Origin of the sequence: Streptomyces sp. NPDC004667 (assembly GCF_040609475.1) — a bacterium.
Lineage (GTDB): Bacteria > Actinomycetota > Actinomycetes > Streptomycetales > Streptomycetaceae > Streptomyces.
In genome coordinates this window covers 1-45484 of record NZ_JBEXKC010000065.1, presented here as the reverse complement: position 1 = coordinate 45484, position 45484 = coordinate 1, and the positions used below count along the sequence as shown (strand labels likewise).

The following is a 45484-nucleotide window of genomic DNA, read 5'->3' as shown; positions in this document are numbered from 1 at the left end:
GCCACACCCCGCCTCTCTCCCTCGCCCCGCCGCCCTGGGGGGGCGGGTCCGGGCCCCCCCATGGCGGGGGCCCCCCACCCCCTCGGGGTGGCGCCCACCGTCATGTGCGCGGCCGGCAGCGGTGCCGGATCAGGGGCAGCCCCACCAGACGAAGTTGAGGTTGCCCCCGAAGAGCGCCGACACCACGGTCGCGGAACCGATGATCCACATCACCGTGCTCCGGCGGGCCCTGGCCAGGGCGAGCGCGAAGGGGAACAGCAGGGGGAAGGCGGGCATGATGAAGCGCATCTTCGAGAAGTAGAAGCCCGCCCCGCCCAGCGCCATCAGCATGATCATCGCTGCGAAGATCCACACGACCATCGGGGGCCGGCGCCGACGGGTCATCAGCACGAACAGCACCACGGCCACCACCACGGTCAGGCTGACCACGACGTGGTTGAGGGTGGTGTGCACCTCGGTGAAGGTCTTCTTCAGCTCGTTGAGCGTGTCGAAACCGCCGTCGTAGACCGAACCCCAGCGCCGCTGGAGCTCGAAGTAGCCGTCCCAGCGCCCGAAGTGCCAGCCGACGTAGCCCACGTACCCGAACCACCCCAGCGGGGCGATCAGCGAGGCCGCGACGATCCGGCCCACCGGAGGCCGCTGCGCACGACGCTTGCGGCGCCACTGGACGTACTCCCACACGCCCGCCAGCACCACGGCCGCGACGATGGCCGAACCGGAGGGGCGGGTGGCGCCGGCGAAGAAGGCCAGCACGCCCGCCGTCAGCCAGGACTTGGTCATCACCGCGTACATCGCCCACACCGACAGGGCGAGGAAGAGCGGCTCGGTGTACGCCATCGACTGCACCATCGCGGCCGGCACGATCGCGAACAGGGCACAGGTGAACAGCGCGACCCGACGGCCGTAGATCTTGTCCGTGACGGCGAAGATGCCCCACGCCGCGATCACCGAGGCGAAGAGCGCCAGGCCCATCGCCACCCAGTTCATGGGCAGACCCGTGACGTACGAGGTCCAGCGGATCATCATCGGGTAGACGGGGAAGAACGCCATCTGGCAGCTCGGCCCCGCGAACGCGCAGGGGGACGGCGTCGCCAGCGGGGTCGTCAGCCCGTTCTCGGCGATGTGCAGGTAGTAGATCGCGTCCCAGCGCCCGCCCAGGATCTCCAGCGGCTGCACACCCTTGCGCTCCGCCCAGATCGCCATGACGGCGAGACCGGTGGCACGCAGTGCGATGTGGATCAGCAGCGCCTTCCGCGCACGCTGCAGGTTGGAGAGTACGCGCCGTCCGACACCTCGGAGCCCGGAGTCCTTCTTGCTGGTGAGCGGCTCGGCAACGAGTAGTGAGTCTGGGACATCAGCGCGTATCTGGGTATGCGTCACATTCAATCCTGGTCGTCGCCCGGCAGAAGGCCGCCGAGGCGGCACCGTACAACGGTACACAGGTGTCAGGTGCTCCCGGCGCGCGCCCTGTGTTGAAACCGCGTAACGAATCGGACGCGTACACGGCGAACGGGCACCACCGGAGGAACCGGTGGTGCCCGTCCGAAGCGGTCCGGGGCCGTCAGCCGCCGAACTCCTCCAGGCCCTTCAGCGCCTGGTCCAGCAGGGCCTGGCGGCCCTCCAGTTCCCGCGCCAGCTTGTCGGCCTTCGCGTTGTTGCCCGCCGCCCGCGCGGCGTCGACCTGCTCACGCAGCTTGTCGACCGCCGCCTGGAGCTGCCCCGTCAGACCGGCCGCGCGGGCCCGCGCCTCCGGGTTCGTACGGCGCCACTCGCCCTCCTCGGCCTCCTGGATGGCCCGCTCCACGGCGTGCATCCGGCCCTCGACCTTGGGACGCGCGTCCCGCGGTACGTGACCGATGGCCTCCCAGCGCTCGTTGAGGGAACGGAACGCGGCACGCGCCGCCTTCAGGTCCGTCACCGGGACGAGCTTCTCCGCCTCGACGGCCAGCTCCTCCTTCAGCTTCAGGTTCTCGGTCTGCTCGGCGTCCCGCTCGGCGAAGACCTCGCCGCGCGCCGCGAAGAACACGTCCTGCGCACCGCGGAAACGGTTCCACAGGTCGTCCTCGGCCTCGCGCTGCGCCCGGCCCGCCGCCTTCCAGCTGTCCATCAGCTCGCGGTAGCGGGCGGCCGTCGGACCCCAGTCGGTCGACTTCGACAGCGACTCGGCCTCCGCGACCAGCTTCTCCTTGGCCTTGCGGGCGTCCTCGCGCTGCGCGTCCAGCGCGGCGAAGTGCGCCTTGCGGCGCTTGGAGAACGCGGAGCGGGCATGCGAGAAGCGGTGCCACAGCTCGTCGTCCGACTTGCGGTCCAGCCGCGGCAGGCCCTTCCAGATGTCCACCAGGGCCCGCAGCCGCTCACCGGCGCTGCGCCACTGGTCGCTCTGCGCCAGTTCCTCGGCCTCGGCCACCAGCGCGTCCTTGGCCGTACGGGCCTCGTCCGCCTGCTTGGCCTTCTGGACCTTGCGCTCCTCGCGCCGCGAGTCCACCGTCGCCACCAGCTTGTCGAGCCGGACGCGCAGCGCCGCGAGGTCTCCCACGGCGTGGTGCTCGTCCACCTGGGTCCGCAGGTGCTCGATGGCCGTCTGGGCGTCCTTGGCGGACAGATCGGTGGTCCGCACCCGCCGTTCGAGGAGGCCGATCTCGACCACCAGGCCCTCGTACTTGCGCTCGAAGTAGGCCAGGGCCTCCTCAGGGGTGCCCGCCTGCCACGAGCCGACGACCTGCTCGCCCTCGGAAGTACGCACGTACACGGTGCCGGTCTCGTCGACTCGGCCCCACGGGTCGCTGCTCACAGCGCCTCCTCCACCTGATGCCCGCGAGGGGGTTCGCCCCCCGGGCATCGTCCACAGTTTCCTGGGGCGGGCAGCGCCCGCCCTGCACAACGCCAACATAGGCGACCGCCGGGCCGGCTGTCCGCATCCCGCACGACGCAATATCGCCGTACGGGCGACGGACCGGCCGCGCCCGGGCCGCACCGCCCCGTCAGTTCTTGGTGACGGAGCCCTTCTGGATCACCACGGGGGTCTTCGGGGCGCCGTCCTGGGCGCCGTCGGCCGTCCCGGCCTTGGCCACGTCCTCCAGGACCTTCAGCCCGGCCGCGTCGATCTTGCCGAACGGGGTGTAGCTCGGGGCCAGCAGGCTGTCCTTGTACACGAGGAAGAACTGGCTGCCGCCGCTGCCCGGCTGCCCGGTGTTGGCCATCGCCACCGTGCCGGCCGGATAGATCACCTGGCCCTGCTCGTTCGGCTTGCCCAGGGAGTCGAGGTTCTCGTCCGGGATGGTGTAGCCGGGGCCGCCCATACCGGTGCCCTCCGGGTCGCCGCACTGCAGGACGAAGATCCCGCCGGTCGTCAGGCGGTGGCACTTGGTCTTGTCGAAGAAGCCCTTGTCGGCGAGCGACTTGAACGAGTTGACGGTCTGCGGGGTCTTCGCCGCGTCCATCTCGAACTTGATCGCGCCCGCGCTCGTCTGCAGGTCGAAGGTGTACTTCGCCTTGTCGTCGATCGCCATCGCCGGGGACGGCGACTTCTTCGGCGTCGGCGCCGACGGGGACGCCGAGGGCTCGGCCGCCGCGTCCTTCTTGTCCTTGCTGTCGAAGACACCGCCCACGACCAGCCCGACCAGCGTGGCGACCACCACGGCCGCCGCCGCGCCGATCACCGCCCAGCGCTGCCGGGACTTGCGCCGGGCCTCCGCCCGGCGCTTCTGCTGGCGCTCGTACTTCTCCCTGGCGAGCTGTCGCCGACGCTGATCGCTCGTGACCACCGGGTCGTCTCCTTGTACGTCTCTGGTACCGCTGTCCGGGCTCGGTTAGGCCGTACCGTATATGGGTTCGCTGTGTAATGAGGGGCGCCGGTAGGCTCTGAGCAGCAGATTCCGAACCACTGCCTCCCACCGGACGACGAATGAGGGACGAACGTGCTGATTGCCGGATTCCCCGCCGGGGCCTGGGGGACCAACTGCTACCTGGTCGCCCCCGCCGCCGGTGAGGAGTGCGTCATCATCGACCCGGGCCACCAGGCCACCCAGGGTGTCGAGGAGACGCTGAGGAAGCACCGGCTCAAGCCCGTCGCGGTCGTCCTCACCCACGGCCACATCGACCACGTGGCCTCCGTGGTCCCGGTGTGCGGAGCGCACGACGTACCGGCCTGGATCCACCCCGAGGACCGCTACATGATGAGCGACCCGGAGAAGGCCCTGGGCCGTTCCATCGGGATGCCGCTCATGGGGGAGCTGACCGTCGGCGAGCCGGACGACGTCCGCGAGCTGAGCGACGGCAGCACCCTGAAGCTGGCCGGGATGGAGTTCTCGGTGGCGCACGCGCCCGGTCATACCAAGGGGTCGGTGACCTTCCGGATGCCCGAGGCGGCCGACGTTCCGTCGGTCTTCTTCTCGGGCGACCTGCTGTTCGCCGGCTCCATCGGACGCACCGACCTGCCCGGCGGCTCCCACGCCGAGATGCTCCAGTCGCTGGCCCGCGTGTGCCTGCCGCTGGACGACTCGACGGTGGTGCTGTCCGGCCACGGTTCCCAGACCACCATCGGCCGCGAGCGCGCGACCAACCCCTACCTGAGGGAAGTCGCCGCCGGCCTGGGGGACGGCACCGCCGCCCCACGACGAGGAATGTGACGAGAGTTTCGTGAGCACCTTCAAGGCCCCCAAGGGCACGTACGACCTGATCCCGCCGGTCTCCGTGAAGTACCTGGCGGTGCGCGAGGCCATCTCCGCACCCCTGCGCAACTCCGGCTACGGCTACATCGAGACCCCGGGCTTCGAGGACGTCGGCCTCTTCGCCCGCGGCGTCGGCGAGTCCACCGACATCGTCTCCAAGGAGATGTACGCCTTCGAGACCAAGGGCGGTGACCAGCTGGCCCTGCGCCCCGAGGGCACCGCCTCCGTCCTGCGCGCCGCCCTGGAGGCCAGCCTCCACAAGCAGGGCAACCTGCCGGTCAAGCTCTGGTACTCCGGCTCGTACTACCGCTACGAGCGCCCGCAGAAGGGCCGCTACCGCCACTTCTCGCAGGTCGGTGCCGAGGCGATCGGTGCCGAGGACCCGGCGCTGGACGCCGAGCTGATCATCCTCGCCGACCAGGCGTACCGCTCGCTCGGACTGCGCAACTTCCGCATCCTGCTGAACTCCCTCGGCGACAAGGAGTGCCGCCCGGTGTACCGGGAGGCGCTCCAGGGCTTCCTGCGCGGCCTCGACCTCGACGCCGAGACCATCCGCCGGGCCGAGATCAACCCGCTGCGCGTCCTCGACGACAAGCGGGCCGACGTACAGAAGCAGCTGGTCGGCGCCCCGATGCTGCGCGACTTCCTGTGCGACGCCTGCAAGGCCTACCACGAGGAGGTCCGGGCGCTGGTCACGGCCGCCGGGGTGGTCTTCGAGGACGACGAGAAGCTGGTGCGCGGCCTCGACTACTACACCCGCACCACCTTCGAGTTCGTCCACGACGGCCTCGGCTCCCAGTCCGCGGTCGGCGGCGGCGGCCGCTACGACGGCCTGTCCGAGATGATCGGCGGCCCGGCCCTGCCGTCGGTCGGCTGGGCGCTCGGCGTGGACCGCACCGTCCTGGCCCTGGAGGCCGAGGGCGTCGAGCTGGACATTCCGGCGGCCACCTCCGTCTTCGCGGTGGCCCTGGGCGAGGAGGCCCGTCGGGTGCTCTTCGGCAAGGTGACCGAGCTGCGCCGGGCCGGCATCGCCGCCGACTTCTCCTACGGTGGAAAGGGCCTCAAGGGCGCCATGAAGGACGCCAACCGCTCGGGCGCCCGCTTCGCCGTGGTCGCCGGTGAGCGCGACCTCGCCGAGGGCGTCGTCCAGCTGAAGGACATGGAGGCCGGCGAGCAGTCCCCGGTGGCCCTGGCCGACCTGGTCGAAGAGGTCCGGGCCCGCCTGGCCTGATCCGGAGCCGCTGCGCGGAGGGCGGGGCGGGGGACACGGTCCCCCGCCCCGCCCTCCGGCGTTCCCGGTCGGTCAGCCGTCGCGCCGCCCCTTCCAGCGGAAGGTCAGCAGGCACAGCGCCAGCCCCCCCAGCACCCAGGCCCCCAGGACCAGGGCCACCTTCCCGTACTCCCAGTCGCCCGCCTGCTCCAGCACGGCCGCGGAATCCGGCAGGAAGACCCCGCGCAGCCCCTGGCACATCCACTTCAGCGGGAACAGCGCCCCCACGTCCAGCAGCCAGCCGGGGATCTGGCCGACCGGGATGAAGACCCCGGAGATGAACTGGAGGATCAGGAAGGGCAGCACCACCACCGAGCTCGCGCTCTTCCCGGAGCGGGGCAGGCTGCTGACGGCGATGCCCAGCAGGGCGCAGCCGGTCAGCCCGAGGGCGAAGATCCACGCGAAGGTGAACCACTTCGCGGCGGACACGGGCAGGTCCAGATCGAACGCCACGGTGCCGACCAGCAGCAGGACGGCCGTCTCGGCGAGTCCGGTGACCAGCACCAGCCACACCTTGCCGAAGAAGTACGAGGCCGGGGGCATCGGGGTGCCGCGCAGCCGCCTCAGGACCTTCTCGTCGCGCTCGACGGCGATGGAGATGCCGAGCGACTGGAAGCTCGTGGACATGATCCCGGCGGCCACCATGCCGGCCGCGTAGAGCTGCGAGGCGGTCACCCCGCTGCCTTCGACCGTGTCGTGGAAGATCGAGGCGAAGAGGGCGAGGAAGACGACCGGGAAGGCGAAGGTGAAGACCACCGCGTCCCGCTGGCGGACGAACTGCCTGATCTCCAGAGCGCCGCGGCGAAGGCCCAGGGCCCAGGCCCCGGGCAGGGCCGCGGGGGTGGCGCCGCCGCTCATCGGGTCTCCTTCCGCGGGGCGCGGTCCGCTCCGGCCCCGTCGTCGCCGTCCGTGACCTGGCCCGTCAGGCGCAGGTAGACGTCCTCCAGGGTGGGCCGGGTCACCCTCAGCCCGGGGACCTCGCCACCGGTGCGGGCCGCGAGCTCGGTGACCGTACGGGTGGGGGTCGCGGTGCGCACCCGGTGCGGGGCGCCGTCCGGGCCGGTCCACTCGACGGTGGCGCCCGTACCGAAGCGGGCCCGCAGCTCGCCGGGCTCGCCCTCGGCGACGACCCGGCCCTGCGTGATCACCGCCAGCCGGTCCACGAGGGCCTCGGCCTCCTCCAGGTAGTGGGTGGTGAGCACGATGGTGGTGCCCTCGGCGGCCAGCAGCCGGATCAGCTCCCAGAACTGCCGGCGCGCCGCCGGGTCGAAGCCGGTGGTCGGCTCGTCCAGGAGCAGCAGCTCGGGGCCGCCGATCACCCCGAGCGCCACGTCCAGGCGCCTGCGCTGGCCGCCGGAGAGTGCCTTGACCCGCTGGTCCCGCTTCGCCTCCAGGCCGACCAGGGAGATCACCGCCTCCGGATCGCGCGGGGCCGGGTAGTAGCGGGCGAAGTGCGCGACCGTCTCCCGTACGGTCAGTTCGGCCGGGGCGGACTCGTCCTGCCAGACGATCCCGACGCGCGAGCGCCAGGCCCGCCCGGCCGTGGCCGGATCCGCTCCCAGCACGGACACCTCGCCCCCGTCCCGTGCCCGGTGGCCCTGGAGTATCTCCACCGTGGTGCTCTTCCCGGCCCCGTTGGGTCCCAGCAGGCCGAAGACCTCCCCCCGACGGATCGTCAGGTCCAGCCCGTCCACCGCGGTGACCTCGCCGTACCGCTTGCGAAGCCCCCGTACCTCCACCGCGTTGTGTGTCATGTCTCAGATCCTGCGGCGGAATCCGGCCCACCGGACCCCCTCGTACGGTGTTCTTATCTCCATGGAACGGAGAACGCACAGCCCCGTACGGCACAATGGCCGGTGCTTGTTGACCTTGCGGATGTGGAGCGGGCGGGTATGACGACGACTACGGCGGCCGGTGCGGACACCGCTCCGCGGACCTACGGCGGGAGCCGGGCGCTCGCCCTGCTGCTGGTGATCACCGGGGCCGCGGGGCTGCTCGCGGCGTGGGTGATCACCATCGACAAGTTCAAGCTGCTGGAGGACCCGAACTTCACCCCGGGCTGCAGCCTGAACCCCATCGTTTCCTGCGGCAACATCATGAAGAGCGACCAGGCGTCGGCCTTCGGCTTCCCGAACCCCATGCTGGGGCTGGTCGCCTACGGGATCGTGATCTGCGTCGGCATGAGCATCCTGGCCGGGGCCCGGTTCCGCGGCTGGTACTGGCTCACCCTGAACGCCGGCACCCTCTTCGGCGTCGGGTTCTGCGCCTGGCTGATGTACCAGTCGCTGTACAACATCAACTCCCTGTGCCTGTGGTGCTGCCTGGCCTGGGTCGCCACCATCGTCATGTTCTGGTACGTGACCTCGCACAACGTGCGCGAGGGCCTGCTGCCCGCACCCGCCTGGCTGCGGAGCTTCTTCGACGAGTTCACCTGGGTGCTGCCGGTCCTGCACGTCGGGATCATCGGGATGCTGATCCTGACCCGCTGGTGGGACTTCTGGACCTCCTGAGCCGCCGGGCCGCCCTGTCGGTGGCCTCGCATAGGCTTCCCGTGTGGAACCAGACCTCTTCACCGCAGCCGCCGAGGACCGCCAGGAGAAGGACCCCTCGGCCTCGCCGCTCGCCGTCCGGATGCGCCCGCGCAACCTGGACGAGGTGGTCGGCCAGCAGCACCTGCTGAAGCCGGGCTCGCCGCTGCGGAGGCTGGTGGGGGAGGGCGCCGGGGGACCGGCCGGAGCCTCGTCGGTGATCCTGTGGGGACCCCCCGGCATCGGCAAGACCACCCTCGCCTACGTGGTCAGCCAGGCGACGCAGAAGCGGTTCGTCGAGCTCTCGGCGATCACGGCGGGCGTCAAGGAGGTCCGGGCCGTCATCGAGGGCGCCAAGCGGGCCGCCGGCGGGTACGGCAAGGAGACGGTCCTCTTCCTCGACGAGATCCACCGCTTCAGCAAGGCGCAGCAGGACTCGCTGCTCCCGGCCGTGGAGAACCGCTGGGTCACCCTGATCGCGGCGACCACCGAGAACCCGTACTTCTCGATCATCTCCCCGCTGCTGTCGCGCTCCCTGCTGCTCACGCTGGAACCGCTGACGGACGAGGACCTCACGGCCCTGCTGCGGCGCGCGCTCACGGAGGAGCGGGGCCTGGGCGGTGCGGTCACCCTGCCGGCCGACGCCGAGGCGCACCTGCTGCGGATCGCCGGGGGAGACGCCCGCCGGGCGCTGACCGCGCTGGAGGCCGGGGCCGGATCGGCCATCGCCAAGGGCGAGGAGGAGATCACCCTCCGGACGCTGGAGGAGACCGTCGACCGGGCGGCCCTCAAGTACGACCGGGACGGCGACCAGCACTACGACGTGGCGAGCGCGCTGATCAAGTCGATCCGGGGCTCGGACGTGGACGCCGCGCTGCACTACCTGGCCCGGATGATCGAGGCGGGGGAGGACCCCCGGTTCATCGCACGGCGCCTGATGATCTCGGCGAGCGAGGACATCGGCCTCGCGGACCCCACGGCCCTGCCGCTCGCGGTGGCCGCCGCCCAGGCGGTGGCCATGATCGGCTTCCCCGAGGCCGCGCTGACCCTCTCCCACGCCACCATCGCCCTGGCCCTGGCCCCGAAGTCGAACACCGCGACGACCGCGATCGGCGCCGCGCTGGCCGACGTACGGGCCGGCCTCGCCGGTACCGTGCCGGCCCACCTGCGGGACGGGCACTACAAGGGCGCGGCGAAACTGGGGCACGCGGTGGGCTACGTCTACCCCCACGACGTGCCGGGCGCGATCGCCGCGCAGCAGTACGCGCCGGACGAGATCCACGGCAAGCGGTACTACGAACCGACCCGGTACGGGGCGGAAGCGCGCTACGCGGACGTGGTGGAGAAGGTGCGGGAGCGGCTGCGCGGCGGATCCTGACCGCGCGGCCGGGCCGTGTCGGCTCCGGCGCCGGAGCACGGCGGCCTAGGCTCCGGTCATGGGACGCCTGGCTCCGCTCATCGCCGCCGTCGCCGCGGCCCTGCTGGCCGGCGGGTGCCATCACGGGGACCCCGGCCCGGCCCGGGCCAGTGCCGCCGCCCCGGTGGGGCGGCTGCCGCTCGCGGGCCCCGGCTTCCCTCCCGATGCGGCCGGCGCCAGGGCGCTGCTGGCCGGGCTCAGGGTCGAGTGGGGCAGGAACTGGCAGACGTACCGGCGGGAGGAGTTCGGCCGGTACTGGTCGGACGCGACCGACGGCGTCGGCGGGCGCAACGGCTGCGACACCCGGGACGACGTGCTGCGCCGGGACCTGAGCGAGCTGCGCGTGGGCGACCGCAACCCCTGTGTGGTGGTGTCCGGGGTGCTGCACGATCCGTACACCGGCAAGGAGCTGCCCTACTCCTACCGGCGCGCCTCGCAGATCCAGACGGACCACGTCGTGGCGCTCGGCGCCGCCTGGCGGGGCGGCGCGTACGCGTGGACGCCGCAGCGCAGGCTGGAGTACGCCAACGACCTCGACGTCCTGCTCGCCGTGGACAAGCAGACCAACCAGGACAAGGGCAGTGCGACGGCCGACAAGTGGAGACCGCCGCGGCAGGCCTACTGGTGCGAGTACGGCCGCCGCTACACCGGCATCAAGGCCAAGTACGGGCTCTCGGTCACCCCGCCGGAGAAGCGGGCCCTCCAGGAGCTGCTCGCGGCCTGCCCTCAGTGAGCGGCGGCCGCGAAGAGGTGGTGCACCGCCCGGCGCAGGCCGCAGACGTCCGCCACCGGCTCCGGGAAGTCGAAGCGGGCGTCGAAGGAGGAGCGGGCGGCCCCGTCGCCCACGTCCGTGAAGCGCACCCGCAGGCCGAGGCGGTCCAGGGCCAGCGGGACGGCCTTCAGGCCCGCCGTCGCCCGGGGGCCCAGCAGCCCGCAGAGGTCGGCCACCCGGTCGGCGTGCGCGGCGTGCAGGTGCTGGAGCAGCTCCGCCTCGTGGGCGGTCATCGGGTCGGGCTCGGCGCCGGCGAGGTCCTCCGGGTCCACGCGCTCGGCGCCCCAGAGGTCGTCCACCGAGATCTCGCCGACCTCCAGGCGGAGCATCATCCAGGCGGGGCGGGTGGAGCGGGCCTCCCCGGGCGGGTCCGGGAAGTCGGACATCCCCAGCAGCTCGCCCACCGGCTGCCGCTCCGCGAGCAGCGCGGCGCAGGCCGCCCGGTCGTCCCCGCGGACCGGCGTCAGCCACCCGGCCAGCCAGGCACGGCCGCGTATACGATGGGGGACGGACACCGGCGCCACATCCGTGATCTCGATCACGGCGGTGAGGTCGTCGTCCTGGGCGTGAGCGGCGGCCCTGGCAGCCGCGGATTCCCCGGAAACGAGGAGGATCACGTCCCCGTCCGGGGTGACGGTCCGTGCGACCGGCGCCCCTTTCCCGAGCTCGTCGTGCTCGTGCGTGTCACGAGCACCCGGCAGGGTGAGGGATACTGAGGCGTTGGACTCTACGAGGGTTCGTACGCGTTCGGCTCCGGTGAGCTGCCGAACGCCTTCCCTGGGACGCGGCTGACCTTGCTTATCGTCGGCGCAAGCGGATTCTGTTTCGTCTGAATCCGAACTGCGCTGCGCACTGGGCAGGGGGATCCCATGTGGTCGAGACATTACGTCCTCCTCGATAAGGTAAGCCTCACCTAACTTACATGGAGGTAGGTTCCCCGTGAACCAGAAGCGACCCAAGGTCAAGAAGTCTCGCGCCCTCGGCATTGCGCTGACGCCGAAGGCCGTCAAGTACTTCGAGGCCCGCCCCTACCCGCCGGGCGAGCACGGCCGTGGCCGCAAGCAGAACTCGGACTACAAGGTCCGTCTGCTGGAGAAGCAGCGTCTGCGCGCGCAGTACGACATCTCCGAGCGCCAGATGGCCCGCGCGTACGACCGCGCCAAGAAGGCCGAAGGCAAGACGGGCGAGGCGCTGGTCGTCGAGCTCGAGCGTCGTCTCGACGCCCTGGTGCTGCGTTCGGGCATCGCCCGCACCATCTACCAGTCCCGCCAGATGGTCGTTCACGGCCACATCGAGGTCAACGGCGCCAAGGTCGACAAGCCGTCGTTCCGTGTCCGTCCGGACGACGTCATCACCGTGCGCGAGCGCAGCCGCGAGAAGGTTCCGTTCCAGGTTGCCCGTGAGGGTGGCTACGCAGGCGAGGGCGAGACCCCGCGCTACCTGCAGGTCAACCTGAAGGCCCTGGCCTTCCGCCTGGACCGTGACCCGAACCGCAAGGAAATCCCGGTCATCTGCGACGAGCAGCTCGTCGTCGAGTACTACGCCCGCTGATCCAGCGGCCGTAGCCTCACAGGCTGGTCAGCCCGCCGGTTCCCCGTTGGGGGAGCCGGCGGGCTTCCTGTTGTCCGGGAGGCCGCCCGGACGGCCCGGCGCGCGGTGCTCCGCCGCACCGGCCGTGCCGACCGCGCCCGGGAGCTCCCCGCCGCGGGGCCCCGGCGGTCGTGGCGCGGCCGCCTGCGCCTCCGGCAGCGGCTCCGGAGCCCGCAGCGCCCGCTCGACGAGCTCGTCCAGGGACAGGCTCCGGCCGTGCCGCGCGCACGCCGCGTACCGCTCCGCACCCAGCAGCTCGCCCGCCCGCTCCCGGCACATCAGCCGCGGGGCGTTGAAGTACGCCGAGCCGAACAGCCGCAGGCCGACCCCGTCCCACATCGGCTCCGCCGCGCCCTGGAGCAACGCCGCCTCGGCCGCGTGGCCCTCGACCGCCGTGACCAGGGCCAGCAGCTCCACCGCCAGCACCAGGCCGACCAGGTCGCGGAACGTGTGGTTGACGCTCACGCACTCGGTCAGCAGCCGCCGCGCCCCGGCCGTGTCACCCGCGTCCAGGGCCGCGTACGCGAGCACGTAGAGGGCGTACGTCTTCGTCCAGCGCTCCCCGCGCTCCCCGCAGATGTCCCGGACCTCCTCGCACAGCGCGACCGCCCCCGCCAGGTCCCCCTGGAAGGCCAGCGTCATCGCCAGCTCCACCTGGCACATCAGCACGTTGCTGTTCAGCTCGCCCGTCTCCCGGTACCGCTCCAGGGCCTCGCCCAGCAGTTCCCTCGCACGGGCCATGTCGTCCGAGACCAGGGCCAGGCAGCCCATCCGGTGCACCGCGTAGGCCGCCGCCACCCGGTTGCCGGACCGCTCGGCGCCGTCCCGGCACGCGTGCAGCGCGCCCATGGAGGGCGCGGCGTCCCCCTGGAGCGCGGCGACGTAGCCCAGTACCCACAGCGCCTTGAGCCGCGAGCCCTCGTACTCCTCGTCCGCCGGGCCGCCCTCCAGGCAGCGGTCCAGCCAGTGCCGGCCCTCGGTGAGCCGCCCGCAGCCCGCCCAGTAGAACCACAGGGTGCCCGCCAGGTACCGGCCCAGGTGCCGCTCCCGCGGCTCGTCCAGGCAGCACTCCAGCGCCAGCCGCAGGTTCGCCAGCTCGGCCTCCACCAGCGCGGCCACCTCCTGCTGGCGCGGACCGAACCAGTCCAGCTCGCACCAGGTGGCCAGCCCCAGGTACCAGTCCCGGTGCCGCCGGCGCAGCCGCCCGGCGTCCCCGAGCGACTCCAGCCAGCCCGCCCCGTACAGACGTACGGTCTCCAGCATCCGGTAGCGCACCCCGGCCGGCGTCTCCTCCCGGGCGAGCAGGGACTGGGCCAGGAGCTCCCCGATAAGGTCCAGCACGTCGTCCACCGGCAGGTCGGGGCCCCCGCACACGTACTCGACGGCGTCCAGGTCGAACCGCCCGGCGAACACCGACAGCCGGGCCCACAGCAGCCGCTCCGCCGGGGTGCACAGCTCGTGGCTCCAGCCGATCGCCGTCCGCAGCGCCCGGTGCCGGGGCAGCGCCCCGCGCGTCCCGCCGGTCAGCAGCGCGAAGCGGTCCTCCAGCCGGGCCAGCACCTGCTCCGGGGAGAGCGCCCGCAGCCGGCCGGCCGCCAGCTCCAGGGCCAGCGGGATCCCGTCGAGCCGGGCGCACAGCTCCGTCAGCGCCGGCCCGTCCGCCGCCGTCACGGTGAACCCCGGGTCCGCGGCCGTCGCCCGCGCGGTCAGCAGGGCCAGCGCCTGCGGGGGCTCCAGAGGGGCCAGCGGGAAGGCCGCCTCGCCGTCCACGCCGAGCGGGCGCCGGCCCGCCGCGAGCACCCGCAGGCCGGGGGAGCCGCGCAGCAGCTCCCGTACCAGCCCGGCCGTCTCCTCCACCAGGTGCTCGAAGCCGTCCAGGACCAGCAGCAGCCTGCGTCCGGCCAGGTGCCCGGCCAGTACGGACCGGGCCGGCCGGGTGGTGTGGTCGGTCAGTCCGAGCGCCTCGGCCAGGGTGAACTCCAGCAACGCGGGGTCGCGCACCGAGGACAGCTCGGCCAGCCACACCCCGTCGGAGCAGCGTTCCCCCGCCCCCTCGGCCGCGGTCCGGGCCGCCGCGAGGGCCAGCCGGGACTTCCCCACCCCGCCGACCCCGGTCACCGTCACCAGCCGGGAGGACTCCAGCAGGCGCTCCAGCCCGGCGAGTTCCTCACCCCGCCCGACGAAGGTGCTCAGCTCCGAGGGAAGATTGCCGGGGGTCCCGTGCCCAGGGGGTCTCTGCCGCATGGGACACGGAGGGTACTGCTCCGGCTGCGCTGCGTACAAGGCGGGGGCGGTGGGCCGGGAATTGCGGTACTGCGGCCGATCTCCGGCGCGATAGGGTCGGAGGACGACTTTTCTCCGTAGGTTTCGCAGATTCAGGGAGCGGTGCAACGTGTCCGGTGGAGAGGTGGCCGGGATCCTCGTGGCCGTCTTCTGGGCCATCCTGGTCTCCTTCCTCGCCGTGGTGCTGGTGAGGCTCGCCCAGGTGCTCAGGGCGACGACCAAACTGGTCGCGGACGTGACCGAGCAGGCCGTTCCGCTGCTGGCGGACGCCTCGACCACCGTCCGCTCCGCGCGGACCCAGCTCGACCGCGTCGACGCCATCGCGAGCGACGTCCAGGAGGTCACCTCCAACGCCTCCGCCCTGTCCTCCACCGTGGCCTCCACCTTCGGAGGGCCGCTGGTCAAGGTCGCGGCCTTCGGCTACGGCGTCCGCAAGGCCCTGGGCAGGACGGAGGACGTGCCGCAGAAGACATCCCGGCGCACCCGGAGCGACGGCAGCGGCCGTACCCGGAACGACGACGCCGGCCGCACCGTGATCGTCGGCCGCACGGTGCCGTCGGCCCGGCGCCGGAAGCAGAAGGGCTGAGACCACCGATGTTCCGCCGAGCCTTCTGGTTCACCGCAGGCGCCGCCGCCGGCGTGTGGGCCACCACCAAGGTCAACCGGCAGCTGAAGAAGCTGACGCCGGAGAGCCTCGCCGCCCAGGCCGCCGACAAGGCCGTGGAGGCGGGTCACCGCCTCAAGGACTTCGCCCTCGACGTCAAGGCGGGAATGACGCAGCGCGAGGACGAGCTGAACGACGTACTGGGCCTGACCCAGGACCCCGATCGCCCCGACAACGTCACCGCCCTCCCGGGGCAGCGGCGGCTGAGGGCCATCGCGCACGACCCGCACGACCAGACCACCCACCGATCGAAATTCTCGTACAACCGGAATGAGGACCACTGATGGAGTCGGCTGAAATCCGCCGCCGCTGGCTGAGCTTCTTCGAGGAGCGCGGTCACACCGTTGTCCCTTCGGCGTCGCTCATCGCGGACGACCCGACTCTGCTGCTGGTCAACGCCGGCATGGTCCCCTTCAAGCCGTACTTCCTCGGCGAGACCAAGCCCCCGGCCCCCCGCGCCACCAGCGTGCAGAAGTGCGTCCGCACCCCGGACATCGAAGAGGTCGGCAAGACCACCCGCCACGGCACGTTCTTCCAGATGTGCGGCAACTTCTCCTTCGGGGACTACTTCAAGGAAGGCGCCATCAAGTACGCCTGGGAGCTGCTCACCGGCTCCGTGGCGGACGGCGGCTACGGCCTGGAGCCGGAGAAGCTCTGGATCACCGTCTACCTCGACGACGACGAGGCCGAGACGATCTGGCGCGAGGTCATCGGTGTCCCCGCCGAGCGCATCCAGCGCCTGGGCAAGAAGGACAACTTCTGGTCCATGGGCGTCCCCGGCCCCTGCGGCCCGTGCTCCGAGATCAACTACGACCGCGGCCCCGACTTCGGCGTCGAGGGCGGCCCGGCCGTCAACGACGAGCGCTACGTGGAGATCTGGAACCTGGTCTTCATGCAGTACGAGCGCGGCGCGGGCGACGGGAAGGAAGACTTCCCGATCCTCGGCGACCTGCCCTCGAAGAACATCGACACCGGTCTCGGCCTCGAACGCCTCGCGATGATCCTGCAGGGCGTGCAGAACATGTACGAGACCGACACCCTGCGCGTGGTCATGGACAAGGCCACCGAGCTGACCGGCGTGCAGTACGGCGCCGCCCAGGGCACCGACGTCTCGATGCGCGTGGTCGCCGACCACATCCGCACCTCCGTCATGCTCATCGGCGACGGCGTCACCCCCGGCAACGAGGGCCGCGGCTACGTGCTGCGCCGCATCATGCGCCGCGCCATCCGCAACATGCGCCTCATGGGCGCCACCGGACCGGTCGTCCAGGACCTCGTCGACGTGGTGATCGACACGATGGGGCAGCAGTACCCGGAGCTGGTCACCGACCGCAAGCGCATCGAGACCGTCGCGCTCGCCGAAGAGGCCGCCTTCCTCAAGGCCGTCAAGGGCGGCACGAACATCCTCGACACCGCCGTGAGCGAGACCAAGGCCTCCGGTGGCACGGTCCTCTCCGGCGACAAGGCGTTCCTGCTCCACGACACCTGGGGCTTCCCGATCGACCTCACCCTGGAGATGGCCGCCGAACAGGGCCTCTCCGTGGACGAGCCCGGCTTCCGCCGCCTGATGCAGGAGCAGCGCGACCGGGCCAAGGCCGACGCCAAGGCCAAGAAGACCGGCCACGCGGACATGTCCGCCTACCGGGAGATCGCCGACGGCTCCGGCGCCACCGAGTTCACCGGCTACGCCACCACCCAGGGCGAGTCCACCGTCGTCGGCCTCCTGGTCAACGGCGTCTCCGCGCCCGCCGCCTCCGAGGGCGACGAGGTCGAGGTCGTCCTCGACCGCACCCCCTTCTACGCCGAGGGCGGCGGCCAGCTCGCCGACCAGGGCCGCATCAAGCTCGACTCCGGCGCCGTCATCGTCGTCCGCGACGTCCAGCAGCCGGTCCCGGGCGTCTCCGTGCACAAGGGCTCCGTCCAGGTCGGCGAGGTGACGGTGGGCGCCTCCGCGTACGCCGCCATCGACGTGAACCGCCGCCGGGCCATCGCCCGCGCCCACTCGGCCACGCACCTGACCCACCAGGCGCTGCGCGACGCGCTGGGCCCGACGGCCGCCCAGGCCGGATCCGAGAACAGCCCCGGCCGCTTCCGCTTCGACTTCGGCTCCCCGAACGCCGTCCCGGGCTCGGTCCTCACCGACGTCGAGCAGAAGATCAACGACGTGCTCTCCCGCGAGCTCGACGTCACCGCCGAGATCATGAGCATCGACGAGGCGAAGAAGCAGGGCGCCATCGCCGAGTTCGGCGAGAAGTACGGCGAGCGCGTGCGCGTCGTGACCATCGGCGACTTCTCCAAGGAGCTGTGCGGCGGCACGCACGTCGGCAACACCGCCCAGCTGGGTCTGGTGAAGCTGCTCGGCGAGTCCTCCATCGGTTCCGGCGTGCGCCGCGTCGAGGCCCTGGTGGGCGTGGACGCGTACAACTTCCTCGCCAAGGAGCACACGGTCGTCGCCCAGCTCCAGGAGCTGGTCAAGGGCCGTCCGGAGGAGCTGCCGGAGAAGATCGCCTCCATGCTCGGCAAGCTGAAGGACGCCGAGAAGGAGATCGAGAAGTTCCGCGCGGAGAAGGTCCTCCAGGCCGCCGCCGGTCTGGCCGCGGGCGCCCAGGACATCCGCGGCGTGGCCCTCGTGGTCGGCCAGGTGGCCGACGGCGTCGGCGCCGACGACCTGCGCAAGCTGGTCCTCGACGTCCGTGGCCGCATCCAGGGCGACCGCCCGGCCGTCGTGGCCCTCTTCACCACGGCGAACGACCGTCCGCTGACCGTCATCGCCACCAACGAGGCCGCCCGCGAGCGCGGTCTCAAGGCCGGTGACCTGGTCCGCACCGCCGCCAAGACCCTCGGCGGCGGCGGTGGCGGCAAGCCGGACGTGGCCCAGGGCGGCGGCCAGAACCCGGCCGCCATCCCCGAGGCCATCAGCGCCGTCGAGCGCCTCGTCGTCGAGACGGTCTGACGATGACGCTGCGCCGCGGCCGCAGGCTGGCCATCGACGTCGGAGACGCCCGGATCGGGGTCGCCTCGTGCGACCCCGATGGGGTGTTGGCCACACCGGTGGAAACCGTCCCGGGCCGGGACATCCCGTTCGCCCACCGGCGGCTGCGGCAGCTCGTCGAGGAGTACGAGCCCCTCGAAGTCGTGGTCGGCCTCCCCCGCTCGCTCAGCGGGCGGGAGGGGCCCGCCGCGGCCAAGGTGCGTGCCTTTGCGAACGAACTTGCGAAGGGCATCAAGCCGGTGACGGTCCGTCTGGTGGACGAGCGGATGACCACGGTCACCGCCGCCCAGGGCCTGCGGGCCTCCGGGAGGAACGCGAAGAAAGGCCGTTCGGTGATCGACCAGGCAGCCGCTGTGGTCATCCTGCAGAACGCTCTTGAGACCGAACGGGTATCAGGTAATCCGCCCGGCGAGTGCGTCGAAGTGGTTGTCTGATCGCGATACGGTAACGTTCCGCGCGATGTGGCGGCATTCGAACAGCCGTCGCCCACCACTTCAGAGGCGGAACCGGGTGCCGCGGCAAAGAAGCCGCTGCCTCCGTCTCGCGGCTCTAGGGGACCGATGACTGAGTATGGCCGGGGCCGCGCCCCCGAACCCTGGCACCCGGAGGACCCGCTCTACGGTGAGCAGGGTTGGACCGGACAGGCGACCCAGCAGGGTCAGGTGCCCTACGCAGACGGCCGGCAGCAGTATCCGCAGGAGCAGCAGTTCCAGGAGCAGCAGTTCCAGGACCCGCAGTTCCAGGAGCCGCAGTACCAGCAGTACCCCCAGCAGTTCCAGGAGCCGCAGTTCCAGGGGCAGCAGTACCCGCAGCAGCAGTACGTGCCGCAGGACCCGCAGCTCCAGCAGCAGTTCCACCCGCAGCACCAGCAGCTCCACCCGCAGCCCCAGCCCCAGCCGGTCTACGACGGCCAGGGCTGGGACACCGGGCAGGGGCAGCAGCTCCAGGAGCAGCAGCTCCAGTACCAGACCGCGGCCGCGCCGGTGGACCCGTACGCGGGCGCGGAGCCGTACGCCCAGCAGGTCGCCCCGGGCTACCCCGGCGAGGCCCCCGACCTGTACACCACCCCCGAGGCCTTCCCGCCGCCCCAGCCTCCGGGCCGGCGGCGCCCGGACCCGGACCCGGTCGACGAGCCGGAGACGGAGGAGGAGGAGTCCCTCCTCGCCGCCGACGCCGACGAGGAGCCCCCGGGCCGCGGAGGCCGGCGCTCCGGCCGGGGCAAGGGCGGCAAGGGCAAGGGCGGCAAACCCAAGCGCAGCGGCGCGGCCTGCCTGGTCGCGGCCCTCGTCATCGTCGCCGTCGTCGGCGGTGGCGGCTACTACGGCTACTCGTACATCAAGGACCGCTTCGGCGCGGCCGAGGACTTCGCGGGCTCCGGCTCGGAGGAGTCCGTGGACATCGAGATCCCCAAGCTGGCAGGTCTGGGCCAGATGGGCCGCATCCTCAAGGAGGCCGGGGTCGTCGCGAGCGCCCAGGCCTTCGTGGACGCCGCCAACGCCAACCCCAAGGGGAAGTCGATCCAGCCCGGCGTCTACACGCTGAAGAAGAAGATGTCGGCCGCGGCCGCCGTCGCCGTGATGATCGACCCCACCAAGCTCAACGTCATCACCGTCACCGAGGGCATGCGCAACACCAAGGTGTACGACGCGATCGACAAGAAGCTGGGCAAGCCGGCCGGTACCACCAAGGACATCGCCCAGCGCGAGGCCAAGAACCTCGGCCTGCCGGCCTGGGCCGGCACCGACCCGAAGCTGATCGACCCGCTGGAGGGCTTCCTCTACCCGACGCGCTACGACCTCGGCAAGGACAGCACCCCCGAGTCCCTGCTCAAGGAAATGGTCAAGAACGCGACGGCCAAGTACACCGAGCTGGGCATCGAGGGCAAGGCCAAGGAACTGGGCCTGGAGAACCCGCTCCAGGTGGTCACGGTCGCCAGCCTCGTCAACGCCGAGGGCAAGAACCACGACGACTTCCGGAAGATGGCCGAGGTGGTCTACAACCGCCTCAAGAAGACCAACGACGTCACGAACCAGAAGCTCCAGTTCGACTCGACGTACAACTACGTCAAGAACCAGAGCGAGATCAACTTCAACCTGAAGGAAGCCCAGGCCTTCGACAACCCGTACAACACCCACTTCGTCAAGGGACTGCCCCCCGGCCCGATCGGGAACCCGGGTCTGGAGGCGCTGACCGCTACGCTCAGCCCGGACCACGGTGGCTGGATGTTCTTCGTGTCGGTCGACGGTCACACGACGACCTTCACCAAGACCTACGACGAGCACCTCAAGCTCGTCAACGAGTTCCAGGAACGGCAGAAGCAGCAGAAGAACGGCGGGTAGCAGGACATGTCACGGATACGGGCCGCGGTGCTGGGTTCGCCCATCGAGCACTCCCTCTCACCGGTGCTGCACCGCGCCGCCTACCGGGAGCTCGGCCTCGACGACTGGTCCTACGACCGGTTCGAGATCGACGAGGCCGCGCTCCCCGGGTTCGTGGCCGGCCTCGGCCCCGAGTGGGCGGGGCTGTCGCTGACCATGCCGCTCAAGCGGGCCGTCATCCCGCTGCTGGACGGCATCAGCGACACCGCAGCCTCCGTGGAGGCGGTCAACACGGTGGTCCTCACCGAGGACGGCCGCAGGCTCGGCGACAACACCGACATCCCCGGGATCGTCGCCGCCCTGAACGAGCGCGGTGTCGAGAAGGTGCCCGCCGCCGCGATCCTCGGGGCGGGGGCCACCGCCTCCTCGGCGCTGGCCGCCCTCTCGCGGATCTGCACCGGCGAGGTCACCGCGTACGTCCGCTCCTCCGCCCGCGCCGCCGAGATGCGCGAGTGGGGCGAGCGGCTCGGCGTCACCGTCCGTACGGCCGACTGGTCGCGGGCGGCCGAGGCCCTGACCGCCCCGCTGGTCATCGCCACCACCCCGGCCGGAGCCACCGACGCCCTCGCGGACGCCGTGCCGAACGCCCCGGGGACCCTCTTCGACGTGCTCTACGACCCCTGGCCGACGGCGCTGGCCGCCGCCTGGACCGGCCGTGAGGGCACCCTCCTGGGCGGCCTGGACCTCCTGGTCCACCAGGCGGTCCTCCAGGTCGAGCAGATGACCGGCCTTCCCGGAGCGCCGCTGGCCGCCATGCGCGCGGCCGGCGAGGCGGCACTCCGCGCCCGATAGGCTTCCCGCCTGCGCGTTCGAACCGTGGGGGGCTTCGTGGGGACAGGGGAACCGGACCAGTTGCTGGCCGGGAGGTGGGAGTTCGCGGGCGGGGCGGTCCGTTTCGTCGCGGCCCTGCTCGGCGACGCCCTGCCCGACTGGGCGAAGTGGACCGTCTGCGCACTGGTGGCCGCCGCGGCGCTCTGGCAGGGCGCCACGTGGCTGCTGCGGCGCCGGCGCGTAGGGATCCGATAGCTCCACGGGCCAGAGTGCGGTGCGTACCCGTCGTCCGACAGTTGGACCGGGACCGGCGCACCCGCCCGGACGTGGGAGGATCGGGGGTACGGCGGGTCAGGGCCGCGCACCCGACCGCGCCGTCGCAGTGCCAGGCGCGAGCATGAGGAGCATCGTTGAGCAGGTTGCGTTGGCTGACCGCGGGAGAGTCGCACGGACCGGCACTGGTCGCGACGCTGGAGGGCCTTCCCGCCGGCGTCCCGGTCACCACCGAGCTGGTGGCGGACCACCTGGCCCGGCGCCGGCTCGGCTATGGCCGCGGTGCCCGGATGAAGTTCGAGCAGGACGAGATCACCTTCCTCGGCGGCGTCCGCCACGGACTGTCGCAGGGCTCGCCGGTCGCGGTCATGATCGGCAACACCGAGTGGCCCAAGTGGGAGACCGTCATGTCGGCCGACCCGGTCGACCCCTCCCTGCTCAAGGAGACCGGCCGCAACGCGGCGCTGACCCGTCCCCGCCCCGGCCACGCCGACCTCGCGGGCATGCAGAAGTACGGCTTCTCCGAGGCCCGTCCGATCCTGGAGCGCGCCAGCGCCCGTGAGACGGCCGCCCGTGTCGCCCTCGGCGCCGTCGCCCGGTCCTTCATCAAGGAGGCCGCCGGCATCGAGATCGTCTCCCACGTGGTGGAGCTGGCCGCGGCCAAGGCCCCCCGCGGCGTCTACCCGACCCCCGCCGACGTCGAGAAGCTCGACGCCGACCCCGTGCGCTGCCTCGACGCCGACGCGTCGAAGGCGATGGTCGCGGAGATCGACCAGGCCCACAAGGACGGCGACACCCTCGGCGGCGTCGTCGAGGTCCTCGCGTACGGGGTCCCCGTCGGCCTCGGCTCCCACGTCCACTGGGACCGCCGGCTCGACGCCCGCCTCGCGGCCGCGCTCATGGGCATCCAGGCCATCAAGGGCGTCGAGGTCGGCGACGGCTTCGAGCTGGCCCGGGTGCCCGGCTCCCAGGCCCACGACGAGATCGTCTCCACCCCCGAGGGACTCAAGCGGACCTCCGGCCGCTCCGGCGGCACCGAGGGCGGTCTGACCACCGGCGAGCTGCTGCGCGTCCGCGCCGCCATGAAGCCCATCGCCACCGTCCCGCGCGCCCTGGCGACCGTCGACGTCGCCACCGGCGAGGCGACCGTGGCGCACCACCAGCGCTCCGACGTGTGCGCGGTGCCCGCCGCGGGCATCGTCGCCGAGGCGATGGTGGCGCTGGTCCTGGCCGATGCCCTCGTCGAGAAGTTCGGCGGCGACTCCGTCCCCGAGACCCGCCGCAACGTGCAGTCCTACCTCGACAACCTGCAGATCCGGTGACGGCCACCGGACCACTGGTCGTCCTCGTCGGACCCATGGGGTCCGGCAAGTCCACGGTGGGGGGTCTGCTGGCCGAACGGCTCGGCGTCCCCTACCGGGACACCGACGCCGACATCGTCGCCGCCACGGGCCGGGAGATCTCCGACCTGTTCGTCGACGAGGGCGAGCCGTACTTCCGCGAGCTGGAGCGGCGGGCCGTCGCGGACGCCGTCGCCGGGCACACCGGGGTCCTCGCCCTCGGCGGCGGCGCCGTCCTCGACGAGGGCACCCGCGCCCTGCTCGCGGGGCTGCCCGTCGCCTACCTGTCGATGGACGTCGAAGAGGCCGTGCGCCGCGTCGGCCTCGGCGCCGCGCGCCCGCTGCTCGCCGTCAACCCGCGCCGCCAGTGGCGCGAGCTGATGGAGGCCCGGCGCCACCTGTACACCGAAGTCGCGCGCGTCGTGGTGGCCACCGACGACCGCACCCCCGAAGAGGTCGCCCAGGCGGTCCTCGACGCTCTGGAGTTGAAGGACGTATGACAGACCAGGTGACGCGGATCAACGTCGGCGCCAGCGCCGGACACGACGCGTACGACGTGCTGGTCGGCCGGCAGCTGCTCGGCGAGCTGGGCGGCCTGATCGGTACGAAGGCCCAGCGGGTCGCGGTGATCCACCCCGAGGCGCTCGCCTCGACCGGTGAGGCGCTGCGGGACGACCTGGCGGCGCAGGGCTACGAGGCCGTCGCCATCCAGGTGCCCAACGCCGAGGAGGCCAAGACCGTCGAGGTGGCGGCGTACTGCTGGAAGGCGCTCGGCCAGTCCGGCTTCACCCGCACCGACGTGATCGTCGGCGTGGGCGGCGGGGCCACCACCGACCTCGCGGGCTTCGTCGCCGCCACCTGGCTGCGCGGCGTGCGCTGGATCGCCGTACCGACCACCGTCCTCGCGATGGTGGACGCGGCGGTCGGCGGCAAGACCGGCATCAACACCGCCGAGGGCAAGAACCTGGTGGGCTCCTTCCACCCGCCGGCCGGAGTCCTGTGCGACCTGGCCGCGCTGGACTCGCTGCCGGTCAACGACTACGTCAGCGGCCTCGCCGAGATCATCAAGGCCGGGTTCATCTCCGACCCGGTGATCCTCGACCTGATCGAGGCGGACCCGGCGGCCGCCCGCACCCCGGACGGCCCGCACACGGCCGAGCTGATCTGCCGCTCGATCCAGGTCAAGGCCGACGTGGTCTCCAGCGACCTCAAGGAGTCCGGACTCCGCGAGATCCTCAACTACGGCCACACCCTCGCGCACGCCATCGAGAAGAACGAGCGCTACAAGTGGCGCCACGGCGCCGCCGTGTCCGTCGGCATGGTCTTCGCCGCCGAGCTCGGCCGCCTCGCGGGCCGCCTCGACGACGCGACGGCCGACCGGCACCGGGAGATCCTCGCCGCGGTCGGCCTGCCGCTGACCTACCGCGGGGACCAGTGGCCCAAGCTGCTCCAGACCATGCAGGTCGACAAGAAGTCCCGCGGCAACCTGCTGCGCTTCATCGTCCTGGACGGCCTGGGCAAGCCCACCGTCCTGGAGGGCCCCGACCCGGCGCACCTGATCGCCGCGTACGGCGAGGTGTCGGCGTGAGCCGCAGGGTGCTCGTGCTCAACGGCCCGAACCTGGGCCGCCTCGGCTCCCGCGAGCCGGACGTCTACGGGGCCACCTCGTACGCCGGTCTCGTCGAGAGCTGCCGCACCCTGGGCGCGGAGCTCGGATTCGACGTGGAGGTCCGCGAGACCAACGACGAGGGCGAGCTCGTGCGCTGGCTGCACGAGGCCGCCGACGGCAGGATCCCGGTCGTGATCAACCCGGGCGCCTTCACGCACTACTCGTACGCCATGCGGGACGCTGCGGCGCAGCGCACCGCGCCGCTGATCGAGGTGCACATCTCCAACCCGTACGCCCGCGAGGAGTTCCGGCACACGTCCGTCATCGCGGCCGTGGCGACCGGTACCGTGGCGGGCTTCGGCCTGGGCTCCTACCGGCTGGCGCTGCGCGCGCTGGCGGAAGAGGTCACGGCCTGAGATAACGTTCTCGCATCAGTCGCCTGAACGAGACGGAGTGGCGCGGATGCAGCACGGAGTGGGGGACTGGGGTCCGCCGCAGGGTCAGCACCCGGCGGCGCCCCCGCCGCCGCCGATACCCCCCGCGCCGGGCTGGCCGGTGGTCCCCACGGGCCCCGTGGCCCCGGTGCCCGAGGCCACGGGGCACATTCCGCTGCCTCCCGCCGTGGCGGCCCCGCCCGTGCCCCCCGCGCCCGGCACCGGCGGCGCCACCCTCGCCGTGCTGCTCATCGGCCCGGCGGGGGCGGGCAAGACCACCGTGGCCCGGCACTGGGCGGCGACCCGCCCGGTACCGACCGCGCACATCAGCCTGGACGACGTCCGCGAGTGGGTCTGCTCGGGCTTCGCGGACCCGCAGGCCGGCTGGAACGAACACTCCGAGGCCCAGTACCGCCTCGCCCGCCGCACCTGCGGCTTCGCCGCCCGCAACTTCCTGGCCAACGGCATCTCCTGCATCCTCGACGACGCCGTCTTCCCCGACCGGCCCGTGGTGGGGCTGGGGGGCTGGAAGCGGCACGTGGGGCCCGGACTGCTGCCGGTCGTGCTGCTGCCCGGTCTGGAGATCGTCCTGGACCGCAATGCCGCCCGCTCCGGGAACCGGCGCCTGTCCGACGAGGAAGTGGCCCGGATCCACGGCCGGATGGCCGGCTGGTACGGCTCCGGGCTGCCGATCATCGACAACTCCCACCTGGACGTGGAAGGCACGGCCCGGGCCCTGGACGAGGCCCTGGCGCGGGCCTCGGCGAGCCCCCAGGGCTGGTAGGCCCCGTCCGGACGCGCTCGCCGGGCCGGATGCGCGGGGCGCTCGTACGCTCGAATACATGTCAGACGTGTACGCGGCCCGCAGGGCCCTGCTCCGCGACCGCTGTGCCGCCGCGGGCAACTCCGCCGCACTGATCACGCGTCCGGCGAACGTCCGCTACCTGTCCGGGGCGTCCCCGCTGGGCGCCGTCCTGCTGGTCGGGCCCGCCGAAGACGTGCTGTTCTGCGCCGCCGCACCCACCGGCGAGGCGGACGAGGGGCGGCTCGACGAGGGGCTGCGCCTCGCCGTCCTGCCCAATCCCGGCGCGGACCCGGCCGTGGCCGCGGCGGACCTGGCCGCCGCCGCACGGGCCGAGTCCCTCGCCGTCGAGGAACACCACCTCACCGTCGGCCGCCACCGGGCCCTGCGCTCGGTCGCGCCCCGGCTGCGCCTGGCCGACCTGGGAGCCGCCGTGGAACAGCAGCGCCTCGTCAAGGACGAGGAGGAGATCGCCTGCCTGCGGATCGCCGCCGAGATCGCCGACCAGGCCCTCGGAGAGCTGCTGGAGTCGATCCTCGTCGGCCGTACCGAACGCCACCTCGCCCTGGAGCTGGAACGCCGGCTCGTGGACCACGGCGCCGACGGTCCGGCCTTCCCGACCTCCGTCGGCACCGGCCCGCACTCGGGCCGCTCGCGGCACCGGCCCTCCGACCGGCGGGTGGAGGAGGGCGACTTCCTCACCGTCTGCCTGGGCGCGAACTACCGGGGCTACCGGTGCGAGATCGGCCGGACCTTCGTGATCGGCACCACTCCCGCCGACTGGCAGATCGAGCTGTACGACCTCGTCTTCGCCGCCCAGCGGGCCGGCCGGGAATCGCTCGTCCCGGGCGCTGCGTACCGCCACGTCGACCACGCGGCACGGTCCGTACTGGACTCCGCGGGGCACGGCGAAGCCCTCGCGGCGTCGATGGGACACGGTGTGGGCCTCGAAATCGACGAGGACCCGCAGCTTGCACCTACGGCAATGGGTAAACTGGACGCTTGCGTGCCGGTCACCGTCGAACCGGGGGTTCACCTCCCGGGCCGGGGAGGTGTCCGGATCGATGACACGCTCGTCGTACGCCCCGAGGCGGACGGCGGTCCAGAGCTACTCACCATTACGACCAAGGAGCTGCTCGCGCTCTAGCCCGCGTGGCCGGGCCGTGCGCGCACCCAAGGTCTTCCAGTGCAGGAGATTCCGCAACCGTGGCTTCCACGAACGACCTCAAGAACGGCATGGTGCTGAAGCTCGACGGGGGCCAGCTCTGGTCCGTCGTCGAGTTCCAGCACGTCAAGCCCGGCAAGGGCCCGGCCTTCGTGCGTACCAAGCTCAAGAACGTGCTCTCGGGCAAGGTCGTCGACAAGACCTTCAACGCCGGTGTGAAGGTCGAGACGGCCACCATCGACCGCCGTGACATGCAGTTCTCGTACATGGACGGCGAGTACTTCGTCTTCATGGACATGAGCACCTACGACCAGCTGATGGTCGACCGCAAGGCTGTCGGCGACGCCGCCAACTTCCTCATCGAGGGCTTCACCGCCTCCGTGGCCCAGCACGAGGGCGAGGTGCTCTACGTCGAGCTCCCGGCCGCCGTCGAGCTGGTCATCGAGCACACCGACCCGGGCGTCCAGGGCGACCGCTCCACCGGCGGCACCAAGCCGGCGCGTCTGGAGACGGGCCACGAGATCCAGGTCCCGCTCTTCGTCACCACCGGCGAGAAGATCAAGGTCGACACCCGCACCAGCGACTACCTCGGCCGGGTGAACAGCTAACCGTGGCCGCCCGGAGCAACGCGCGCAAGCGCGCCTTCCAGATCCTCTTCGAGGCCGACCAGCGCGGGGTCCCCGTGCGCGAGGTCCTCGCGGACTGGATCCGCCACGCGAGGTCGGACGACCGGCAGCCGCCGGTCAACGCCTTCACGATGGACCTCGTCGAGGGCTACGCCGACAAGGTGAAGCGCATCGACGACCTGATCGTCACCTACGCCGTGGACTGGGAGCTCGACCGCATGCCGGTCGCCGACCGCAACATCCTGCGGCTGGGTGCCTACGAGCTGATCTGGGTCGACGAGACCCCGGACGCCGTGGCGATCGACGAGGCCGTCCAGCTGGCCAAGGAGTTCTCGACGGACGACTCGCCGTCGTTCGTGAACGGCCTCCTCGGCCGGTTCAAGGACCTGAAGCCGAACCTGCGTCGCAGCGAGAGCTGACACCAGGCACGCGCCATACGGAAGGGCCCGCAACGTACGCGTTGCGGGCCCTTCCGTATGGGCGGGAACGAAAACCGGCGGGTGCCGGGACCCGGAGAGGTCCCGGCACCCGCCGGTAAACGTTTCTGCTGGCCTGGGCCCGATATCCGGGCTTCAGGGCTAGATGTCCTCGTGGGCCACCGCGCGCCGCGCGTCGGCGTCGAGGACGCCCCAGCTGATCAGCTGCTCGGTCAGGACCGAGGGGGACTGGTCGTAGATGACGGCCAGGGTGCGCAGGTCGTCCTGGCGGATCGACAGCACCTTGCCGTTGTAGTCGCCGCGCTGGCTCTGGATGGTCGCGGCGTAGCGCTGGAGCGGGCCGGCCTTCTCGGCGGGGACGCCCGCCAGGCGCTCCAGGTCGAGGCGCAGCTTCGGCGGCGGCTCGGCCGCTCCGCCGGGGGTCGTACCCGGCAGCAGTTCCTGCACCGGAACCCCGTAGAAGTCCGCCAGCTCGGCGAGGCGCTGGACGGTCACGGCGCGGTCCCCGCGCTCGTAGGAGCCGACCACCACGGCCTTCCACCGGCCCTGGGACTTCTCCTCGACACCGTGGAGGGAAAGGCCCTGCTGGGTGCGGATGGCGCGGAGCTTGGCCCCGAGCTGTTTGGCGTATTCGCTGGACATAACGCTCCCGGACGCTGTGACGCTGTGACGACATGGACGACGGCTGCATGGATGACATGCGGGGCCGTCGCGCGGCTGGTAACTCACTGTGAGGTTACGCAGCGTTACGTGGATGCGTCAAGCCGAATGGTCTTCGACGCCCACTTACGAGGGCTCCGCGGGACCCCGCGTGCCGAGCCGGGCGCGGGGTCCTGGTACCGTGGACGGCGTACGCAAGACGTCCTTTAAGGTCCGTCCCGTGAGGCGGAGAAGGAGGTCCTTTTCATGGACAGCCAGACTTCTCAGATTTCTGAAGACGGCAGTCGGAACGCCGGCGAACCCATGCGCCCCGTGCTGGAGGCGCAGGACATCGCCCGGGTCCTGACCCGCATCGCCCACGAGATCGTCGAACGCGCCAAGGGCGCCGACGACGTGGTGCTCCTCGGCATTCCCACCCGCGGCGTGTTCCTCGCCGACCGGCTGGCGGCCAAGCTCGAAGAGATCACCGGCTCGAAGATCCCGGTGGGCTCCCTCGACATCACCATGTACCGCGACGACCTGCGCCTGAAGCCCGCCCGGGCGATCGGCCGCACGGAGATCCCCGGCGACGGCGTCGACGGCCGTCTCGTGATCCTCGTCGACGACGTGCTCTTCTCCGGCCGCACCATCCGCGCCGCCCTCGACGCCCTCGGCGACATCGGCCGGCCCCGCGCCGTACAGCTCGCGGTCCTCGTCGACCGGGGCCACCGGGAACTCCCGATCCGCGCCGACTACGTCGGCAAGAACCTCCCCACGTCGCTGCGGGAGACCGTCAAGGTCCAGCTCCAGGAGGAGGACGGCCGCGACGCCGTGCTGCTCGGCCAGCGGACCGACCAGGCCTCCGGGCAGTAGCCCTTCCGGGTGCCGGACCCCTCGCGGGGTCCGCGCCGCGGCCTGCCCTGCCCGCATCCAGCCAGTCCTCCCGCCTGCCCTCCCGACTTACGGAGTAACCGGATGAAGCGCCACCTCATCTCGGCCGCCGACCTCACGCGCGACGACGCCGTCCTCATCCTCGACACCGCCGAGGAGATGGCCCGCGTCGCGGACCGGCCGATAAAGAAGCTGCCCACCCTCCGCGGCCGCACCATCTGCAACCTCTTCTTCGAGGACTCCACCCGCACCCGGATCTCCTTCGAAGCCGCCGAGAAGCGCCTGTCCGCCGACGTGATCAACTTCGCGGCCAAGGGCTCCAGCGTCTCGAAGGGCGAGTCCCTCAAGGACACGGCCCAGACCCTGGAGGCCATGGGCGTCGACGCGGTCGTCATCCGCCACCACGCGTCCGGCGCGCCCTACCGCCTCGCCAACTCCGGCTGGATCGACGCCCCCGTCATCAACGCGGGCGACGGCACCCACCAGCACCCCACCCAGGCCCTGCTCGACGCCTTCACCATGCGCCGCCGCCTGGTCGGCCGGGACGCCGGCCTCGGCAAGGGCCTCGACGGCCGCCGGATCACCCTCGTCGGCGACGTCCTGCACAGCCGCGTGGCCCGTTCCAACGTGGACCTGCTGCACACCCTCGGCGCGGAGGTCACCCTGGTGGCCCCGCCCACCCTGGTGCCCGTCGGCGTCGAGACCTGGCCCTGCGAGATCTCGTACAGCCTCGACGAGGTGCTGCCGAAGTCCGACGCGGTCATGATGCTGCGTGTGCAGCGCGAGCGGATGAACGCCGCCTTCTTCCCGACCGAGCGCGAGTACTCGCGCCGCTACGGCCTGGACGCCGCCCGGATGGCGCGGATGCCCGAGGACGCCATCGTGATGCACCCCGGCCCGATGGTCCGCGGCATGGAGATCACCGCCGAGGTCGCCGACTCCGACCGCTGCACGGTCGTCGAGCAGGTCGCCAACGGCGTCTCCATCCGCATGGCCGTCCTGTACCTGCTGCTCGGCGGATCCGAGCCCGCCGTCACCACCACCGCCGCCCCGCGCACCGAGGAGACCAAGTAAAGATGAGCAAGATCCTTATTCGTGGCGCGAAGGTGCTCGGTGGCGAGGCGCAGGACGTCCTGATCGACGGCGAGACCATCGCGGAGGTCGGCAGCGGCCTGTCCGCCGAGGGCGCGACCGTCATCGAGGCGGAGGGCCAGACCCTGCTCCCGGGCCTCGTCGACCTGCACACGCACCTGCGCGAGCCCGGCCGCGAGGACTCCGAGACCGTCCTGACCGGCACCCGCGCCGCCGCCTCCGGCGGCTACACCGCCGTCTTCGCCATGGCCAACACCTTCCCGGTCGCCGACACCGCCGGCGTCGTCGAGCAGGTCTGGCGCCTGGGCAAGGAGTCCGGGTACTGCGACGTGCAGCCCATCGGCGCCGTCACGGTAGGCCTGGAGGGCAAGAAGCTCTCCGAGCTGGGCGCCATGCACGAGTCCGCCGCCCGCGTCACCGTCTTCTCCGACGACGGCAAGTGCGTGGACGACGCCGTGATCATGCGCCGCGCCCTGGAGTACGTGAAGGCCTTCGGCGGCGTCGTCGCCCAGCACGCCCAGGAGCCCCGCCTCACCGAGGGCGCCCAGATGAACGAGGGCGTCGTCTCCGCCGAGCTCGGCCTCGGCGGCTGGCCCGCCGTCGCCGAGGAGTCGATCATCGCCCGCGACGTCCTGCTCGCCGAGCACGTCGGTTCCCGGGTGCACATCTGCCACCTCTCCACCGCCGGCTCCGTCGAGATCGTCCGCTGGGCCAAGTCCCGCGGCATCGACGTCACCGCCGAGGTCACCCCGCACCACCTGCTCCTCACCGACGAGCTCGTCCGCTCGTACAACCCGGTCTACAAGGTCAACCCGCCGCTGCGCACCGAGCGCGACGTGATGGCCCTGCGCGAGGCGCTCGCCGACGGCACGATCGACATCGTCGCCACCGACCACGCCCCGCACCCGCACGAGGACAAGGACTGCGAGTGGGCCGCCGCGGCCATGGGCATGGTCGGCCTGGAGACCGCCCTCTCCGTCGTCCAGCAGACGATGGTGGAGACGGGCCTGCTCGACTGGGCGGGCGTCGCCGACCGGATGTCCGCCGCGCCGGCGCGCATCGGCGGGCTCTCCGGCCACGGCCGTCCCGTCTCGGCAGGCGAACCCGCCAACCTGACGCTGGTCGATACCTCGTACCGTGGTGCTGTGGACCCCGCACACTTCGCCTCCCGCAGCCGCAACACGCCTTACGAGGGCCGTGAGCTGCCGGGGCGCGTCACTCACACCTTCCTGCGGGGCCGGGCAACGGTCGTGGACGGGAAACTGGCGTGACACCTGCAGTAATCCAACTGGCCGCCGAGGCCGCCGAACGACAGTCGGCGGAGGTGACGGACTGGGGCGCCCGCATCGCGTGGGTGATCGGTCTGCTCGTCTTCATCGCGTTCGTGTACTGGCTGATGCGGCAGGGCTGGAAATGGCGCGGGGCCCTGCAGAGCGATCTGCCGGAGCTCCCCGCCGCCCCCGGCGGTCTCCCCGAGCACCGGCTGGCCCTGACCGGCCGGTACCACGGGTCCACCACCGCCGGGCAGTGGCTCGACCGGATCGTCGCCCACGGTCTGGGGGTGCGCAGCCGGGTCGAGCTCACGCTCACCGACGCGGGCCTCGACGTGGTCCGTCCGGGTGCCACCGACTTCTTCGTACCGGCCGCGCAGCTGCGCGGCGCCCGCCTCGACAAGGGAATCGCGGGCAAGGTACTCACCGAGGGCGGTCTCCTCGTCGTCACCTGGGCGCACGGCGACAAGCTGATCGACTCCGGATTCCGCTCCGACCGCGCGGCCGAACACGCCGCCTGGGTCGAAGCGATCAACCTCATGAACCCATCCATCACGACGGAAGGCGCCGAACGATGACGACCTCCACCAGGGGAGCAGCCAAAGCTCCCGCCGTACTCGTCCTGGAGGACGGTCGGATCTTCCGCGGCCGCGCCTACGGCGCTGTGGGGGAGACCTTCGGCGAGGCCGTGTTCTCCACCGGCATGACCGGCTACCAGGAGACCCTCACCGACCCGTCGTACCACCGGCAGGTCGTCGTGATGACCGCCCCGCACGTCGGCAACACCGGCGTCAACGACGAGGACCCGGAGTCCTCCCGCATCTGGGTGTCCGGCTACGTGGTCCGCGACCCCGCCCGCGTCCCCTCCAACTGGCGCTCGCGGCGCTCGCTGGACGAGGAGCTGGTCGAGCAGGGCGTCGTCGGGATCTCCGGCGTCGACACCCGCGCCCTGACCCGCCACCTGCGCGAGCGCGGCGCCATGCGCGTCGGCATCTTCTCCGGCGACGCGGTCGCCGACGACGCCGCGCTGCTGGCGCGCGTCCTGGAAGCCCCCCAGATGAAGGGTGCGAACCTCTCCGCGGAGGTCGCCACCAAGGAGGCCTACGTCGTCCCCGCCATCGGTGAAAAGAAGTTCACCGTGGCCGCCGTCGACCTCGGCATCAAGGGCATGACCCCGCACCGGATGGCCGAGCGCGGCATCGAGGTGCACGTCCTGCCCGCCACCTCGACCGTCGAGGACATCTACGCGGTCGCCCCGGACGGCGTCTTCTTCTCCAACGGCCCGGGCGACCCGGCCACCGCCGACCACGCGGTCTCCGTCATGCAGGGCGTCCTCGCCCGCAAGACCCCGCTCTTCGGCATCTGCTTCGGCAACCAGATCCTCGGTCGCTCGCTGGGCTTCGGCACCTACAAGCTGAAGTACGGCCACCGCGGCATCAACCAGCCGGTCCAGGACCGCACCACCGGCAAGGTCGAGATCACGGCGCACAACCACGGCTTCGCCGTCGACGCGCCCCTCGACAAGGTCTCCGAGACCGCCTACGGCCGCGCCGAGGTCTCGCACGTATGCCTGAACGACAACGTCGTGGAAGGCCTCCAGCTGCTCGACCAGCCGGCCTTCTCCGTCCAGTACCACCCCGAAGCGGCAGCCGGCCCGCACGACGCCGCGTACCTCTTCGACCGCTTCGTTAGCCTGATGGAGGCCGAGCGTGCCTAAGCGCACCGATATCCAGTCCGTCCTGGTCATCGGCTCCGGCCCGATCGTCATCGGCCAGGCCGCCGAGTTCGACTACTCCGGCACCCAGGCCTGCCGCATCCTCAAGGCCGAGGGCCTGCGGGTCATCCTGGTGAACTCCAACCCCGCGACGATCATGACCGACCCGGAGATCGCCGACGCCACGTACGTCGAGCCGATCACCCCCGAGTTCGTCGAGAAGATCATCGCGAAGGAGCGCCCCGACGCGCTGCTCCCGACCCTCGGCGGCCAGACCGCGCTCAACACCGCGATCTCCATGCACGAGCAGGGTGTGCTGGACAAGTACGGCGTCGAGCTCATCGGCGCCAACGTCGAGGCCATCAACAAGGGCGAGGACCGCGACCTCTTCAAGGGCGTCGTCGAGGCCGTCAAGGCCAAGATCGGCTACGGCGAGTCCGCCCGCTCGGTGATCTGCCACACGATGGACGACGTCATCGCCGGCGTCGACACCCTCGGCGGCTACCCCGTCGTCGTGCGCCCCTCCTTCACCATGGGCGGCGCCGGCTCCGGCTTCGCCCACGACGAGGACGAGCTGCGCCGCATCGCCGGCCAGGGCCTCACGCTCTCCCCGACCACCGAGGTGCTCCTGGAGGAGTCCATCCTCGGCTGGAAGGAGTACGAGCTGGAGCTGATGCGCGACACCAAGGACAACGTGGTCGTCGTCTGCTCCATCGAGAACTTCGACCCGATGGGCGTCCACACCGGCGACTCCATCACCGTCGCCCCGGCGATGACGCTGACCGACCGCGAGTACCAGCGGCTGCGCGACATCGGCATCGCGATCATCCGCGAGGTCGGCGTCGACACCGGCGGCTGCAACATCCAGTTCGCGATCGACCCGGTCGACGGCCGCGTCATCGTCATCGAGATGAACCCGCGCGTCTCGCGCTCCTCGGCGCTCGCGTCGAAGGCCACCGGCTTCCCGATCGCCAAGATCGCCGCCAAGCTGGCCATCGGCTACACGCTCGACGAGGTCCCCAACGACATCACCGAGAAGACCCCGGCCTCCTTCGAGCCGACCCTCGACTACGTCGTCGTCAAGGCCCCGCGCTTCGCCTTCGAGAAGTTCCCGCTCGCCGACTCCACCCTCACCACCACCATGAAGTCGGTGGGCGAGGCCATGGCGATCGGCCGCAACTTCACCGAGGCGCTTCAGAAGGCCCTGCGCTCCCTGGAGAAGAAGGGCTCGCAGTTCACCTTCGTCGGCCCCGTCGGCGACAAGGACGAGCTCCTCGCCGCCGCCGTGCGCCCCACCGACGGCCGGATCAACACCGTCATGCAGGCCATCCGCGCCGGCGCCACCCAGGAAGAGGTCTTCGAGTCCACGAAGATCGACCCCTGGTTCGTCGACCAGCTCTTCCTGATCAAGGAGATCGCCGACGAGCTGGCCGCCGCCGAGAAGCTCCACCCCGAGCTGCTCGCCGAGGCCAAGCGCCACGGCTTCTCCGACGCCCAGATCGCCGAGATCCGCGGGCTGCGCGAGGACGTCGTCCGCGAGGTCCGCCACGCGCTCGGCGTCCGCCCGGTCTACAAGACGGTCGACACCTGCGCCGCCGAGTTCGCCGCGAAGACCCCGTACTTCTACTCGTCCTACGACGAGGAGTCCGAGGTCGCGCCGCGCACCAAGCCCGCGGTGATCATCCTGGGCTCCGGCCCGAACCGCATCGGCCAGGGCATCGAGTTCGACTACTCCTGCGTCCACGCCTCCTTCGCCCTCAGCGACGCCGGCTACGAGACCGTGATGGTCAACTGCAACCCCGAGACCGTCTCGACGGACTACGACACCTCCGACCGCCTGTACTTCGAGCCGCTGACGCTCGAGGACGTGCTGGAGATCGTCCACGCCGAGTCGCTGGCCGGCCCCATCGCCGGCGTCGTCGTCCAGCTCGGCGGCCAGACCCCCCTCGGCCTCGCCCAGGCCCTCAAGGACAACGGCGTCCCCGTCGTCGGCACCCCGCCGGAGGCCATTCACGCCGCCGAGGACCGCGGCGCCTTCGGCCAGGTCCTGGCCGAGGCGGGCCTGCCCGCCCCCAAGCACGGCACCGCCACCACCTTCGCGGGCGCGAAGGCGATCGCGGACGAGATCGGCTACCCGGTCCTCGTGCGCCCGTCCTACGTGCTCGGCGGCCGCGGCATGGAGATCGTCTACGACGAGACCCGCCTGGAGTCGTACATCGCGGAGTCCACCGAGATCTCCCCGACCCGCCCCGTGCTGGTCGACCGCTTCCTCGACGACGCGATCGAGATCGACGTGGACGCCCTCTACGACGGCCACGAGCTCTACCTCGGCGGCGTCATGGAGCACATCGAGGAAGCCGGCATCCACTCCGGCGACTCCGCCTGCGCCCTGCCCCCGATCACCCTCGGCGGCTACGACATCAAGCGGCTGCGCGCCTCCACCGAGGCCATCGCCAAGGGCGTCGGTGTCCGCGGCCTGATCAACATCCAGTTCGCGATGGCGGGTGACATCCTCTACGTCCTGGAGGCCAACCCGCGCGCCTCCCGGACCGTCCCCTTCACCTCGAAGGCGACCGCCGTCCCGCTCGCGAAGGCCGCCGCCCGCCTCTCCCTCGGCGCCACCATCGCCGAGCTGCGCGAGGAGGGCATGCTCCCGAAGACCGGCGACGGCGGCACCCTGCCGCTCGACGCGCCGATCTCCGTCAAGGAGGCCGTCATGCCGTGGTCGCGCTTCCGCGACATCCACGGTCGCGGCGTGGACACCGTCCTCGGCCCGGAGATGCGCTCCACCGGCGAGGTCATGGGCATCGACTCCGTCTTCGGCACGGCCTACGCCAAGTCGCAGGCGGGCGCCTACGGCCCGCTGCCCACCAAGGGCCGCGCCTTCATCTCCGTCGCCAACCGCGACAAGCGTTCGATGATCTTCCCGGCGCGCGAGCTCGTCGCCCACGGCTTCGAACTCCTCGCCACCTCGGGCACCGCCGAGGTGCTGCGCCGCAACGGCATCAACGCCACCGTGGTGCGCAAGCTCAGCGAGGGCGAGGGCCCCGCCGGCGAGAAGACCATCGTCCAGCTCATCCACGACGGCCAGGTCGACCTGATCGTCAACACCCCGTACGGGACCGGCGGCCGCCTCGACGGCTACGAGATCCGCACGGCGGCCGTGGCGCGCAGCGTCCCGTGCCTGACCACGGTCCAGGCGCTCGCCGCCGCCGTCCAGGGCATCGACGCGCTCAACCGCGGTGACGTGGGCGTCCGCTCCCTCCAGGAGCACGCGGAGCACCTGACCGCCGCCCGCGACTGACGACAGGCCCGTACGAAGGAGGGGGACCCCGGCGCGCCGACCGCGCGCCGGGTGTCCCCTTCCTCATGAGCGCAGAGGGATCCTCAGGCACCGTGTACAAACTCTTCTTCAACCTCGTCTTCAAGCGGATGGACCCGGAGCAGGCCCACTACACGGCCTTCCGCTGGATCCGCCTCGCCGCCCGCACCCCCGTGCTGCGCACCTTCGTCGCGGCGGCCCTCGCGCCCCGGTACGAGGGGCTGCGCACCGAGGCCCTCGGCCTGCGGATGCACGGCCCCTTCGGGCTCGCGGCCGGCTTCGACAAGAACGCCGTCGCCATCGACGGCATGTCCATGCTCGGCTTCGACCACGTCGAGATCGGCACGGTCACCGGACAGGCGCAGCCCGGCAACCCCAAGAAGCGGCTCTTCCGCCTCGTCCCCGACCGCGCCCTGATCAACCGCATGGGCTTCAACAACGAGGGCTCCGAGGCCGTCGCCGAGCGGCTCGCCGCCCGCAACCCCGTCTTCCGGACGGTCGTCGGCGTCAACATCGGCAAGACCAAGGTGGTGCCCGAGGAGGAGGCCGCCGCCGACTACGTGCTCTCCACCGAGCGCCTGGCCCGGCACGCCGACTACCTCGTCGTCAACGTCTCCTCGCCGAACACCCCCGGCCTGCGCAACCTCCAGGCCACCGAGTCGCTGCGCCCGCTGCTGACCGCCGTGCGCGAGGCCGCCGACCGCGCGGTGACCGGCCGCCGGGTGCCGCTGCTCGTCAAGATCGCCCCCGACCTCGCCGACGAGGACGTCGACGCCGTCGCGGACCTCGCCCTGGAGCTGGGCCTGGACGGCATCATCGCCACCAACACCACCATCGCGCGCGAGGGCCTGGGCCTGAAGTCCGACCCCGCCCTGGTCAAGGAGACCGGCGGGCTCTCCGGCGCGCCCGTCAAGGAACGCTCCCTGGAGGTCCTGCGCCGCCTGTACGCGCGCGTGGGGGACCGGATGGTCCTGGTGGGCGTCGGCGGCATCGAGAACGCCGAGGACGCCTGGCAGCGCATCCTCGCGGGCGCCACCCTGATCCAGGGCTACAGCGCCTTCATCTACGAGGGCCCGTTCTACGCCCGCGCCATCCACAAGGGCCTGGCCGCGCGCCTGGCCGCCAGCCCCTACGCGACCCTCGCCGAAGCGGTGGGCGCCGAGACCCGAAAGGCCGCGCTGTGAGCCCTGTGACCCCCTTCGGTACCCGTCTGCGCGCCGCCATGGACGCGCGGGGCCCCCTGTGCGTGGGCATCGATCCGCACGCCGCCCTGCTGGCCTCCTGGGGCCTGGACGACGACATCGCGGGCCTGGAGCGGTTCTCCCGCACCGTCGTGGAGGCCCTGGCCGACGAGGTGGCGGTCTTCAAGCCGCAGGCGGCCTTCTTCGAGCGCTTCGGCTCGCGCGGCGTGGCGGTGCTGGAGCGGACCGTGGCCGACGCGCGGGCGGCGGGCACGCTGGTGCTGATGGACGCCAAGCGGGGCGACATCGGCTCCACCATGGCCGCGTACGCCTCGGCCTTCCTGGACCCGGCGTCCCCGCTGTTCTCGGACGCGCTGACGGTGTCCCCGTACCTCGGCTACGGCTCGCTGAAGCCGGCCGTGGAGCTGGCGCGGGAGTCCGGCGCGGGCCTGTTCGTCCTGGCGCTCACCTCCAACCCCGAGGGCGCGGAGGTCCAGCGGGCGGTCCGCGAGGACGGCCGGACCATCGGGGCGACGATGCTGGCACACCTGGCCGCGGAGAACGAGGGGGCCGCGCCGATGGGCTCCTTCGGGGCCGTGGTCGGGGCGACGCTGGGCGACCTGTCCTCCTTCGACCTGGACATCAACGGGCCGCTGCTGGCTCCCGGCATCGGCGCGCAGGGCGCGACGGCGGCGGACCTCCCGGCGGTCTTCGGCAAGGCGGTCGGCAACGTCGTCCCGAACGTGTCGCGGGGCGTCCTGAAGCACGGCCCGGACGTCAACGCCCTGCGCGACGCGTCCCGCCGGTTCGCGGACGAGATCCGCGCGGCCGTCGCGGCGTAATCCTCCTCCGGGGCCACGCCCGCGAACACCTCGGCACGGACACATGGCACGGCCTGACGAAATTCGAACGTCTTTCCCCGGACAAAACCGGGGTACTTTGTCCGTGATGTACGGTTCAGTGGAGGCTGACCAGGACTTTTCGTCCGTTCTCGCTGACTGGAGCGGCCATGGCCGCTAGTCTCCGACCAGAGTGAACGAGCAGCGAACGATTTCCTGCGCTGTTCGGGAGCTTTCCCGGCGTGGTGCCCTGGTGCTCCTCGCCGGTCCGTATCCGACAGTTCGACATCCGAGGTGACGTAGGCGTGGCTCTTCCGCCCCTTACCCCTGAACAGCGCGCAGCAGCGCTCGAAAAGGCCGCCGCGGCTCGCCGGGAGCGGGCCGAGGTGAAGAATCGACTCAAGCATTCCGGCGCCTCCCTCCATGACGTCATCAAGACGGGCCAGGAGAACGACGTCATCGGCAAGATGAAGGTCTCCGCCCTTCTGGAGTCGCTGCCCGGCGTGGGCAAGGTCCGCGCCAAGCAGATCATGGAGCGCCTCGGCATCTCCGAGTCCCGGCGTGTCCGAGGTCTCGGTTCCAACCAGATCGCCTCTCTGGAGCGTGAGTTCGGCGGTAGCGGCGCCTGAGGCGTCGCCCGAAGTTCTCCCGGCGTTCTCAGGCAGTCCCGAGAACCTGGATAATCGCTCTATGGCAGCAGAGGTTCGTCCGCGGCTGACCGTGCTCTCCGGCCCTTCAGGGGTCGGCAAGAGCACGGTCGTCGCGCATATGCGCAAGGTCCACCCCGAGGTATGGCTCTCGGTGTCGGCCACCACCCGCAAGCCGCGGCCCGGTGAGCGACACGGAGTCCACTACTTCTTCGTCAACGACGACGAGTTCGACAAGCTGATCGCCAACGGCGAGCTGCTGGAGTGGGCCGAATTCGCGGGCAACCGCTACGGCACACCCCGCGGCGCGGTGCTGGAACGCCTGGACAACGGCGAACCGGTGCTGCTGGAGATCGACCTCCAGGGCGCCCGGCTCGTCCGCGAGTCCAAGCCCGACGCCCAGCTGGTCTTCCTGGCCCCGCCCAGCTGGGACGAACTGGTCCGCCGGCTCACCGGCCGCGGTACCGAATCCCCCGAGGTGATCGAGCGCAGGCTCGACTCCGCCAAGATCGAACTGGCTGCCGAGTCCGAGTTCGACACCACCCTGGTCAACACCTCCGTCGAGGACGTGGCGCGTGAGCTGCTAGCCTTGATGAAAGTTGTTTGATCGTTGATCGATGTCATGTCGATTGATGTTTGATCTTTCACCCATCTTCGGAAGGTAGAGCGTGTCCTCTTCCATCACTGCGCCCGAGGGCATCATCAACCCGCCGATCGACGAGCTGCTCGAGGCCACGGACTCGAAGTACAGCCTCGTGATCTACGCGGCCAAGCGCGCGCGTCAGATCAACGCGTACTACTCGCAGCTCGGCGAGGGCCTGCTTGAGTACGTCGGCCCGCTGGTGGACACCCACGTCCACGAGAAGCCGCTTTCGATCGCGCTGCGCGAGATCAACGCGGGCCTGCTGACCTCCGAGGCCATCGAGGCCCCGGCCCAGTAAGGCGCGGAACATTCTCTTCACCACAGGCCCGGCAGAACATCTGCCGGGCCTGTGGTGTGTCATAGGTGGCGTAGACGATTCCGAACGGGGAGCGAGTGGTGGACAAGCCGGGTAAGCCCAAGGTCGTGCTGGGGGTCAGCGGCGGGATCGCCGCGTACAAGGCCTGCGAGCTGCTGCGCCGGCTGACGGAGTCGGGTCACGACGTCCGGGTGGTGCCCACGGCCGCCTCCCTGAACTTCGTCGGCGAGGCCACCTGGTCCGCGCTCTCCGGGAACCCGGCCTCCACCGAGGTCTGGGAGTCCGTCCACGAGGTGCCCCACGTGCGCATCGGGCAGGGCGCCGACCTCGTCGTCGTCGCCCCCGCCACCGCCGACATGCTGGCCAAGGCCGCCCACGGGCTCGCCGACGACCTGCTCACGAACACCCTGCTCACCGCCCGCTGCCCCGTGGTCTTCGCCCCCGCGATGCACACCGAGATGTGGGAGCACCCCGCCACGCAGGAGAACGTCGCCACGCTGCGCCGCCGCGGCGCCGTCGTGATCGAGCCCGCCGTGGGCCGGCTCACCGGCAAGGACACCGGCAAGGGCCGGCTGCCCGACCCCGAGGAGATCTACGAGGTCTGCCGCCGGGTCCTGGCGCGCGGTGCGGCCGGTCCCGACCTGGCCGGACGCCACGTGGTGATCAGCGCCGGCGGCACCAGGGAGCCGCTCGACCCCGTCCGCTTCCTCGGCAACCGCTCCTCCGGCAAGCAGGGGTACGCCCTCGCCCGCACGGCCGCCGCGCGCGGGGCCCGGGTGACCCTCGTGGCGGCCAACACCGCGCTCGCGGACCCGGCCGGAGTGGACGTCGTACGCGTGGGGACCGCCCTCCAGCTGCGCGAGGCGGTGCTGAAGGCGGCCGCCGAAGCCGACGCCGTGGTGATGGCGGCGGCGGTGGCCGACTTCCGGCCGGCCCGGTACGCCGACGGCAAGATCAAGAAGAAGGACGGGCAGGACCCCGAGCCCGTCGCCCTCGTGCGCAACCCCGACGTGCTCGCGGAGATCTCCGCCGACCGGGCCCGGGAGGGTCAGGTCGTCGTCGGGTTCGCCGCCGAGACCGACGACGTGCTCGCCAACGGCCGGGCCAAGCTCCGCCGCAAGGGATGTGACCTACTCGTGGTCAACGAGGTCGGCGAGAGCAAGACCTTCGGTTCGGAGGAGAACGAGGCCGTCGTCCTGGCCTCCGATGGCACGGAGACCCCCGTGCCCCACGGTCCGAAGGAGGTTCTGGCGGACGCGATTTGGGACCGGGTGGTGGCGCACCTCGCGCCCCAGGACGGCTCCAGAAGCACCTGAGCGTCGCTCTTCTCGGAGGCAAATCCGTGCGTCAGAATGGAGTGCCGCAGGTCACATGGCTCCCATAACGCGAGACGGGTGGTCCGGTGAACGGTGGCGACCGATAAACTGCAACCTGGAACGTGATCGGGCGCAGCCCCCGGTGTGGTTCCGCCAAATGATCAGCCAGCAGCCGCTGCAACCCCAGGGAGCGTTGTGTCCCGTCGCTTGTTCACCTCGGAGTCCGTCACCGAGGGTCACCCCGACAAGATCGCTGACCAGATCAGCGACACGATCCTCGACGCGCTCCTCACCGAGGACCCGACCTCGCGTGTGGCCGTGGAGACTCTCATCACCACCGGTCTCGTCCACATCGCGGGCGAGGTGACCACGAAGGCGTACGCGCCGATCGCGCAGCTCGTCCGCGACAAGATCCTCGAGATCGGCTACGACTCGTCCAAGAAGGGCTTCGACGGCGCCTCCTGCGGCGTGTCGGTGTCCATCGGCGCCCAGTCCCCCGACATCGCCCAGGGCGTGGACACGGCGTACGAGCAGCGCGTCGAGGGTGACGAGGACGAGCTCGACAAGCAGGGTGCCGGCGACCAGGGCCTGATGTTCGGCTACGCCTGCGACGAGACGCCCGAGCTGATGCCGCTCCCGATCCACATCGCGCACCGCCTCTCGAAGCGGCTCTCCGAGGTCCGCAAGAACGGGACCATCCCGTACCTGCGCCCCGACGGCAAGACCCAGGTCACCATCGAGTACGACGGCGACAAGGCCGTGCGCCTGGACACCGTCGTGGTGTCCTCGCAGCACGCCGCCGACATCGACCTGGACTCGCTGCTCGCCCCGGACATCCGCGAGTTCGTCGTCGAGCACGTGCTGGCGCAGCTCGTCGAGGACGGCATCAAGCTGGACACCGAGGGCTACCGGCTGCTGGTGAACCCGACCGGCCGCTTCGAGATCGGCGGCCCGATGGGCGACGCCGGCCTCACCGGCCGCAAGATCATCATCGACACCTACGGCGGCATGGCCCGCCACGGTGGCGGCGCCTTCTCGGGCAAGGACCCGTCGAAGGTCGACCGCTCCGCCGCCTACGCGATGCGCTGGGTCGCCAAGAACGTGGTCGCCGCCGGTCTGGCCGCGCGCTGCGAGGTCCAGGTCGCGTACGCGATCGGCAAGGCCGAGCCCGTCGGTCTCTTCGTCGAGACCTTCGGCACGCACAAGGTCGACGTCCAGAAGATCGAGGACGCCATCGGCGAGGTCTTCGACCTGCGTCCGGCCGCGATCATCCGCGACCTGGACCTGCTGCGCCCGATCTACGCCCAGACCGCCGCCTACGGCCACTTCGGCCGCGAGCTGCCGGACTTCACCTGGGAGCGCACCGACCGCGTCGACGCCCTGCGCGCCGCCGCCGGTCTGTAAGCACCGCCGCACGCGACGAACGGCCCCGGACCTCCAGGTCCGGGGCCGTTCGCTGTCAGTGGTCTTTGGTAAGAATGCCTGTGTGAGCAGCGCGAACGAATCCCCGCCGGAGCAGCTCGCACTGATCCGGGAGATGGTCGCCGAGGCGAAGGCCAAGGCGCCCAAGGCCAAACCGCGGACCTGGCGCGGGGCCGCGGTCGCCGAGGAGCTGCCCGTCGCCCGGGTCCTCGTGAACAAGGGCGTGCTCCACCTCGACCGGCTCTTCGACTACGCGGTGCCCGCGGAGCTCGCGGAGACCGCCCTGCCCGGCGTCCGCGTCCGGGTCCGCTTCGGCGCCGGCTCCCACCGCGTGCACGGCGGCCGCCGCGAGGGCGGCGGGCTCATCGACGGCTTCATCGTGGAGCGGCGGGCCGAGTCGGACTACAACGGGGCGCTGGCCGCCCTGGCCCAGGTGGTCTCGCCCGAGGTGGTCCTCTCCCCGCCCGTGCTGGCCCTCGCCCGCGCCGTCGCCGACCGGTACGCGGGCAGCCTGGCCGACGTCCTCCAGCTCGCCCTGCCCGCGCGCAGCGCCCGCGCCGAGGCCAAGCCCTCGCCCGAACCGCTGCCCCCGCCGCCCGCGCCCGAGCCCGGCGGCTGGACCCGGTACGGCGCCGGGCCCGCGTTCCTGCGGGCCCTGGCCACCGGGGGAGCCCCCCGCGCCGTGTGGACGGCCCTGCCCGGCCCCGGCTGGGCCGGGGAACTGGCCCGCGCCATGGCGGCGACCCTCGCCTCCGGCCGGGGCGCCCTGGCCGTGGTCCCCGACGGGCGCACCGCGGCCCGGGTCGACGCCGCCCTCACCGAGCTGCTCGGCGAGGGGCGCCACGCCCTGCTGACGGCCGAGTCCGGGCCCGAGAAGCGCTACCGGCAGTGGCTCGCGGTGAGCCGGGGCTCGGTGCGCGCGGTCGTCGGCACCCGGGCCGCGATGTTCGCCCCCGTGCGCGACCTCGGACTGGTGGCGATCTGGGACGACGGGGATTCCAGCCACAGCGACGACCACGCCCCCTTCCCGCACGTCCGCGAGGTCCTGGAGCTTCGTGCCGTCACCGACGGCTGCGCCTTCCTCGCCGGCGGCACCAGCTGCACGGTGGAGGCCGCCCAGCTCGTCGAGACGGGCTGGGCCCGCCCGCTCGTGGCCGACCGGGAGACGGTGCGGTCCGTCGCCCCCCGCATCCGCACCGTCGGCGACGAACTGCTGGCGCGCGACGGGGCGGCCCGCGCGGCCCGGCTGCCGAGCCTCGCCTGGGAGACCGTCCGGGAGGGCCTCAAGAGCGGTCCGGTCCTCGTCCAGGTGCCGCGGCGCGGTTACGCGCCCCGGCTCGCCTGCGAGCGCTGCCGGACCCCCGCCCGCTGCACCGCGTGCGCCGGGCCGCTGGAGGCCCCCGACGAGCGGGACCTGCACTGCGGCTGGTGCGGCCGGGCCGAGAGCGCCTGGCACTGTGGGGAGTGCGGGTCCTTCCGGCTCCGGGCCCAGGTGGTGGGCGCGCGGCGCACCGCCGAGGAGCTGGGCCGGGCCTTCCCCGCCGTGCCCGTACGGACGTCCGGGCGCGATCACGTGCTGGACGAGGTGCCGGACCGCCCGGCGCTGGTGGTCTCCACCCCCGGCGCCGAACCGGTCGCGGCGGGCGCCGGGTACGCGGCGGCGCTGCTGCTGGACGGCTGGGCCATGCTGGGCCGGCCCGACCTGCGGGCGGGGGAGGAGGCGCTGCGCCGATGGATCGCCGCCGCGTCGCTGGTGCGCGGGGAGGGGCAGGTGGTCGTCGTGGCCGAGCCGACGCTGCGGCCCGTTCAGGCGCTGGTGCGCTGGGACCCGGTCGGGCACGCCGTACGGGAACTGGCCGAGCGGGCCCAGCTGGGCTTCCCGCCGGTGTCGCGGATGGCCGCCGTGGCGGGTCGGGGGGAGGCGCTGGAGGCCTTCCTCGGGGCCGTCGAGCTGCCGCCGGACGCGGAGGTCCTGGGACCCGTACCGCTGCCCGGGCGGCGGGGGGAGCCCTCGCCGGGGGAGCGGGCCCTGGTCCGGGTCCCGCCGGGGAGCGGGGCCGCGCTGGCCGCGGCGCTGAAGACCCGCCTCGTAGGCGTCCTGCCACTCCTGCCCGGCCTCCTCCTCTTCCTCGTCCCGCCACTCCATGTACTCGTCGAAGTAGTCGGCCCC

At 71.7% G+C, this 45484-nt stretch carries 43 protein-coding genes; 35 read left to right on the top strand and 8 right to left on the bottom strand.

The genetic code is table 11. From position 1 onward, the window contains the following. Nucleotides 1–129 precede the first annotated feature (129 nt). The 3 genes from ABZW32_RS29025 to ABZW32_RS29015 form a co-directional block, all read right to left on the bottom strand. Complete coding sequence (locus tag ABZW32_RS29025) at nt 130–1380, bottom strand: hypothetical protein (RefSeq protein WP_356221299.1); 1251 nt, start codon at nt 1378–1380, stop codon at nt 130–132. A gap of 181 nt (nt 1381–1561) precedes the next feature. Next, entirely contained in the window at nt 1562–2791 is a 1230-nt protein-coding gene (locus ABZW32_RS29020; RefSeq protein ID WP_356221297.1) for a DUF349 domain-containing protein, read from the bottom strand. Nucleotides 2792–2981: 190 nt separating this feature from the next. Next, nucleotides 2982–3764 carry a peptidylprolyl isomerase gene (locus ABZW32_RS29015; protein ID WP_356221294.1) on the bottom strand — a complete coding sequence of 261 codons (783 nt, stop codon included), beginning with the start codon at nt 3762–3764 and terminating at the stop codon, nt 2982–2984. Nucleotides 3765–3917: 153 nt separating this feature from the next. On the opposite strand from ABZW32_RS29015, the gene ABZW32_RS29010 reads away from it, so the two are divergent. Continuing rightward, nucleotides 3918–4628 carry an MBL fold metallo-hydrolase gene (locus tag ABZW32_RS29010; RefSeq protein WP_266837951.1) on the top strand — a complete coding sequence of 237 codons (711 nt, stop codon included), beginning with the start codon at nt 3918–3920 and terminating at the stop codon, nt 4626–4628. A 10-nt stretch (nt 4629–4638) separates the two neighbouring features. Further along, entirely contained in the window at nt 4639–5901 is a 1263-nt protein-coding gene (hisS, locus tag ABZW32_RS29005; RefSeq protein ID WP_356221291.1) for a histidine--tRNA ligase, read from the top strand. A gap of 72 nt (nt 5902–5973) precedes the next feature. Here hisS and ABZW32_RS29000 read toward each other — a convergent pair whose 3' ends face one another. Together ABZW32_RS29000 and ABZW32_RS28995 are read right to left on the bottom strand one after the other, a co-directional pair. Continuing rightward, on the bottom strand, nt 5974–6798 hold the full coding sequence (locus ABZW32_RS29000) for an ABC transporter permease (protein ID WP_356221288.1): 825 nt from the start codon (nt 6796–6798) through the stop codon (nt 5974–5976). Continuing rightward, on the bottom strand, nt 6795–7694 hold the full coding sequence (locus ABZW32_RS28995; protein ID WP_356221286.1) for an ABC transporter ATP-binding protein: 900 nt from the start codon (nt 7692–7694) through the stop codon (nt 6795–6797). Before ABZW32_RS28995 ends, ABZW32_RS29000 begins: the two co-directional genes overlap by 4 nt. Before the next feature lie 138 nt (nt 7695–7832). Between ABZW32_RS28995 and ABZW32_RS28990 the strand changes: the two genes are divergently transcribed. The 3 genes from ABZW32_RS28990 to ABZW32_RS28980 are packed head-to-tail and all read left to right on the top strand — an operon-like array spanning nt 7833 to nt 10618. Next, on the top strand, nt 7833–8450 hold the full coding sequence (locus ABZW32_RS28990; protein WP_356221283.1) for a vitamin K epoxide reductase family protein: 618 nt from the start codon (nt 7833–7835) through the stop codon (nt 8448–8450). A gap of 43 nt (nt 8451–8493) precedes the next feature. Then, nucleotides 8494–9846: a replication-associated recombination protein A gene (locus ABZW32_RS28985; protein WP_356221280.1), complete on the top strand. Its 1353-nt coding sequence runs from the start codon at nt 8494–8496 to the stop codon at nt 9844–9846. Between the two features lie 58 nt (nt 9847–9904). Further along, complete coding sequence (locus ABZW32_RS28980; protein WP_356221277.1) at nt 9905–10618, top strand: HNH endonuclease family protein; 714 nt, start codon at nt 9905–9907, stop codon at nt 10616–10618. Here the strand turns inward: ABZW32_RS28980 and ABZW32_RS28975 are convergent. Then, nucleotides 10612–11541 (bottom strand): DUF2470 domain-containing protein, encoded by a 930-nt coding sequence (locus ABZW32_RS28975; protein WP_356221274.1) that lies wholly within the window; start codon nt 11539–11541, stop codon nt 10612–10614. The genes ABZW32_RS28980 and ABZW32_RS28975 overlap by 7 nt on opposite strands. Nucleotides 11542–11596: 55 nt before the next feature. Here ABZW32_RS28975 and rpsD point away from each other — a divergent pair, with 55 nt between their 5' ends. Beyond that, a complete protein-coding gene (gene rpsD / locus ABZW32_RS28970) occupies nt 11597–12208 on the top strand; it encodes a 30S ribosomal protein S4 (RefSeq protein ID WP_266837932.1) in 612 nt (203 codons plus the stop codon). Nucleotides 12209–12235: 27 nt separating this feature from the next. Here rpsD and ABZW32_RS28965 read toward each other — a convergent pair whose 3' ends face one another. Next, nucleotides 12236–14491 carry an AAA family ATPase gene (locus ABZW32_RS28965; RefSeq protein WP_356221271.1) on the bottom strand — a complete coding sequence of 752 codons (2256 nt, stop codon included), beginning with the start codon at nt 14489–14491 and terminating at the stop codon, nt 12236–12238. Between the two features lie 148 nt (nt 14492–14639). On the opposite strand from ABZW32_RS28965, the gene ABZW32_RS28960 reads away from it, so the two are divergent. The 15 genes from ABZW32_RS28960 (at nt 14640) to nusB (ending at nt 28003) form a co-directional block, all read left to right on the top strand. Then, nucleotides 14640–15116 (top strand): DUF948 domain-containing protein, encoded by a 477-nt coding sequence (locus tag ABZW32_RS28960; protein WP_356221269.1) that lies wholly within the window; start codon nt 14640–14642, stop codon nt 15114–15116. 8 nt (nt 15117–15124) lie between these two features. Further along, the gene (locus tag ABZW32_RS28955) at nt 15125–15478 is read left to right on the top strand and encodes a DUF6167 family protein (RefSeq protein ID WP_356221267.1); all 354 of its coding nucleotides are present in this window, start codon (nt 15125–15127) and stop codon (nt 15476–15478) included. Next, nucleotides 15478–18147: an alanine--tRNA ligase gene (gene alaS / locus ABZW32_RS28950; protein ID WP_356221265.1), complete on the top strand. Its 2670-nt coding sequence runs from the start codon at nt 15478–15480 to the stop codon at nt 18145–18147. The genes ABZW32_RS28955 and alaS overlap by 1 nt, the downstream gene beginning before the upstream one ends. 2 nt (nt 18148–18149) lie before the next feature. Further along, entirely contained in the window at nt 18150–18620 is a 471-nt protein-coding gene (gene ruvX, locus ABZW32_RS28945) for a Holliday junction resolvase RuvX (protein ID WP_030028999.1), read from the top strand. A gap of 126 nt (nt 18621–18746) precedes the next feature. Further along, nucleotides 18747–20525, top strand: coding sequence for an endolytic transglycosylase MltG (gene mltG / locus ABZW32_RS28940; protein WP_356221262.1), 1779 nt, complete (start codon nt 18747–18749; stop codon nt 20523–20525). Nucleotides 20526–20531: 6 nt separating this feature from the next. Continuing rightward, on the top strand, nt 20532–21356 hold the full coding sequence (locus tag ABZW32_RS28935) for a shikimate dehydrogenase (protein ID WP_356221259.1): 825 nt from the start codon (nt 20532–20534) through the stop codon (nt 21354–21356). 36 nt (nt 21357–21392) lie between these two features. Next, a complete protein-coding gene (locus ABZW32_RS28930; protein WP_356221256.1) occupies nt 21393–21590 on the top strand; it encodes a hypothetical protein in 198 nt (65 codons plus the stop codon). Between the two features lie 155 nt (nt 21591–21745). Further along, the gene (gene aroC / locus ABZW32_RS28925) at nt 21746–22930 is read left to right on the top strand and encodes a chorismate synthase (RefSeq protein ID WP_356221254.1); all 1185 of its coding nucleotides are present in this window, start codon (nt 21746–21748) and stop codon (nt 22928–22930) included. Nucleotides 22931–22965: 35 nt separating this feature from the next. Next, the gene (locus tag ABZW32_RS28920) at nt 22966–23448 is read left to right on the top strand and encodes a shikimate kinase (protein ID WP_280915051.1); all 483 of its coding nucleotides are present in this window, start codon (nt 22966–22968) and stop codon (nt 23446–23448) included. Beyond that, nucleotides 23445–24536: a 3-dehydroquinate synthase gene (gene aroB, locus ABZW32_RS28915; RefSeq protein ID WP_266837917.1), complete on the top strand. Its 1092-nt coding sequence runs from the start codon at nt 23445–23447 to the stop codon at nt 24534–24536. The genes ABZW32_RS28920 and aroB overlap by 4 nt, the downstream gene beginning before the upstream one ends. After that, nucleotides 24533–24973 (top strand): type II 3-dehydroquinate dehydratase, encoded by a 441-nt coding sequence (gene aroQ, locus ABZW32_RS28910; protein WP_125594202.1) that lies wholly within the window; start codon nt 24533–24535, stop codon nt 24971–24973. The genes aroB and aroQ overlap by 4 nt, the downstream gene beginning before the upstream one ends. 46 nt (nt 24974–25019) lie before the next feature. After that, nucleotides 25020–25775: an AAA family ATPase gene (locus ABZW32_RS28905; RefSeq protein ID WP_356221251.1), complete on the top strand. Its 756-nt coding sequence runs from the start codon at nt 25020–25022 to the stop codon at nt 25773–25775. Between the two features lie 58 nt (nt 25776–25833). After that, nucleotides 25834–26940, top strand: coding sequence for an aminopeptidase P family protein (locus ABZW32_RS28900; protein WP_356221248.1), 1107 nt, complete (start codon nt 25834–25836; stop codon nt 26938–26940). A 59-nt stretch (nt 26941–26999) separates the two neighbouring features. Next, nucleotides 27000–27566, top strand: a complete 567-nt coding sequence (gene efp / locus ABZW32_RS28895; protein WP_356221246.1) for an elongation factor P — start codon at nt 27000–27002, stop codon at nt 27564–27566. Nucleotides 27567–27568: 2 nt separating this feature from the next. Then, nucleotides 27569–28003 (top strand): transcription antitermination factor NusB, encoded by a 435-nt coding sequence (nusB, locus tag ABZW32_RS28890; protein ID WP_356221243.1) that lies wholly within the window; start codon nt 27569–27571, stop codon nt 28001–28003. Between the two features lie 159 nt (nt 28004–28162). Here nusB and bldD read toward each other — a convergent pair whose 3' ends face one another. After that, nucleotides 28163–28663 carry a transcriptional regulator BldD gene (bldD, locus tag ABZW32_RS28885; RefSeq protein WP_007263032.1) on the bottom strand — a complete coding sequence of 167 codons (501 nt, stop codon included), beginning with the start codon at nt 28661–28663 and terminating at the stop codon, nt 28163–28165. A 264-nt stretch (nt 28664–28927) separates the two neighbouring features. Between bldD and pyrR the strand changes: the two genes are divergently transcribed. From pyrR to ABZW32_RS28815, 14 genes are all read left to right on the top strand, one after another. After that, the gene (gene pyrR / locus ABZW32_RS28880; protein ID WP_356221240.1) at nt 28928–29533 is read left to right on the top strand and encodes a bifunctional pyr operon transcriptional regulator/uracil phosphoribosyltransferase PyrR; all 606 of its coding nucleotides are present in this window, start codon (nt 28928–28930) and stop codon (nt 29531–29533) included. 102 nt (nt 29534–29635) lie between these two features. Continuing rightward, nucleotides 29636–30625 carry an aspartate carbamoyltransferase catalytic subunit gene (locus tag ABZW32_RS28875; RefSeq protein ID WP_356221238.1) on the top strand — a complete coding sequence of 330 codons (990 nt, stop codon included), beginning with the start codon at nt 29636–29638 and terminating at the stop codon, nt 30623–30625. 2 nt (nt 30626–30627) lie between these two features. Then, nucleotides 30628–31914, top strand: coding sequence for a dihydroorotase (locus ABZW32_RS28870; RefSeq protein WP_356221235.1), 1287 nt, complete (start codon nt 30628–30630; stop codon nt 31912–31914). After that, nucleotides 31911–32492 (top strand): hypothetical protein, encoded by a 582-nt coding sequence (locus ABZW32_RS28865; RefSeq protein WP_266837905.1) that lies wholly within the window; start codon nt 31911–31913, stop codon nt 32490–32492. Before ABZW32_RS28870 ends, ABZW32_RS28865 begins: the two co-directional genes overlap by 4 nt. After that, complete coding sequence (gene carA / locus ABZW32_RS28860; RefSeq protein WP_356221232.1) at nt 32489–33631, top strand: glutamine-hydrolyzing carbamoyl-phosphate synthase small subunit; 1143 nt, start codon at nt 32489–32491, stop codon at nt 33629–33631. The genes ABZW32_RS28865 and carA overlap by 4 nt, the downstream gene beginning before the upstream one ends. Continuing rightward, nucleotides 33624–36932: a carbamoyl-phosphate synthase large subunit gene (gene carB, locus ABZW32_RS28855; RefSeq protein ID WP_356221230.1), complete on the top strand. Its 3309-nt coding sequence runs from the start codon at nt 33624–33626 to the stop codon at nt 36930–36932. Before carA ends, carB begins: the two co-directional genes overlap by 8 nt. Nucleotides 36933–37024: 92 nt before the next feature. Continuing rightward, on the top strand, nt 37025–38134 hold the full coding sequence (locus ABZW32_RS28850) for a quinone-dependent dihydroorotate dehydrogenase (RefSeq protein ID WP_356221302.1): 1110 nt from the start codon (nt 37025–37027) through the stop codon (nt 38132–38134). Beyond that, nucleotides 38131–38973 carry an orotidine-5'-phosphate decarboxylase gene (gene pyrF / locus ABZW32_RS28845; RefSeq protein WP_356221227.1) on the top strand — a complete coding sequence of 281 codons (843 nt, stop codon included), beginning with the start codon at nt 38131–38133 and terminating at the stop codon, nt 38971–38973. Before ABZW32_RS28850 ends, pyrF begins: the two co-directional genes overlap by 4 nt. Nucleotides 38974–39275: 302 nt before the next feature. Further along, a complete protein-coding gene (locus ABZW32_RS28840) occupies nt 39276–39599 on the top strand; it encodes an integration host factor (protein WP_030234009.1) in 324 nt (107 codons plus the stop codon). 61 nt (nt 39600–39660) lie between these two features. Next, entirely contained in the window at nt 39661–40224 is a 564-nt protein-coding gene (gmk, locus tag ABZW32_RS28835) for a guanylate kinase (protein WP_030234013.1), read from the top strand. 61 nt (nt 40225–40285) lie between these two features. Continuing rightward, nucleotides 40286–40558, top strand: a complete 273-nt coding sequence (gene rpoZ / locus ABZW32_RS28830) for a DNA-directed RNA polymerase subunit omega (RefSeq protein WP_004948662.1) — start codon at nt 40286–40288, stop codon at nt 40556–40558. Between the two features lie 98 nt (nt 40559–40656). After that, entirely contained in the window at nt 40657–41892 is a 1236-nt protein-coding gene (gene coaBC / locus ABZW32_RS28825) for a bifunctional phosphopantothenoylcysteine decarboxylase/phosphopantothenate--cysteine ligase CoaBC (protein ID WP_356221224.1), read from the top strand. Between the two features lie 195 nt (nt 41893–42087). Further along, complete coding sequence (metK, locus tag ABZW32_RS28820; RefSeq protein ID WP_356221221.1) at nt 42088–43296, top strand: methionine adenosyltransferase; 1209 nt, start codon at nt 42088–42090, stop codon at nt 43294–43296. 82 nt (nt 43297–43378) lie between these two features. After that, nucleotides 43379–45484: primosomal protein N' (locus ABZW32_RS28815; RefSeq protein WP_356221219.1), on the top strand; the 2106-nt coding region annotated here is incomplete at its 3' end.

Coding starts and splice junctions, on each gene's coding strand:
- ABZW32_RS29000 (WP_356221288.1), bottom strand. CDS start 6,798: ATGAGCGGCGGCGCCACCCCCGCGGCCCTGCCCGGGGCCTGGGCCCTG.
- ABZW32_RS28995 (WP_356221286.1), bottom strand. CDS start 7,694: ATGACACACAACGCGGTGGAGGTACGGGGGCTTCGCAAGCGGTACGGC.
- ABZW32_RS28990 (WP_356221283.1), top strand. CDS start 7,833: ATGACGACGACTACGGCGGCCGGTGCGGACACCGCTCCGCGGACCTAC.
- ABZW32_RS28980 (WP_356221277.1), top strand. CDS start 9,905: ATGGGACGCCTGGCTCCGCTCATCGCCGCCGTCGCCGCGGCCCTGCTG.
- ABZW32_RS28975 (WP_356221274.1), bottom strand. CDS start 11,541: ATGTCTCGACCACATGGGATCCCCCTGCCCAGTGCGCAGCGCAGTTCG.
- ABZW32_RS28965 (WP_356221271.1), bottom strand. CDS start 14,491: ATGCGGCAGAGACCCCCTGGGCACGGGACCCCCGGCAATCTTCCCTCG.
- ABZW32_RS28955 (WP_356221267.1), top strand. CDS start 15,125: ATGTTCCGCCGAGCCTTCTGGTTCACCGCAGGCGCCGCCGCCGGCGTG.
- alaS (WP_356221265.1), top strand. CDS start 15,478: ATGGAGTCGGCTGAAATCCGCCGCCGCTGGCTGAGCTTCTTCGAGGAG.
- ruvX (WP_030028999.1), top strand. CDS start 18,150: ATGACGCTGCGCCGCGGCCGCAGGCTGGCCATCGACGTCGGAGACGCC.
- mltG (WP_356221262.1), top strand. CDS start 18,747: ATGACTGAGTATGGCCGGGGCCGCGCCCCCGAACCCTGGCACCCGGAG.
- ABZW32_RS28935 (WP_356221259.1), top strand. CDS start 20,532: ATGTCACGGATACGGGCCGCGGTGCTGGGTTCGCCCATCGAGCACTCC.
- ABZW32_RS28920 (WP_280915051.1), top strand. CDS start 22,966: ATGGGGTCCGGCAAGTCCACGGTGGGGGGTCTGCTGGCCGAACGGCTC.
- aroB (WP_266837917.1), top strand. CDS start 23,445: ATGACAGACCAGGTGACGCGGATCAACGTCGGCGCCAGCGCCGGACAC.
- ABZW32_RS28905 (WP_356221251.1), top strand. CDS start 25,020: ATGCAGCACGGAGTGGGGGACTGGGGTCCGCCGCAGGGTCAGCACCCG.
- ABZW32_RS28900 (WP_356221248.1), top strand. CDS start 25,834: ATGTCAGACGTGTACGCGGCCCGCAGGGCCCTGCTCCGCGACCGCTGT.
- bldD (WP_007263032.1), bottom strand. CDS start 28,663: ATGTCCAGCGAATACGCCAAACAGCTCGGGGCCAAGCTCCGCGCCATC.
- pyrR (WP_356221240.1), top strand. CDS start 28,928: ATGGACAGCCAGACTTCTCAGATTTCTGAAGACGGCAGTCGGAACGCC.
- ABZW32_RS28875 (WP_356221238.1), top strand. CDS start 29,636: ATGAAGCGCCACCTCATCTCGGCCGCCGACCTCACGCGCGACGACGCC.
- ABZW32_RS28870 (WP_356221235.1), top strand. CDS start 30,628: ATGAGCAAGATCCTTATTCGTGGCGCGAAGGTGCTCGGTGGCGAGGCG.
- carA (WP_356221232.1), top strand. CDS start 32,489: ATGACGACCTCCACCAGGGGAGCAGCCAAAGCTCCCGCCGTACTCGTC.
- gmk (WP_030234013.1), top strand. CDS start 39,661: ATGGCAGCAGAGGTTCGTCCGCGGCTGACCGTGCTCTCCGGCCCTTCA.